Origin of the sequence: Streptomyces sp. NPDC091272 (assembly GCF_044757485.1) — a bacterium.
GTDB lineage: Bacteria > Actinomycetota > Actinomycetes > Streptomycetales > Streptomycetaceae > Streptomyces.
In genome coordinates, this window is record NZ_JBIVVC010000015.1 from 82,614 (window position 1) to 139,105 (window position 56,492).

Sequence of the window (56,492 nt, forward strand, 5' to 3'; positions counted from 1 at the left end):
GACGGTGAGCTCGTGGATCTTCTCTGGAATCTGCGGCACCCCGCGAAGCCTAGTGTGCGCGCGTTGACAGACACACATGACCCCAACCATGCTGAGCAAGCGCTTAGACATGAGATGTGAGCAGTGTTTTTTGGCAGCATCCGAGCAGATTTGAGCAGAGGAGCAGAGGAATGGCTGAGCCGAGGATCTTCACATCCGCCGAGGAGCTGCGGGCCGGGGTCGGCGAACAGCTGGGCCACAGCGACTGGCTGGAGATCGACCAGAAGCGGATCGACCTGTTCGCCGACGCGACCGGTGACCACCAGTGGATCCACGTCGACCCCGAGCGCGCGGCCGGCGGTCCGTTCGGGACAACGATCGCGCACGGCTATCTGACCCTGTCGCTGCTGCCGACGCTCGTGCCACAGGTGCTCCAGGTCGAAGGCATGAAGATGGGCGTCAACTACGGGACGGGCAAGGTCCGTTTCCCCGCCCCGGTGCCGGTCGGCTCGCGGTTGCGCGCGACGGCGGTGCTCTCGGAGGTCACCGAGGCGGGCGGCGGCGTGCAGGTCACGGCGAAGGTGACGGTCGAGCGCGAGGGCGGCGACAAGCCGGTGTGCGTGGCCGAGTCGATCTCCCGCTACTACTTCTGACCACCCGCCCGCGGCGGCGGACCGCAAAGGTCGCCCGAGGCGGCGGACCGCAAAGGTCGCCCGAGGCGGCGGACCGCAAAGGTCGCCCGAGGCGGCGGACCGCAAGGGCGCCGCTCCCCGGGCCGCGGCTACGCGCCGGCGGCGACCATGCGCAGTACGAGGTCGGCGTAGAGCGCGCCGACCTCGTCCGGGGTGCGCCTGCCCTCGACGTTGAACCAGCGGGCCACGTCGATGCACAGCGAAAGCACCGCGAGGGTGGTGCCGGGGATGTCGGGGACGTCGAACTCGTGCGCCTCGACACCGTCGTTGATGATGCGCCGGATCGCCGCGTCGCTCCTGCGGCGCAGCTCCACGATCTCCGCGCGGTGCTCGTCGCCGAGTGCGTCCAGCTCGTACTGCACGACGCGCGCCGTGGTGTGGTGCGCGGCGTGCCACCGTACGAAGGTGACGACGGCGTCCGTGAGGCGGTCGGCCGCGGTGCCGGCACCGTCCGCCGCGCTCTCCAGGATGCGCAGCGCCTTGTCGTGGCCGATGCGGCTGATCCGGTGGAGCAGTTCTTCCTTGGTCTTGTAGTGGATGTAGAGCGCGGCGGGACTCATGCCGGCGCGGCCCGCGATGTCGCGGGTCGTGGTGGCGTGGTAGCCCCGCTCGGCGAAGGCCTCGACGGCGGCGACGAGCAGCCGCCTGGCCGCCTCGGGGGCGACCTCGCCCCAGGCGCTCGCCTCGTTCGGGTCGCCGCCCGGCGTTTCCTCCGTGGCCTCCGCCGTGCCCATCACGCGCCCCTTCGTCCGTACAGCTGGACGGACACCATACCCCGGGGCGCTGAGCAAGCGCTTAGCGTACGCCGAGGGAGCAGTGGGAGCCGTGGGGCCGGCCCGCCCCGGGGCGGGCAGCGGCTAGAGCTTCTGGAAGGGGTCGTGCTCGGCGAGGATCTTCTCCAGCCGGGCCTGGTCGACGCGGCTGACGATCTGTCCGGCCTCCTGCTTGTCCCTGATCACCTTGGCGAGGGTGAAGGCGGAGGTGGTGAGGTAGAGCACGGCGATGGCGAGGAAGGCGCGCACCCAGCCGCTGGCGTCCAGGTAGAAGATGCCGACGGTGACCGCCCCCAGCGCCACGGCGAAGGAGAGGATGGCCTGACCGTAGTAGGCCCCGGAGTTCTGCTGCTTGACCTGTGTGTCGCTCATGGATCCAGGGTGACGCCGCGCACACCGCTGCGGTATCCGTCCGCGTACTCAGCAGGTACTCAGACCCCACCTCCCCGCGCCCCCCACGCCAAGGCGGCTGCCGGGCCGGGAGCGTCCCCTCAGAAGGCCGAGACCCCGGTCAGCGCACGGCCGATGACCAGCTTCTGGATCTGGCTGGTGCCTTCGTAGAGGGTCATCACGCGGGCGTCGCGCAGGAGTTTCCCGGCCGGGTACTCGTCGATGTATCCGTAACCGCCGTAGACCTGGAGTGCGTTGTTGGCGGCGCGCACGGCGGCCTCGGAGGCGAAGAGCTTGGCCTTGGACGCCTCGGTGACGAAGGGCAGGCCCCGGTCGACCAGGTCGGCGACCCGCCAGGTCAGCAGGCGGGCCGCGTCGACGTCGACCGCGATGTCGGTGAGCAGTTCCTGTACGAGCTGGTGGTGGGCGATCGTCTTGCCGAACTGCTCGCGCTCCCCCGCGTACGAGAGCGCCGCGTCCAGTGCCGCCTGGGCGATGCCGACGCAGCCCGCCGCGACCGACATGCGGCCCTTGGCCAACGCGGACATGGCCACCGAGAAGCCCTTGCCCTCGGGCCCCAGCATCGCGGAGGACGGTACCCGGACGTCCTCCAGGACGAGCTCGGCGGTGGCCTGGCCACGCAGACCGAGCTTGCCGTGGATGGCGCGGCGGGTGAGGCCCGGGGTGTCCGTGGGGACGAGGAAGGCGGACACGCCCTTGTGGCCCGGGGCGTCGGTGGACCGGGCGAAGAGGAGGACGACGTCCGCCCAGGTGCCGTTGGTGATGAAGGTCTTGGTGCCGTTGATGACGTGGTCGTCGCCGTCCCGGACCGCCCTGGTGGTCAGGTTCCCGGCGTCGGACCCGGTGCCGGGCTCGGTGAGTCCGAAGCAGCCGACGGCCTCGCCCGAGGTGAGTCCCGGCAGCCACCGCTGCTTCTGCTCCTCGTTCCCCCAGGCGGCGATCGTCTTGGCGACCAGTCCGAGCGAGACGGAGACGATGCCGCGCACCGACGAGTCACCTCGGCCCAGTTCCTCGGTGACGAGGCAGTACGCGAGGTGGTCCCCGCCGGAGCCGCCGTACTCCTCGGGGACGGTGAGGCCGAGGAAGCCGAGTGCGCCGAGCTTCTTCACGATCGACCTGTCGACGTTCTCGGCACGGTCCCACTCGATGACGTGCGGGGTGATCTCGCGGGCGACGAAGTCCACGGCGAGCTGCCGGACCGCGCGCTGTTCCTCGCTGAGTTCCAGGTTCACGGACCCCCACCCCACTTCCATGCGCGCAGCGCCGTCGTCCGGCCGGAGCGCCGTCGCCCGGCCAATTAATTAGCACTGCTAGTTTCTTGCTGTCAGGGCCTACTATGTGCCGCATGGCCCGACCGCGCAAGCCCTTGCTGAGCAGAGACCGCATCGTCGAGGCCGCGAGCGCACTCGTCGACTCCGAGGGCCTGGACGCGGTCTCCACCCGGCGGCTCGCGGCCGAGCTCGGGGTCAGCGGGCCCTCCCTCTACAACCACTTCCGCAACAAGGACGAGATCCTTGAGGCGGTCGCGGACGCGGTCTCCGCCAAGGTCGACCTGTCGATGTTCGACGAGGGCGATCCGCGGGACTGGCGGGCGGCGCTGCGCGACTGGGCGCTGTCGTACCGTTCGGCGCTCACCGAACACCCGCACATCGTCCCGGTGCTGGCGCGCGGCCCGGGACGCCGGCCGGCCGGGCTGAAGGTCGCGGACGCCGTGTTCGGCTCGATGGTGCGGGCCGGCTGGCCGCCCGCCCAGGCCACGTACATCGGCGCCCTGATGCGCTACTTCATCACCGGCTCCGCGCTCGGCTCCTTCGCGCGCGGCTTCGTGGACGACGAGGCGGCCTACGACCCGGCGGACTACCCGCACCTCGGCCAGGCCCATCTGCTCGCCGACCACCAGGAGAAGGTGGACGAGGGAGCCTTCGGCACCGGGCTGCGGGCGCTGCTGGACGGACTGGGCTGCCAGTACGAGGCGGGGAACTACGGGGCGGTGGACAGGCCGGCCGGTGGCGCGGAGCGTGAGCCGATTCGCGAGACAGTTCGGTCCGCGCCGAAGCGTTCATAAGGCACCCTGGGAGCATGTCGCATCCTCCCCGCCCCGCGGCCACTCCCACCGGCACCGAGGTCAGGTACTCGCCCCCCGGGCTCCGGATGGCCAACTTCGCGTCCCTGCTCGCCGACGAGACGCGAGCCGTCTTCCTGCTCTCGCTCCTCGACGGCCGCGCCTGGACCGCGAGCGAGCTCGCCCGGCAGGCAGGTGTCGCCGCCTCCACCGCCAGCGAGCACCTGAACAGACTGATCTCGGCCGGGCTGCTCACCGAGGAGCGGCAGGGCAGACACCGCTACGTACGACTGGCGGACGCGGACGCCGCACAGTTCGTCGAGTCCGTCGCCGCGTACGCGCTTCCCGGGCGCGACAACCCGCACACCCTGCGCGCCTCCGGCGCCGGCTCCGCCATGGCGCGGGGCCGCACCTGTTACGACCATCTGGCCGGGCGGCTCGGCATCGCGATCACGGACGCCATGGAGCGGCGCAGGCTGCTGCTGACGGCCGGCGCCTTCGCGCTCACCGACGAGGGGCTGGACTGGTTCGGCGACCTCGGCGTGCACCTGCTCCGGGCCACAGGGCGCCGCCCGATGGCGAGTTCGTGTCTGGACTGGACCGAGCGCAAGCGCCATCTCGCGGGCATCGCGGGCGCGGAACTGTGCCGGCACGCCCTGGCGGAGAACTGGTGCGTGCGGATCGGGAGCGAACGCGCGGTGCAGGTGACGCCGCAGGGCGAGCGCGCGCTCGGCGATCTGCTGGGCATCGAAGCATCGATACTTCGCTGACACTTGCTGGGCGTCGACGCATCAATACTTCGGTGACAGCCGAAGTATTGATGCTCTAGCATCACCGCATGAGCACCCCCTCCTCCCCCGCGGGCCGTTCCGAGCCCCTCGCGCTGGCCGCCGCCGGTGTCACCGTCGTGCTGTGGGCCTCGGCCTTCGTCTCGATCCGGAGCGCAGGTGAGTCGTACGCACCGGGCGCGCTGGCGCTCGGCCGTCTGCTGTCCGGCTCGCTCGTCCTGGTGGCGCTCCTGCTGATACGCCGTGAAGGGCTGCCGCCGCGCGCCGCCTGGCCCGGCATCATCGCCTCCGGGCTGCTGTGGTTCGGCGCCTACGCGGTCGCGCTCAACTGGGGCGAGCAGCTCGTCGACGCGGGCACCGCGTCCCTGGTGGTGAACGTGGCGCCGATCCTGATGGCGCTGCTCGCGAACCGGTTCCTCGGGGAGGGCCTGCCGCCCCGGCTGCTCGCCGGGATGGTGGTGTCGTTCGCGGGAGCCGCCATCGTGGGCGTCTCGATGTCGGGCGGCGGCGGAACGTCACTGCTCGGTGTGGGCCTGTGCCTGGTCGCGGCGGTGACGTACGCGATCGGCGTGGTCGCGCAGAAGCCCGCGCTGGGGCACGCGTCGCCGCTCCAGGCGACGGCGTACGGCTGCCTGATCGGCGCGGTCGCCTGCCTGCCGTTCGCGGGACAACTGGTGCGGGACGTGGCGCACGCGCCGCTCTCCGCCACCCTCAACATGGTGTACCTGGGCGTCTTCCCGACCGCCCTGGCGTTCACCACCTGGGCGTACGCGCTGAAGCGCACGACCGCCGGAAAGATGGGCGCGACCACGTATGCGGTGCCCGCGATCGTCGTGCTGATGTCGTGGCTGCTGCTGGACGAGGTGCCGGGGTGGGTGACGCTGCTCGGCGGCGTGGTGTGCCTGGCGGGGGTGGCGGTCGCCCGGTCCAGGGCGCGGCGGCCGGCCGTGCCGGGGGCCGGGGCGAGCGCCGCGCCGGTGGACGCCGGGAAGGTCTGACGGCGGGCGGCGCCCGCGGGGCGGCCGGTCCCTAGAAGACCACCAGTGCCCGGCCGCCCCGGCCCGCGAGCATGTTGTCGAAGGCGGCGGGGATGTCCCCCAGGGTGATGTGCTCGGTGACCATGGACGCCAGGTCGAGACGGCCGGCCCTGACGTGTTCGCCGATGACCGGGAGGTCGCGGGCCGGGTCGCTGTTGCCGTACACACAGCCGGTCAGAGTGCGGCCCCAGTGGAAGATCTCCAGGGCGTTGAAGGTGACCTGCTGGTCCTTGCCGCCGATACCGACGACGGTGGTGCGGCCTCCCCTGCGGGTGGACTCCCAGGCGGTACGGATGGTGGCGGCGCGGCCCACGCACTCGACCGCGACGTCCGCGCCGTGGCCGCCGGTGAGCTTGCGGACCTCCTTGGCGGTGGTGTCGGACGCCACGACGTAGTCGGTGGCCCCGGCGGCGCGGGCCAGTTCCTCCTTGGCCGGGGAGACGTCGACGGCGATGATCTGCGCGGCGCCGGCGATCCGGGCCGACTGGAGGACCGCGAGGCCGACACCGCCGACGCCGTACACGACGACGCTCTCACCCTCGCGGACGCGGGCACTGTGGTGGACGGCCCCGTAACCGGTGAGGACGGCGCAGCCCAGGAGGGCGGCGTCGGTGAGGGGGATGCCGGCGGGGGCGGGCAGTACGCACTTCTCGGCAACGACGGTCTCCTCGGCGAAGGCGGCGACGTTGAGGCCGGGGTGCAGCTCGGTGCCGTCGGCCGTCGTACGGGCGTGGACGTCACCTGCGCCGGTGAGGGCGTCGGCGCACAGCCACACCTCGCCGAGGGAGCAGGCGTGGCAGCTGCCGCACGAGGGCGCCCAGTTGAGGACGACCTCGTCGCCGGGGGCGAAGCGGGTGACGCCCTCGCCCACGGCGGTGACGGTGCCGGCCCCCTCGTGGCCGAGCACGGCGGGGACGGGAACGCCCATGGTGCCGTTGGTGAGGGAGAGGTCGGAGTGGCAGACGCCGGCCGCGGCGAGGCGGACGCGGAGCCGGCCGGGGCCGGGCGCGGGGAGGTCGATGTCGGTGACTTCGAGGGGGGTGTGGGGGGCGCGGAGGATGGCGGCGCGGGTCATGGGGCGGGCTCCGGGAGTTGGCGGGTCACGGGGGCGGGCAGTGGGGGCGCGGGGGCTGTGCGGCCTGCCACGGCGCTCGCGCGCGGTGCGACGTCCAACCCCCGGCCGCCTTTCAGAACTGCAGCGACTTCGTCTGCAGGTACTCGGCCAGCCCGTGCGGGCCCAGCTCGCGGCCGACTCCCGACTGCTTGTAGCCGCCGAACGGCGCGAGCGGGTTGAAGCGACCGCCGTTGATGTCGACCTGGCCGGTGTCCATCCGGCGGGCGAACGCGGTCGCCGTCTCCGGGTCGGCCGCCCAGACCGCCCCCGCCAGCCCGTACACGGTGCCGTTGGCGATGCGCAGGGCGTCCGCCTCGTCCTCGTAGCGCAGAACGGAGATGACGGGTCCGAAGATCTCCTCCTGGGCGATGGTCATCTCCGGGGTGACGTCGGCGAAGACGGTCGGCGAGACGTAGTAGCCCTTGTCGAGGGGTGCCTGTGCGCCGCCCGCGACCAGCCGCGCGCCCTCCTCGACGCCCTTCTCGATGTAGCCCCGTACCCGCGCCTGCTGCTTCGCGTTGACGAGCGGGCCGACGCGCTCGCCCGGCGCGTACTTGGCGACGGCGTCGGCCGCGAGCGAGAGCGCCTCGTCGTAGCTGTCGCGGTGGACCAGCATGCGGGTCCAGGCGCTGCACGTCTGACCGGAGTTGGACATCACGTTGGCGACGCCGACGTTGACCGCCTTGGCGAGGTCGGCGCCCGGCAGGATGACATTGGCCGACTTGCCGCCGAGTTCGAGGGCGACCCGCTTGACGGCAGCGCCCGCGGTCGCGCCGATCTGCTTGCCGACCGCGGTGGAGCCGGTGAAGGACACCAGGTCGACGTCCGGGTGCTCGGCGAGCGCCTGCCCCGCGACCGGGCCGAGGCCCGTGACGAGGTTGAACACCCCGGCGGGCAGCCCCGCCGCGTGCGCCACCTCGGCGAAGAGCTGCGCGGTCAGCGGGGTGTCCTCGGCGGGCTTGAGGACGACCGTGCAGCCCGCGGCCAGGGCGGGTGCCACCTTGGCGACGATCTGGTGCAACGGGTAGTTCCAGGGCGTGATCGCCCCGACGACCCCGACCGGTTCGTGGTGGACCGTCGAGTTGCCGAGCTTCTCCTCGAAGGCGTACGTCGCGGCGAGTTCGGCGTACGAACCGGCGACCAGGATCGGCAGCCCCGCGTGCACAGCCTGGGCGAGGGCGGGCGGTGCGCCGAGTTCAGCCGTGACGGTCTCCGCGATCTCGTCCTTGCGGGCGACCAGTCCGTCCCGCAACGCGCCCAGCAGCGATGCCCGTTCGGCCTGCGGGGTGGCGGCCCAGCCGGGGAACGCGGCGCGGGCAGCCGTCACCGCGGCGTCCACGTCGGCCGCCGTGCCGGCCGGGACGTGCCCGATGATCTGCTCGTCCGCCGGGTTCACGACGGCGATCGTGTCCGTGCCGAGCGCGGCCCGCCACTCGCCGCCGATGTACATGCCCCGCCTCGCCTGCACCGTCATCGAACTTCCTCCACCGGTCCGGTCTGCCACTTCCTGGCACTTCTCACGATGCCAAACTAGCGGCGTTAGTTTTCTGGCGCCAGGGTTACCCGGGACTCACCGACGCGGGGCCGCCACGGGCCGGCCCCGGCCGGCGGCGCACCCCGGGCGTCACACCTGCGACGGGCAGCAGACGCTCACCTCGAAGCCGTTGAGCACCGCCGTTCCCGACAGGGGGTCCAGCAGGGAGCCGTCCAGCAGCTGGTTGACGTTGGCGCCCGGCCGCGCGGCGGCCACCGACATCCGGGTGCCCGGACGGTCATGGCCCCAGCCGTGCGGGAGGCTCACCACTCCGGTGCGTACCGAGTCCGTGATTTCCGCCGGGGCCTCGATCTCGCCGCCCGCGCCCCGGATCCGTACCGTCGCACCGTCCGCGACGCCCAGGCGTTCCGCGTCCAGGGGGTGGATCTGGAGGGTGCAGCGGTTGGTGCCGCGGTTCAGGGCGGGCACGTTGTGCATCCAGCTGTTGTTGGAGCGCAGATGGCGGCGGCCCACCAGGAGCAGTGTGCCCTCCTCGCGCCGCCTGTCCAGGGCGCGGCGCAGCCGGGGCAGGTCGGCGGCGATCGGGGCGGGGAGCAGCTCCACCCGCCCGCTGCGGGTCCGCAGGACCTCGCCCAGGCGCGGTTTCAGCGGGCCGAGGTCGATGCCGTGCGGGGCGGCCCGGAGCTTGTCCAGGGTCAGGTCCTCGTAGGGCCCGAGGCGGAGCATCAGGTCGAGGCGGCGTTCGGGGCCCGAGTCCCCGGTGAGCGCGGCCTTGAGCTGCGCCGCCTGCCGCTCGGGGAGGCCCGACTTCGCGAGCGTGCGGTCGATGACCTGGTCGTCGACCGCCGCCGGGTCGGCGCCGTGCAGGCCACCGACCGCCAGCACCAGCCTGGCGTGGATCTCGCACTCGTCCAGCAGCCCCGATCCGGGGGCGGCGGCCACCGCGGGTGGTGTGTACCGGACCTGGTCGTGGACCGCGAAGCCGTTGAAGGCGAAGTCGAAGTGGGCGCTGCGGGAGGGCGGGGGCGGCGGCAGGATCACGTCCGCGTGGCGTGACGTCTCGTTGAGATAGGGGTCGACGGCGACCATGAAGTCCAGGTCGTCGGAGAGCGCCCGGTCGAGGCGGTCACCGTCCGGGGCCGAGAGCACCGGGTTGGCGGCGATGGTGATCAGGGCGCGGATCCGGCCCTCGCCCGGGGTGGCGATCTCCTCCGCGAGGGCGGCGAGGGGCAGTTCACCCTTGGCCTCGGGGTGGCCGCTCACCCGGCTGCGCCACCTGCCGAGGTCGAACCCCTTGCCGGGGCCGGGAGTTCGCGGCTCGGGGCCGGTCGCGGAGCGGGGGAAGAGGGCGCCGCCGGGGCGGTCCAGGTTCCCGGTGGTGATGTTGAGTACGTCGACGAGCCAGTTGGCCAGCGTCCCGAACTCCACGGTGGAGCTGCCCACCCGGCCGTACACGGCCGCGGTGGGGGCGGCGGCCAGGTCACGGGCCACCTGCCGGATCTCCTCGGCGGGCACGTCGCACATCCCGGCGACGGCCTCCGGCGTGAACCCGGCGACGGCGGCGGCGATTTCGTCCGCCCCTTCCACCTGTGGCGCCAGGTGCCCGAGGTCGGCCAGCTTCTCCTCGTGGAGAACGTGGACGAGCGCGGCGAGCAGCGCCGCGTCCGTGCCGGGCCGGATCGCCAGGTGCCGGTCGGCGAGGGCCGCGGTGCGGGTGCGCCGGGGGTCGACGACGGTGAGCGTGCCGCCGCGCGCCTTGAGGGCCTTGAGCTTGCCGGGGAAGTCGGGCGCGGTGCACAGGCTCCCGTTGGACTCCAGCGGGTTGGCGCCGAGCAGCAGGAGGTGGTCGGTGCGGTCCAGGTCGGGTACGGGAATGGCGAACGGGTCGCCGAAGAGCAGCCCGCTGGACACGTGCTTGGGCATCTGGTCGACGGTGCTGGCGGTGAACAGGCTGCGGGTTCTCAGGGTGGACAGCAGGACGGGCGGGTAGAGGGCGCCGGCCATGGTGTGCACGTTGGGGTTGCCGAGGACGACACCGACCGCGTTGCCTCCGTACCGCTCGACGAGCGCGGGTACACGGGCCGCGATCAGGTCGAAGGCCTCGCCCCAACTCGCCTCGCGGAGCTGCCCGTCCGTACGGACGAGGGGGCCGGTGAGCCGGTCGGGGTCGCCGTCCAGCTCCGCGAAGACGGCGCCCTTGGGGCAGATGAAGCCTCGGCTGAACACGTCTTCGGCGTCGCCGCGCGCCCCGGTGACGCGGGCGCCCTCAATGGTGAGGGTGAGTCCGCAGGTGGCCTCGCAGAGAGGGCAGATACGGAGGGCGGTACGGGACACGGGGGGCCTCCCTGGCTTCGGCGACGGGGCGAGCATACCGACCGGTAGGCACGGAGGGAATGGCGTCGGTGAAGGGTGAGGTCTCGGGGCCGGGCACGCACGGGGACGGCCGCTCCCGCTTACCGGACCGCCCGAACTTCCCCCGCCCGCCCCGGAGTTCAGTCCAGCACCCGAGCCAGATACGCGCGCAGCAGCTCGCGCGCCTCCTGCACCACTTGCGGGTCGCCCGACGGATCGCCGCGAAAGGCCAGTTGGAGCACCGCGTCCGCCGCCTCGACCGCCACCAGGAAGGTGCGGCGCAGCGTCGCGTCAGGGGTGCGGCCGAGGTGGGCGCAGAGGAGGGTGGTCAGCCGGTCCGCGACCCGGTGGTTGGACTGGTCGGCACGGCGGCCCACCGGTATCTGCATGCCGAAGTCGACGAGGGTGAAGCCCGCCACCGTACGGCGCATCGCCAGGTACTCGTCGAGGACTACGTCGACGGCGCCCCGCCAGTCCGTGCCCGCGAGCGCGCCGACCCCGGCGGCGACCCGCTCCGCGTAGTGGTCGAGGTTGCGCAGCGCGAGGGCGTCGGCCAGGGCCCGCTTGTTGCCGAAGAAACGGTAGACCGACCCGATCGGCACCCCGGCGCGTTCGGCGACCGCGCGGGTGCTCAGCTCCTCGTACCCCACCTCGTCGAGGAGGGCCGCGCACGCGTCGAGTATCCGGGTGAGCCGCTGTGCGCTGCGCCGCTGCACGGGAGCGCGGCGCAGCCTGGCCCCGGGCGGCGGGGCGTCGGGCTCGGATCCGTGGGTCACGGCTCCATCATGCCGTCCGGCTGTCCGGGGTCCGGTTGTTCGCGGTCCGGCTGCCCTGGGTCCGGCGGTTCGCGGTCCGGTGCTTTGCCGGGGCGCCCTGCCGGCGGCGGTTCCTTTGCCGGTCGTTGACGTTCCGGGCGCGCAATCCTACTGTCACGCATAGGATTCTTCTTCGAGCCCTTATTCACCGGGAACCGGGAGTGGACGATGAGCGGCAACGGCACGGACCGAGACGTCGAGGCGGCGCGCAGGACGGCGGAGGCTCTGGCGTACTCCTCGGGCTTCGGCAACGAGCACAGCTCGGAGGCCGTTCCCGGCGCGCTCCCCCATGGCCGGAACTCGCCGCAGCGCGCACCCCTGGGCCTGTACGCGGAGCAGCTGAGCGGCAGCGCCTTCACCGAGCCCCGCGCGCACAACCGCCGCTCCTGGCTGTACCGGATCCGCCCGTCCGCCGCGCACCCGCCGTTCAGCCGGGTGGACAACGGCAACCTCCGGGGCGCCCCCTTCACCGAGACCGTCCCCGACCCCAACCGGCTGCGCTGGGACCCGCTGCCCGACCCCGCGCCGGGCACCGACTTCCTGGCCGGCCTGTGGACGCTGGGCGGCAACGGGGACGCCACCAGGCGCTCCGGCATGGCGATCCACCTCTACCACGCCAACTCCGCCATGAAGAACCGGGTGTTCAGCAACTCGGACGGTGAGCTGCTGATCGTGCCCGAGCACGGCGGGCTGCTGCTGCGGACCGAACTGGGCCTGCTGCGCGCCGAGCCGGGCGAGGTCGCCCTGATCCCGCGCGGGGTCCGCTTCCGGGTGGAGCTGCTCGACGCCACCGCCCGCGGCTATGTGTGCGAGAACCACGGCGCCCCCTTCCAGCTCCCCGACCTCGGTCCGATCGGCGCCAACGGCCTTGCCAACGCAAGGGACTTCCGGGCACCGGTCGCCGCGTACGAGGAGGTCGAGGGCCCGGTCGAGGTGGTCAACAAGTTCTGCGGCAACCTCTGGGCGGCCGAGTACGGCCACTCCCCGCTCGACGTCGTCGCCTGGCACGGCAACCACGTCCCGTACGTCTACGACCTGCACCGCTTCAATGTCATGGGCTCCCTGTCCTACGACCACCCGGATCCATCGATCTTCACCGTCCTCACCTCGCCCTCGGACACCCCGGGGCTCGCGAGCGTGGACTTCGTGGTCTTCGCACCGCGCTGGCTGGTCGGCGAGGACACGTTCCGGCCGCCGTACTTCCACCGGAACGTGATGAGCGAGTACATGGGCCTGATCGAGGGCGCGTACGACGCGAAGACGGCCGGAAAGGGTGGCTTCGTGCCGGGGGGCGGCTCGCTGCACAACATGATGTCGGCGCACGGCCCCGACCGGGAGACCTTCGACCGGGCGAGCGCCGCCGAGCTGAAGCCGCAGAAGATCGACGACGGGCTGGCGTTCATGTTCGAGACGCGCTGGCCTGTCACGGCGACCGGGCAGGCCGCACGGGCCGATCATCTCCAGCCCTCGTACGACGACGTGTGGCAGGGTCTTCAGCGACACTTCCGACCGTAGTACCGACGGAGACCCGCCGTGACCGCCTTCGCCCCCGACTCCCTAGTGCTGAACCGGAAACTGCCGCTCTGGTACCAGGTCTCCCAGTCGCTGCGCGCCTCGATACTCGGCCGCGCCCCGGACGCCTCGCTGCGTCTGCCGACCGAGGAGCAGCTGGCCGCCCACTACGGGGTCAGTGTGCTGACGATGCGTCAGGCGCTCAAGGAGCTGGAGACGGAGGGGCTGATCAGCAGGCACCGGCGCCGCGGCACGTTCATCGAGCCGGGGGCCAGGCGGGGCGCCCCGCGCCGGCTGCTGGGCTCGATCGACGCGATCGTGGCCCAGCAGTCGGGCGAGCCGACCACCCTGCTCGGCCACGGCCCCGTCCCGGTGCCCGGCGAGCTGTGCGAGTACTTCCCGGACGTGAGCGAGGTGATGACCTACCGGCGGCTGCGGCACGACGCGGACAGCGGCGAGCCCACCAACTGGGCGGAGAACGCGGTACGTCCTGAGCTCGCCGAGCGGCTGGCCCCCGGCGACCTGGAGCGCTGGCCGATGACGAAGGTGCTGCGCGACGTCGTCGGTGTGCGCATCAGCCGCGTCACCGACACCATCGAGGCCCGGCTCGCCGACCCGGAGACCGCGGGGCTGCTGAACGTACCGCTGCTGTCGCCGATCCTGCACTACACGGGCGTGACGTACGACGTGGACGGCCGGGTGGTGGACGTGGCGCGGATCCGCTACCGGGGTGACCGGTTCTCCTTCACCGTGACGGTCCAGGCGAACTGACCCGTCGGCGGCGGGTTCGGCGTTACCCGGTCCGATCGGCCGCCGCGCCCCGCAGCGCCTACGATGCGGGGCGTGAGCGATGTTGCCGACACCCCGCAGCCGCTGCTGCTGGACGAGCTGATGCCGTGGTCCGTGGCGCCGCTGCGCCTGGGGCGCGGGTGGGTGCTGGGCCCCGACCCCGCGTCCTTGCGGGCGCGCTGGGAAGCGGTTGTACGGGCCGGCGCACCCGACCGCGACCTGCTCTTCGGCCCGACCCGGCACCGTACGCCCCGCTCGTCGGTCGCAGCCCTGCCCGGCCAGCGGACCGCCACGACCCGGTTCGCGGCCGAGTCGGGGCGCTGCCCGGACCCGGTGCGCGTCCTGCACGGCCCCTTCGACGAGCAGTGGCTGATTCCCGATCACCGGCTGATCGACGCGGCCCGCCCCGAACTGTGGCGGGTGCTCGACCCCACCCACCAGATCTTCGCCGTGGAGCAGGGGTACGTTCCCGGGGCGCCAGGCCCGGCCCTGCTCGCCACCGCGCTGCTGCCCGACGGCCGCTCCCCCGCGGGCAGGCCAGGGCGCATCCGCCCGCTGTACCGCAGGCCGGACGGCCTGGAGCCCAATCTGGCGCCGGGCCTCACCGGTTTCCTGGCCGGCCGGTACGGCCACGAGGTGGGGCCGCAGGACGTGCTGGCATGGGCACTCGCGGTCGCGCGGCCCTCGGCGCGCGGCGCGGTGGTGCCGCTGCCGCAGGATCCGTCGGTGTGGGCGGCCGGGGTGGCGCAGGGCCACCGGCTGCGCGAGCTCCAGCTGCGCGGCGCACACGGGGCGGGGCGCCCGCGGCTGCCCGGCGGGCGGCGCCCCTACGTCCGGGCGGCTGTCCCGGACCGGCCCGCCTCACTCGCGTACGACAGCGCGGAAGAGGCCCTGCTGCTCGGCGGCACGGGGCGGATCTCACCGGTACCGGAGGCCGCGTGGGAGTTCGAGGTGGGCGGGGTGCGGATCCTGGAGCGGTGGTTCGAGGAACGCGCGGCCACGGCGCCCGCGGGCACCCTGGAGGCGATCGGGCCGGGGGTGTGGCCGAAGGAATGGTCGTCGGAACTGCTGGAGCTGGTGACGGTGCTGGCGCTGTGCGCGGAACTGGCGGGCGAACCGGTGCGGTGCGAGGACGTGATCACCCGCGACGAGCTCACGTCGGCGGGCGTCCTGCCGGTACCGGCGACGGCCCGGCGGCCGGCCTCGGTGCTCGACCACCACGAGGAAGGGCCCGGCGGGCAGTTCGCCCTGCTCTAGGCTCCGGCGCGCAGCACGAAGCCGCCCCGCTGCCCCGGGAATGACGGATGGTCGGGCAGCCGGACGGCTTCGAAGCACGGCGCCGCGGCCGTGCGGAACGGTCAGCCGTGGCTGCCGAACAACGATCGGCGCAGTCGCCTCAGCGGCGCGAACAGCGAGACACGCGAGATACGCGTGCCCCGGCTGGTGTTGCGTGTGCGCGGCACCTCACGCGAGGTCAGCTCGCGCATCAGCAGCGTGGCCTCGGCCGACTCACGCAGCGGGACGGCAGGGCCGCCCAGCACCGAGAGATGGCGGTCGAGCCGCGTGCTGGTCGCACTGCTCCCGCATGTGATGGCAGGCACCCGGGGCCTGCTGCGCACCGTTATCTGTTCCATGTCACTCCCCACCCGTACGAGGGCACCCGTCACCGGGCAGGTTAACCCTATCCCCCCGGCATCACACCCGTGTATCCCACCCACAGGATTCATCACAGGGGGAACGGTGCTGACGCACCGTGATGGTTCAAGGGGGCGGCAGGAAGGCGGAGTTGAGCTAGCTTGGAAGGGTTTCGACCATGATGCCGCACCACTGCGGGCCGGGGGGTCTGTCCTGTGAGCGAAGTACCGGGCGAAGAGCGGACGGTGTCGGGCAGATACCGCCTTTTGGCCCCGTTGGGTCAGGGCGGGATGGGCGTCGTGTGGCGGGCCAGGGACGAGGTGCTGGGCCGCGAGGTCGCCGTGAAGGAGGTCCGGGCGCCGGCGGCTCTCGGCGGCACCGACCGGACGCGGCTGTACGCCCGGCTGGAGCGGGAGGCGTGGGCCGCAGCCCGGATCTCGCACCGCAACGTGGTGACGGTGTACGACGTGGCGGCCGAGGACGGCCGCCCGTGGATCGTGATGGAGCTGGTGCGGGGGCTGAGCCTGTCCGACGTCCTGGACGCGGAGGGCGCCCTCTCCCCGCGGCGGGCGGCGCACATCGGCGCCGAGGTCGTCGCGGCGCTGCGGGCCGCGCACGACGCCGGGGTGCTGCACCGGGACGTCAAGCCGGGCAACGTGCTGATCGGGAACGACGGCCGGGTGGTGCTCACCGACTTCGGCATCGCCATGGTCGAGGGCACCTCCGCGCTGACGATGACGGGCGAGCTCATCGGATCGCCGGAGTTCCTGGCGCCGGAACGGGCGATGGGGCGCACGCCCGGCCCGGAGTCGGACCTGTGGTCGCTCGGGGTGCTGTTGTACGCGGCGGTCGAGGGGCGTTCGCCGTTCCGGCTGGACACCCCGCTCTCCACGCTGCGGGCGGTGGTCGACGACGAGCTGCCGCCCCCGGTGGCGGCGGGACCGCTGCGGCCGGTGATCAAGGGATTGCTGCGCAAGGATCCCGCCCGGCGGACGACGGGCGCGCAGGCCGAGCACCAGCTACGCCTGGTGGCCGCCGGGGGCACGGCGGCGGGGGCGGCCGGCGGGGCGGTGCACGGCGGGCCCACGGTCACGACGCCGGCACCCGGGCGGCCGCTGCCACTGCCGCTGCCGCCCTCCGGCACGGGCAGTGGCGGTCACGGAACGGTGGGCGCGCCGACGGGCGGCTTCGGGCCCACCGGCCCGGCCGCCACCACGGCCGCCCGGCCGCAGCCCCGGCGGGCCCTCGCAATGGTGGCGCTCGGTGTCGCGGTGCTGCTGCTCGCCGTCGCGGGGCTGGTGTACGCGCTGACGAGGAAGGACGGCTCAGCGTCGGGGACCGGTGGAGGTGCGAGCCCCACCGGCAGCAACACGGCGGGTGCGGACGGCGGTTCAGTGACCGGCGGCGGTGTGCCCTCCCCCGGCGGCACGAAGACCGGTGGCGACGGCGGCAGCAGCAGTCCCGATGACCCAGGAACCCCGACCGGGAGCAGCACCGGCCACGGCGACGGCAGCGGTGGCGCGACCTCGAAACCGCCGCCGCAGCAGGTCGTACAGGTGAAGGTGCAGGCGGTGCGCGCGAGTTACACGGGGAAGTGCGCGCCGCCCGAGGCGCAGGCGCCCGCCTTCACCGCGACGATCACGGTGGGGCGGACGCCTGCCGACGTCGAGTACCGATGGCGGACCGAGAGCGGTGAGTCCTCCGACCCCGGCTGGAAGACGCTGGGTTTCGCCTCGGGGACGACCTCCCGGCAGATCCTTCACACGGAGCTGACGTACAAGGAGGGGGAGACCTGGAAGGACTCGCTCCGGGTGGAGGTGCGGAGCCCACGCCAGGTGAACTCCCTCTCCCTCTCCTTCTCCGTCACGTGCGAGGAGGAGCCCCCGGCCACCACGGGCGGGGTCACCTCACCACCGGTCGGGACGTACGGGGTCAGGCCGCCGCGGTCATGACCGGCAGGTAGCCTCCCGACTGCCCGGCGGCGGTGGGGTGGTAGGACTCGCCGATGTTGCCCAGGTTGAGGCTGTGCAGCCACGGGGTGGGGGTGCAGATCTCGTGGCCGGTGAAGGCGGAGGCGACCCCGGCGAAGGTGTAGCCGTGGTCGGCGGCGCGCTTGGCGGTCGCCGCGTTGAGGTAGTCGGCCGCGTCGTTGATGGCCTTGCGGGACTTCTCGCTGAGGCCGAGGGCGCAGGAGCCCCCGAGCTTGTAGAAGCGCGGGTAGCCGATGACGACGACCCGGGCGGACGGGGCCTTGGCCTTGATGCCGTTGTAGACCGAGTCGAGCTGTCCCGGGAGCGTCGAGTCGACGTAGGCACGGGCCGTGTTGACGCGCTTGACGCAGGCCGTCTCGCCCTGCAGCACGCAGGTGGTCATGACGTCGGCGAAACCCGCGTCGTTGCCGCCGACGGTGAGGCTGACGAGGTCCGTGGCGGCGCTGAGCGACGTCAACTGGCTGTTGATGACATCGCCCGTACGAGCGCCTGAGCAAGCGGCGAACGCGAAGCTGGTGGGTGACGACTTGGCCGCCCACAGCGCGGGGAACGCCTTGGAGCTCCGCTTGCAGCTGGAGCCGTCGTAGCTGCCGGCGCCCACTCCCGAGGAGTAGGAGTCGCCGAGGGCCACGTAGTCGACGCCCTGGGTGTTCTGATGGGCACTTGCGGCGCTCGCCCCGGTGAGGACGAGGGCGCCGGCGAGTGCGAGCGAGGATGAGAATGCCGCGAATCTGGACAATTTCATGGAACCTCCCTTAGCAGGATTTCCGCCTCGACTGTCGTACCAGCCCTTGTGACTCGCCGGTAGTGTTCATGCCAAGAACATTCGGCCCGGATCTCCTCCACACTCCCTACGCATCCTTGACGGCACTCCTCGGCCTGCGCGACATTGAAGCCCGGCATCCGGCGCGTCGGGGGGCGAGGTCGCCAATGCAGGCCATACAGAACATTCATGACGAGGCATCAGGGACTGAGGGAGCGGACCACGCACTGGTCCCGCTGCTGGCGGGTGCGGCGCTCGCCGTCGCCGCCGCGGGCGCGTTCCTCGCGTTCACCGAGATGCCCTCACCGCTGCGCGCGCCGTGCACCGTCGTGTTCATGGTGTGCGCCCCGGGGTTCGCCGTGGCGGCCTGGCTGCGCGGCCTCGACCCACTGGGCCGCGCGGTGGCGTCGACGGCGGCGGCGCTGGCACTCAACCTGCTCGTCGCCCAGGCGATGCTGGCCCTGCACCTGTGGTCGGCCAGGGGTGGCGTCGCGGTGGTCGCCGGCATCAGCGTGCTCCTCTTCCTGTTCACCCTTCTGCGGCGGCCGGGCGGCCGTACGGCGACAAGGCAGGCACCCTGAGTGGACAACCCCCGTCACGACCCTGACCGGTGGGGGCCGACCGTCCTGCGGCCCGGTGAACTCACCGCCGCCGACCGGGCGTCCTGGACCGCCATGCAGTCCAAGGCGCACCTGCACGGCTCGCCCGAGCTGGCGAACCCGTTCCTGTCCCCCGAGTTCGCCCTGGCGCTGGGCCGGTGCAGACGCGGGGTGCGGATCGCGGTCGTACGGGAGGACGGTGAGCCGGCCGCGTTCTTCGCGTACCAGAGAACCGCCGCCGGGGTGGGGCGGGCGCTGGGTCTCGGCGTCTCCGACAGCCAGGGCGTCGTGCACCGGCCCGGCTTCCGGTGGGACGCCCGCGCGATGCTGCGGGCGTGCGGGCTCGCGGTGTGGGAGTTCGACCATCTCGTCCAGGGGCAGGCGGCGTTCGAGGCCGGGGCGACGGGCAGGTTCGCCTCCCCCGTGATCGACACCGCGGACGGGTACGACGCGTACCTGGCGCATCTGCGCGCCCACTCGCCCAAGTTCCTCAAGTCGGTGCAGGCCAAGGAGCGCAGGCTGCACCGGCAGGTGGGCGGGGTGCGGTACGTGCACGACGAGCGCGACCCGGCGGCGCTGCGGACGCTGATGCGGTGGAAGTCCGCGCAGTACCGCAGGACCGGCCGCAGCGACCGCTTCGCCCAGGAGTGGATCGTCCGGCTCGTGGACCACCTCTTCCACACCCGTGGCGAATCCTTCGCGGGGCTGCTCTCGGTGCTCTACGCGGGCGGCCGGCCGATCGCGGCGCACTTCGGACCGCGCTCGGAGAGGATCATCAGCAATTGGTTCCCGGCATATGACCCGGAGTTCGCAAAATATTCGCCGGGTTTGCTGATGCAGCTGAAGATCGCCGAAGCCGCGGCGGCGGAAGGGATCGCGTACATCGATCTGGGGCGCGGCCAGAAAGAGTACAAGGATTCCCTCAAGACCAGAGAGATCATGGTTTCGGAGGGGTGGGTGATGCGTCGGCATCCGGTCGCATTCGGCCACCGCGCACACCGTGCTCCGCTGCGGGCACTGCGCAATACCGTGGTGGAACGGCCGGAACTTTTCGCTCCTGCCGACAAGCTGTTGAAACGGATGGGGGAAATCCGATCGGGACGGTTCCACATGTGACCGTCGAAGAACGGCCAAAGTCACAAAAAAGCGGGGCTACGTTCCAGGTCTTGCCATAGGGTCCCAATCATCAATACCGTCTTACATTCACCCGCAAAGGTCTTTGAGCGAAGCGGCCCCAGGGGAGGGCTCAGGTGCCGCGGCAGCGACCGGAACGGGAGCGCGGTAGGGGGGTGCCGTGCTCGGCGAGCAAGATCTTTGCCGGGGCACGTGCCGCGCAGAGCAATAGCCAGCTCACCCAACCAGTACGGAGTGCCATTCCGTCATGGCCGGGGTGAAACCCCCCTTTCGAACCGGAAACTCATCCGGACCGCCCGGGGGCGGGCGGTCCACCGGTGGAGAGGGAAAAGACTCATGAGCTCATTTCTCCGACCCGCGGTACCCGGACAAGATCCGCTCGGCGAGCCGTCCACGAATGGCAGCAGTCGCAGCAGCGCGATCAAGAAAAGTCTGAAGTACCGGCCCATCTCTTCTCATCTCGCGATCACACCGCCCGTGAGCGTCGTGATCCCCGCCATGAACGAGGCGGAAAACCTTCCGTACGTCTTCAAGACACTGCCGGAATGGATACACGAAGTCGTTCTCGTCGACGGGAATTCCACCGACAACACCGTGCAGGTGGCCCGGGAACTGTGGCCGGACGTCAAGGTCGTCCGGCAGACCGGGAAGGGCAAGGGCGACGCCCTGATCTCGGGGTTCGCCGCGTGCACGGGTGACATCATCGTGATGGTCGACGCGGACGGCTCGGCCGACGGCCACGAGATCGTCAGCTACGTCTCCGCCCTGGTCTCCGGCGCCGACTTCGCGAAGGGCTCGCGCTTCGCCAACGGTGGCGGCACGGACGACATGACCCCCGTCCGCAAGCTCGGCAACTGGGTGCTGTGCACGGTCGTCAACGCCAAGTTCGGCGCCCGCTACACCGACCTCTGCTACGGCTACAACGCCTTCTGGCGGCACTGCCTCGACAAGATCGACCTCGACTGCACGGGCTTCGAGGTCGAGACCCTGATGAACATCCGGGTCGTCAAGGCGGGGCTGCGCGTCCAGGAGATTCCCAGCCACGAGTTCGAACGCATCCACGGCACGAGCAACCTCAGCGCGGTGCGCGACGGGCTGCGGGTGCTGCGGGTCATCCTCAAGGAGCACGGCAAGCGGCACGGCAGGCGCCGCGCCCCGGTGCCCGTCGTGGCACCCCGCCGGATCATCGGCCGGGGGGAGATGTCTTGAGCGCACCGCTCACCCCGGACTTCTCCGTGGTGATCTGCGTGTACACCGAGGACCGCTGGGAGGACATCCTCGCGGCGGTCTCCTCGGTGCACGCGCAGTCCCGGCCGGCGGCGGAGACGCTGCTGGTCGTGGACCACAATCCGGCGCTCGGGGAACGGCTGGAGAAGGAGTTCAAGGACGTCGACGCGGCGCGGCCGGTGCGGGTGCTCGCCAACGCGGGCCCCCGCGGCCTGTCCGCGGGCCGCAACACCGGCATCGCCGCGGCCCGCGGCGAGCTCGTCGCCTTCCTCGACGACGACGCCGTCGCCGAACGGGACTGGCTGCACCACTTCGCCGCCGGGTACGCCGACCCCCGCGTCATGGCGGTCGGCGGGCGCACCATGCCCGCCTGGGCGTCCGGAGGGCGGCCCGACTGGTTCCCCGAGGAGTTCGACTGGGTCGTCGGCTGCACGTACAAGGGGATCCCGCCAGGAAAGGTGCGGGTGCGCAACGTCCTGGGCGGCAACGCCTCGTTCCGCAGGGCCGCCTTCGACGTGGCGGGCGGCTTCGCCACCGGCATCGGCCGGGACGGCGACAAACGGCCGCTGGGCTGCGAGGAGACCGAGCTCTGCATCCGGCTGAGCAAGGCGCTACCGGACGCCGTCCTCCTGATCGACGACCGGGCGGTCATCCACCACAAGGTGCCTGCGGTACGGGAGGGGTTCGGCTACTTCCGCACCAGGGCCTACGCGGAAGGCCTGTCGAAGGCGCTCGTGGCGCGAAGCGTGGGCGCGGGCAAAGGGCTTGAGTCCGAGCGCCGCTACACGACCCGGGTACTGCCCGGAGGTGTCGTCCGCGGACTGCGGGACGCGGCTCTCGGCCGTCCCGGCGGGGCGGGGCGGGCGGCGGCCATCGTGACCGGAGTGGCCGCGGCGGCAGGCGGGTACGTACTAGGGAGCGTCCGGGCCCGCAGAGGAGGCGGCAGCTTCAAAATCGCGCCGATCGCACCACCGGAGCACGGCGCGGGCGGGGAGGGCGAGGGACGCGAGGGGGCGCACGCATGAGAGAGGCCGCTGCGAGAGGCAGCACGGGGGCGGACAGGAACACCGGCGCGTGCGGGGCGGGGGGCACCGGCGCGAGCGGGGTGGCCGACACCGGCACGAGCGGGGTGGCCGGAACTGGCACGGCGACCGGCACCGGCACGAGCGGGGTGGCCGGAACTGGCACGGCGACCGGCACCGGCACGGCCTCGGTGGCGGGCGCCGGCGCGTGGCAGGTCGAGCCCGAGGGTGCGAGTGCGGCCGCCGGTGCCGTGCCGATTCTGATGTACCACGCCGTCGGGCACCGGCCGGCCGCTGCCGCGTACGGGCTGTCCGTGTCACCTGAGTCCTTCGCCGAGCACATGGCGCTGCTCGACGCGAACGGCTTCACCCCGCTCACCGTCCGGGAGCTGGGGGACGCCTGGCGCTCGGCGCGCGCCGTCCTGCCGCCGAAGCCGGTACTGATCACCTTCGACGACGGCTACGAGGGCGTCCACCGGCACGCCCTGCCCTCGCTCGTCGAACACGGTTTCAGGGCCGCCCTGTTCGTCTCCACCGGCTGGCTGCGCGGTCGGTACGAGGAGGAGGGCGCGCTGGACACCATGCTCGACTGGGACCAGGTCCGCGAGCTCGCGGACGCGGGGGTCGAGATCGGCGGGCACAGCCACAGCCACCCGCAGCTCGACCAGCTCGACGACGGCCGGCTGCGCCACGAGGTGGCCCGCTGCCGGGAACTGGTCGCCGACGAGCTCGGGAGCGCTCCCGCGTCGTTCGCCTACCCGTACGGCTACTCCAGCCGCCGGGTGCGTACGGCGGTGCGGGACGCCGGCTTCGCCCAGGCCCTCGCCGTGAACAACGCCCTCGCCTCCCGTGACCAGGGCCCGTACGCGCTGCGCCGGGTGACCGTGCAGCGCAGCACGGACATCGGCCGGTTCGAGCGGATGGTGGAGAACCGGGCGACCTTCCGCGACTTCGCCAGGGAGCGGGCGCTCACCCGGGGGTACGCGGTGGTGCGCAGGTCCCGGTCCGCCGTCCGCCTCGCCCGGCCGTCGCGAGAGGCAGCCGCCAGCCGTGTCTGACACGACCACCGCACGGGCCGGGAGCGACACCGGGGAGAACCCGGCGGTGGGCGGGGACCGGCCGCCCGCCCCGCAGGCCCGGAAGCTGCGGCTGCCGGTCCCCGGGCGGGGCGGCGCCGGTCCGCTGTTTCGCAACGCCTACGCGCTGATGCTCAACACGGGGGTCAGCGCGCTGCTCGGCCTGGGCTTCTGGCTGCTCGCGGCGCGGTACTACACGCCCGAGGCGGTCGGTCAGGGCTCGGCGGCGATCGCCGCGATGAAGCTGCTCGCCGGGCTCACGGCGCTCACCCTGACCGGCGCGCTGGCCCGGTTCATCCCGGTGTCCGGCCGCCGTACCGGTCGGCTGGTGCTCCGTACGTATGCGGGGAGTTCCCTGGTCGTCGCGGTGGCGGCCGGGACCTTCCTGCTCACACTGGACTTCTGGGGGCCCTCGTACCGGTTCCTGCACGGGCCGCTGAACGGCCTCGGTTTCGTCCTCGCGGTGGTCATGTGGTCGCTGCTGACGCTCCAGGACGGGGTGCTGACCGGGCTGCGCAGCGCGTTGTGGGTGCCGGTCGGCAACACCCTCTTCTCCGCGGTGAAGCTGGTCCTGCTGGTGCTGATCGCCACGTCGGTCCCGACCGCGGGTGTCTTCGTCTCGTGGGTGGCGGCGATCGCGGTGTCCGTGATCCCGCTGGGCCTCCTGGTGTTCCGCAGGCTCGTGCCCCGCCATGTGAGGGCCACCGAAGGGCTGGCGCAGCCGCCGACGACGCGGCAGATGGGCCGGTTCCTGGCCGGCGACTACACCGGTTCGCTGTTCTCGCTGGCCGTGGTCTACCTGGTGCCGGTGATCGTCGCCTCGCAGGTCAGCTCGTCGGACAACGCGTACTTCTACATCACCGCCACCATCGGCAGCACCGTCAACCTGCTCGCCATCAACATGGGGGCCTCGCTCACGGTCGAGGGCGCACACGACCCGGCGTCGCTCGCCCGCAACTGCCGGGCCGCGCTGAAGAAGATGGCCAAGCTGATGCTGCCGGTGACGGCCGTCCTGTTCTTCGGCGCGCCGTACGTGCTGAGTGTCTTCGGCGCGGGGTACGCGCAGGCGGCGACTCCGCTGCTGCGCTGGTTCGCGGTCGGCGCGCTGCTGCGGGTGGTCATAGAGGTGTACTTCGCGGTGCTGCGCGCTCAGAGCCGTACCGCCGGACTCGCCGTTCTCCAGGGCGGATTGTGCGTCCTGGTCCTGGGTCTGACCCTGTTCCTGCTGCCCCGGACGGGGCTGACCGGCGCGGGCATCGCCGAGGTGTCGAGCCTCGCGGTGATCGCCACGATCGCCGCCTTCAAGCTGTACGGGGTGGTCAGGGTGGCCCCGGAGCCTGGGCCTGCCGGTGCGGCGGAGAGGGCGCCGGCGGCGGCCGGGGCTTCCGGGGACACCACGGGGCCCGGGGCGGGCGGCGAGGACGGGAAGGCAGCCGTCGAAGAGGCCGCCGCCGTCGAGGCGACGCGTTCGGGCCCGGGGCGGATCCTGCGGGTGGCCCTGGGGGATGCGACGACGCTGCCGCTGGGCACGCATGTCGACTTCGACCACCCGGAGCGCAGACCGGACGTACGGATCGGCCCGGAGACTCCGGCGGGCGGGCTGTACATCCCCCGGGGGCCCTCCGGTGTCGTACCGGACATGGAGAAGTCGCAGGACGGGCAGTCACAGGACGGGGAGCCGGAGGACGTCCGGCCCGGCGGGCACCGCCCGGCCTGGGCCAGGCGACTGCCCACGCAGGCGACCGACCGCTTCGCCAAGTCGTCCGTTTCGCACAGTACTTCGGAGGCAACACCGACCGCTTCCACCTCGTCGACGCCGGTAGCCGTGCCGTCCGCCGAGGGGGAGGCCGTTGGCGACACCTCCCTGACGCACCGCGCCCTGCTCCGGCTTCGTAGCCGGGCGCCCGAACTCGTCTTCGGCGCAGTGCTGTTGGCTGCCGTGCTGCTGTACTGGCTCCCGGTGCGGGGTATCGGTGCGGACGATCTGGAGCGGATCGGCGGACTCGGGCTGGTCACCGTGCTGCCCCTGACCACGCTTGCCGGCGCCGCGCTGCTCGTGGTGGCGTTCGCCTCGATGCTGTGGCTGGAGCGGCCGAGGACCGCGCTCCTGGCGGTGGCGCTGATCGTGACCGTGGTGTCGCTGCACGCTCTGCCGGCCGTACTTGAGGAGGCGCCGCGCTTCCCCACGGCATGGCAGCACCTGGGGTTCATGGACCACATCGAGCGCACCGGCACGGCCGTGCCCGACCTGGACGCACGGTGGAGCTGGCCGGGGTTCTTCGCCGCGGCGACCTTCGTGGCCGAGGCGTGCGGGATCTCCGACATGACGGAGGTCATCCGCTGGTGGCCGACGGCCATGCAACTCCTCTACCTGGCACCGCTCTTCCTGCTGATGAAGTCGATGCGCGCGGGCTGGCGGGCGAAGTGGGCGGGTGCCTGGTTCTTCGTGCTGAGCGGCTGGGTCGGCCAGGACTACTTCTCGCCGCAGGGCTACACGTACCTCCTCTACCTGGCCTTCGTGGCGATCCTGCTTGTGTGGTTCCGCGAGCCGCGCGTCATCTGGACGAAGCGGCGGCCGGGCGAGGCTGAGGTGCGGGTGGCCGGGCGGCGGGAGAGGGCGACGCTGCTCGTGGTGCTGATCGCCCTGTTCGCGGGGACGGTCCCGGCCCACCAGCTGACTCCGTTCGTGATGCTCGGGGTGCTGACGCTGCTGGTGCTGTGCGGGCGCTCCACCCTGCGCGGGCTGCCGATCCTGCTCACCGTGCTGGTCGCGGTGTGGATCGGCTTCTTCGCCGAGCCGTACTGGTCGGGGCACTTCGAGGAACTCTTCGGCGGGATCGGCGGGTTGGGCGACAACGTGTCGTCGTCGGTGGCGGGCCGCATCGAGGGGGGCAGTTCCTCGCACAAGCTGGTGCTGTACGTACGGGTGGCACTGGCCGGCGGCGTGATGGCACTGGCCTGCTGGGGGGTGTCGCGGCGCCGGTTCGCGGGCTACGGCGAACGCTCGCTGCCGGTGCTGGCATTCGTCCCGTTCGCCATGCTCGGCATGCAGAGTTACGGCGGCGAGATGGCGCTGCGTGTCTTCATGTTCGCGCTCCCCGGTGCGGCCCTGCTCGCGGGCCTGGCCTTCTTCCCCCGTACCGGCGCCACTAGGGCGGAACGCGACGCGGACCGCACCAGCCTCGCCCCGCTCGCCGCACTCCTGGCCGGGCTCGTCCTGATGGGCGGGTTCCTGGTGGCCCGCTGGGGCAACGAGGCGTTCGAGCGGGTGCGGGCGGGCGAGGTCGCGGCGATGGAGTACGTGTACGCGCACGACGAGCCGACGACCAGGCTGTTGTGGATGAGCGACGACGTCGTCGAGAACGTCACTCCCGCGATTCCCTGGGGCGCCAGGGACATGGAGAAGGTGAGCTACGAGCCGACGGAGGCACCGCGTGACCCGGTGCTGGTGGCGGGCCTGGTCAAGTCGCTGAAGGACGCGGGCCCGCAGTCGTACCTGATGATCAACCGCAGTCAGACGGTCTATCTCCAGATGGACTCCGGTTACGCGGCGAGCTGGGAGCGGCGGCTGGTGCAGAACCTGGACGCCCGGCCGGAGTTGAAGAAGGTCCTCAGCAACGCGGACGTGACGCTCTACGCCATGGCCGAGCAGCCGGACGGGCCGGTCGCGAAGGCGGAGCCGGGTCCGGCCGGACCGCGGGTGACGTGGACGCCGTGGTCGGTGGTGGGCGCCTTGGCCGCGCTGGCCCTGATCGTGCTGCTGTCGGCGCGCGAGGTGGTGCGGGTGGCCCGGCCGGAGAGCGTGCGCAAACTCCGCTGGATGCAGTCGACGTACTGGTTCTCGCTGCCGCTGCTGGCGGTACTGCTCGGTTCGCTGGTGGAGCGGCTGGTGTCGCTGTCGGGGGTGGGGTCGTAGGGGCGGGGGGCGCCCGAGCGTTCTTGCTCGTTCTTGCTACTTGCGGGTGAGCCAGCGCACCTCGTAGGGCTTCATGGCGATGTCCTGGCCGTCGACGCGGGTCTCGACGGCCCGGTCGAGGGTGTTCACGACGAGGGCGGTCCTCTCGTCTGCGAGGACGCGTACGTGGGACACGTCGTCGGCCGCGACCGGGACCTTCTCGTCGTAGCGGGTGCCGGGCGGGAACTCGGCGGCGAACCGGGAGATCAGCTTCATCATGGGCAGCTCCATCCCGCCGTCGGCCGCCTGTGTGGGCGTCCAGAGGCAGCCCGCGCAGTCGCCCCGCTCGTTCTGCGGGTTCCAGTAGAAGGCGGTCCCGGTGCCACCGCGTGCCAGCGCGATCATCCCGGCGGCCTGGACCGCTGCCCGGTGCGGTTCGCTCCAGTCGTCCCGGTCGTCGTCTGCGTCACCGGGCTCGACGTAGTACTCGGCCCACCACAGCGGCAGCTTTCCGCCGGTCTGCTGCCGCACCCAGCGGCTGACGGCGGTGAACTTGTCGGTGGCGCCGAAGTCCGACGGCAGCAGTTCGTCGTCCTTGGAGTAGCTGGAGCCGTCGACGACGGCGAAGTCGGCGCCCGCCTTGTGCTCGTTCCAGTACGTGAAGGCGTCGAGGGAGCGCTGGTCGAGGCTGCCCCAAGCACCCCTGACCTGCGAGGCGTTGTCGGTGGCGCGGGGGTCGATGCTGTCCATGACGAGGTAGGGGCCGCCGACCAGGATGTCCTTGTTCACCTTTTTCAGCTCGGCGTACACCAGGTTGTAGAGCTCGGTGTAGCCCTCGTAGTTCCAGCGTCTCGCGCCGTCGTCGAAGAAGCCCTTGAACTCGTTCCACACGATGAAATGCTTGACGTCCGGGTAGCGGCGGGCCACCACCCCCGCGAGTTTCGCGAAGTCCGCGTAGTGCTCGGGGCGGGGCGCGGTCTCCAGCGCCTGTTTGCTCCAGTCGGTGTTCGCGGCGCCCTTCTTGCCGCCCTTCATCCAGTCCGGTGCGCAGCACAGGGTGACCACGGGGGTCCCTCCCGACCTGCGGATCAGGTCGATGCGGCTGTCCATCTCGCCGAACTGGTAGCGGCCCGGGGAGGGTTCGGGGTTGTTGGACCCCCAGCCCATCAGGTGCTGGATCTGCGGCAGCTTCTTCCCGGCGAGGAGCTTCTCGGCGCGGGCGCGGGCGGTGTCGTCACCCGCGTCCGCGCTGAACTGGGTGTGCGTGAAGCCCCAGCCGAGTTCGGCCTTGGCCGTGCCGGGGGCCGGCGGCGGGGTGCCGTGCACCTTGGCGCCGTCCGTGGAGGTGCCCGCGCTGTCGCCTGTGCCGTCGGCGCCGGGCCAGGCGGTGCACATGGTCAGTACGAGCGCGAGTGCGGCCATGCCCACGCCGATCAACGCGGTGAACCGCCACCGTCGCGTCCCCGTGTCCCACCCATGACGTCCCATCGCGTATCACAGTAGCGGCGGGGGGCCTCCTTGGGCAGCGGGGCCGCCCCTCCGTCGCTACCTCCAGCTGCCTTGGGCAGCGGGGCCGCCCCTCCGTCGCTACCTCCAGCTGCCTTGGGCAGCGGGGCCGCCACCCCACCCCTCACCTCAGCCCTCTTGGGCAGCGGGGCCGTCCCCACCCCCACCCCTCACCTCAGCCCACTTGGGCAGCGGGGCCGCCCCCCGGGGGCGGGACGGGTGGGCAAGGGGGCGGCCCCTCGCGCGGAGCGTTCCCCTTCGCGTGCCCCCCCTGCCGGTGCGTTTCCTTCGCGCGGGCGCGTCGTGGCTGGTCGCGCAGTTCCCCGCGCCCCTGGGAGGTGCCCCCTGCGGGTGCGTGGGGATTGTGCGGGTGGGTCGTGGTTGCTCGCGCAGTTCCCCGCGCCCCTGGAGGGGCGCCCCCTGGGCGCGCGGGTGGGGGTCGGCGCGCAACCCGCCCCGGCAGGCCCCGGCGGGTTACTCCGGGAATGTGGCCCTCGTCGCTTCCTCCACCGCCGCCATCGCCCTCGCCCTGCTCAGTCCCAGCCTGCGTGCCCGTTCGGCGTATTCGCGGGCCGCCGACGCGGCCTCACGGTCCGCCGCGTCCCCCGCCGCCGCCACGAGCGTCCCGTTGCGGCCGCGGGTCTCGATCACGCCGTCCGCCTCCAGCGCCCGGTACGCCTTGGCGACCGTGTTGGCGGCGAGACCGAGTTCGGCCGCCAGGCCCCGTACCGTCGGCAGTCTGTAGCCCACCGGCAGGGCCCCGGAGCGGGCCTGCTCCGAGATCTGGGCGCGGAGTTGCTCGTACGGGGCGGTGGCGTCGTCGAAGTCCACGACAATGTTCAAAGTCACGCCGCCGATTGTCCCCCCTCCGCCGGAAAAGGGGAGGCGGACGGCGCGCCCGCTCCGTAACGTCACGCTCCATGACCATGGCTGTCCGAGACTTCCGCCCCGACTCGTCCGACGTGGCGGCGATCGTCGAACTGCGGCGTGCCGCGCTGCCGTACAACGTGACGACCGCCGAGTCCGTCGTGTTCCAGATGGCCAGCGCCTCCCCCGCCGCCAGGCTCCGGTACCTGCTGGCCGAGGACACCGGGAGCGGGCAGGTGGTCGGCGTCCTCCGTGCGCAGCTCAGTTACCAGGGCACCGAGACGGGCCACGCCTCCTGCATCCCGGTGGTGCACCCCGAGCACCGTGGCCGCGGCGCCGGGTCGGCCCTGCTGCGCGCGGGCGAGGAGTACCTGGGCGCGCGCGGTGCGACCGCACTGCACGTCTGGGCCCTGGACGCCCCGTCCCGGGCCTTCGCCGAGAAGCGCGGCTACACCCGGAGCCACTCGATGCACTACCAGCGGCTGGACCTGGCCGCGGTCACCCTGCCCGAGCCGCCGCCGCTGCCCGCCGGGCTCACCCTGTGCGGTGCCGACGTACTGGGCGACGACCCGCGGCCGCTGTTCGAGGCGGACGCCGAGGCGGCCCGCGACGAACCCGGTTCCGTGGGGACCGTCCTCGACGACTACGACGACTGGCTGCGCACCGTCTGGAACGTGCCGCTCCTCGACCGCGCGCTCACCACCCTGGCCGTCACGGACGACGGTACGGTCGCCGCGTTCACCCTCGCCCACACGGACGGCGCGAGCCGGTACAGCTCCGGCATGACCGGCACCCGCCGGGCGTTCCGCGCGCTGGGTCTGGCCAAGGCCGTCAAGTCGCACTCGCTGCGGCGCTCCCGCGCGGCGGGCTGCCGCGAGGCATTCACCAGCAACGACGACGTCAACACCGCCATGCTCACGGTCAACAGGTGGCTCGGCTACGGGCACGGCAACACGGAGGTCGAATATGTCCGCACCCTCGGTTGACCCGCACCCGGACGACCCGCAACGCGACGACCCGCAGCGGACGGTGCGGATCGCGCTCACCAAGGCCGGTCGCCTCAAGATCCGCTACCCGGCCGTGCTGCTCCGTGACGACGGCACGCACCTCACCGTGCGCGCCGCCTGGGCGCGGGACACCGTGAAGGACTTCGGGTTCGTGCGGTTCGTGCCGGGCGACGTCCTCACCGAGCACTACTGGCGCGACCGGTGGTACGCGGTCAAGGAGGTCCGCTCCGGGGACGGCACGCTCAAGGGCTGGTACTGCGACGTGACCCGCCCCGCCGTCGTGCACGAGGACGGCACGGTGGAGGTCGAGGACCTGGACCTCGACCTGTGGCGTTCGGCGGACGGGGCCACGGTGCTGCGGCTCGACGAGGACGAGTTCGCAGCGAGCGGCCTCGCCGGGCGCGACCCGGCGGCGGCCGCCGAGGCAGCCCGCACCCTGGACGCCCTCGAACGGGCCGCCCTAGGCTCCGAGTTCGCCCGGCTCCTGGCCTGACACCGTTGACGCCGCGACCACCTTCGGTACAGGCCGCCGACCGGCTCTCCCCCCGGCAACCTGCCTCAGCCGCTCGCCCCCACGTCGTTGCGCGGGGCCCCGTCGCCCACCGGTGGCAGGTCGCCCCGCTCCACGGGGGCGCCGCCCTGCTCCTTCGCCTGCGGGAGCACCTGGTCCATCTCCTGCGGGCTCGCGTGATGAGCCTTCTCGGCGGCCGCCTTGACCGTGGCCCGGTCCGCTCCCCCGGAGCCGGTCAGGCGCACCACGTGTCCGCCCTCTGCCCGCAGATACACGGTCTGGCCCTGGGCGGAGTGGTACCAGTTGTCGCCGTCCTTGGCGCAGCCCGGACAGCCGTCGGCGGGCAGCTTGCCCCGGTCGACGGAGAGCTGCACCTCACCGCCGCCGCCCGCCGAGACGTACGTACCCGAGAAGCCGTCGTTCCCGATCACCCCCACCGACTGCGCGGCGAGCGTGAACCCGGGTATCTCCGTCACGTACACGTGCTCAAGCGCGGACTCCCCGGCCCGTTTCCTGAGTTCGCCCTGGTCGACGTTCCCTGACGAGCCGGACGTCTCCGTCCCGCACCCGGCCAGCACCAGCGGAAGCAGCAGCACCGCGGACATCCTCCGCGCCCCATGTCTCATGGCGCCCATCAAAGCGCACACGTGCGGGAAGGGGCAGCGGAGGCCGGGAGCACCACCGCCCGGTCCCGTCCGGACTTCTCGTACGCGACCGGGTCGTCGTCCTCGTGCCAGTGCAGGACGAAGCGTCCGCCGCTCCGGTAGGCGTCCAGGCCTGCTCTGCAGTACGCCACCATGTCGTCCGGGAGGGCGGACAGCGGGTGCCAGGAGAGGCCGGAGCACTTGTCGGGTTCGTTGTTGGCGGGCGGGTCGCAGGGGTCGTACGCCGCCTCGAAGAACCAGCCGGTGCGGGGCCGGCCGCCGGGGCCGCGGTGTTGCATGACCAGGGCCACGGACAGGTCGGCGGGGGCGAGCGTGATGCCGGTCTCCTCCGCCGCCTCCCTGATCACCGCGGTCCGTACGTCCTCGCCGTCCTCGACGTGGCCCGACGGGGCGTGCAACAGGCCGTCCGCGTAACCCGTGTTGGCCCGCCGGGACAGGAGCACCTCCTCGCCCCTGCGCAGGATCAGGTGGACGTCGACCACTTCGGTGTGCCGGGCGGGCGAGCCGGCCGGGGCGCCTTTGTCGTTCATGCCCCGATGGTGACATCCGGCACCGACAGTGCCCGGGGCGCGAACGGCGAGCCGGTTGTTACGAGGCCGCTCCTCCACGCCGCAGGAAGGGCAGCTTCTTCACGAGGGGCCAGGCCAGGAGGAGTACGACGATCGCGTACACGACCACGGAGAAGGGCGTGTTGACCAGTCCCGTCACACTGCCGTCGCTGATCTGGAGGGCTCGGCGCAGCTGCTGTTCGGCGGCCGGGCCGAGGATCACGCCGATCACGGCGGGCAGTACGGGCAGCCCGTACCGCCGCATCCCGAAGCCGAGCAGTCCGATGATCAGCAGCACCACCAGGTCCAGTGCCTCGCCGCCGACCGCGTACGCGCCGACCGACGCGAAGAAGAGGATGCCCGCGTAGAGGTAGGGGCGCGGGATCCGCAGCAGCTTCGCCCACAGCGGGGCGAGGGGCAGGTTGAGGGCCAGCAGCAGGACCATGCCGACGAAGAGGGACGCGATGAGGCCCCAGACCAGCTCGGGTTCGCGCTCGAAGAGGAGCGGGCCCGGCTGGATCCCGTACTGCTGGAAGGCGGCCAGCATCACGGCGGCGACGGCGGTGGTGGGCAGGCCGAGGGTCAGCATCGAGACGAGGGTGCCCGCCGCCGACGCGGAGGCCGCGGACTCCGGGCCCGCGACGCCCTCGATGGCGCCCTTGCCGAACTCCTCCTTGTGCTTGGAGAGCCGCTTCTCGGTGACGTACGAGAGGAACGTGGGGATCTCCGCGCCGCCGGCCGGGATCGCGCCGAACGGGAAGCCGATCAGCGGGCCGCGCAGCCAGGACTTCCAGGTGCGCCTGACGTCCTTCTTCCCGAGCCAGGGACGGCCGACGGGGATCGCATCCGCGCCGCCCCGGCGCAGGTGTGCGGCCACCCAGAGCGCCTCGCCGATGGCGAAGAGACCGACCGCGACGATCACCACGTCCACCCCGTCGGCGAGTTCGAGCGAGCCGAAGGTGAGACGGGACTGTCCCGTCATCTGGTCGAGGCCGACCAGGCCGATGGTGAGGCCGATGAGGAGCGAGGCGAGCCCGCGGATCCGGGAGGAGCCGAGTACGGAGGTCACCGCGATGAAGGCGAGCACCATGATGGCGAAGTAGTCGGGTGCGCCGATGTCCACGGCGAGCGCGGCGACGGCGGGCGCCAGGGCGACGAGGAGGACCGTGCCGATCATGCCGCCCGCGAAGTGGCCGATGGCGGCGGCGGCGAGTGCCTGCGCGCCGCGCCCCGCCTTGGCCATGGGGTGGCCCTCCAGCGCGGCGACGACGGCCGCGCTCTCCCCCGGGGTGTTGAGCAGGATCGAGGTCGTGGAGCCGCCGAACATCGCGCCGTAGTAGATGCCCGCGAACATGATGAACGCGCCGGTGGGTTCGAGGCCGTACGTCACCGGGAGCAGCAGCGCGACCGCCATCGCGGGGCCGATGCCGGGCAGCACGCCGATGGCAGTGCCGAGCAGGACACCGACGGCGGCCCACAGGAGGTTGATCGGCGTGAGGGCGGTTCCGAAACCGTCCATCAGCGAGTTGAGGGAGTCCAACACCGTTACAGCACTCCCATCAGGGGTCCGCCGGGCAGCGGGACGCCCAGCAGGTTGTTGAAGACGAAGTAGGTGAAGAGGGAGAGGCCCGCAGCGATCAGCGGGTCCCGTCCGTGGTGGCGGCTGCCGAGGGCGTAGGCGGAGCCCCAGAACAGCAGGGCGCCGGAGACCGGGAAGCCGACCGGGCCGATCAGGACGGCGTTGCCGAGGAAGACTCCGGCGAGGAGCAGGACCGTGCGCCAGTCGCTGGGCTCGGAGAGGTCGATGTCCTCGCCGCCCTCTGCCTCGCCGCGACCGCCGCGCAGGACGTCCACGGCCAGGAGTACGGCGACGACCAGCAGGGCGCCGCCGACGACCAGCGGCACGGTGGTCGGGCCGACCGGGCCGCGCTGGGCGATCTCGACGTGCATGGTGAGCGCGTCGGTGAGGACGAGCACGCCGATCACCAGCAGGAGCGCGCTGACGCCGAGTTCGGAGTGCTCGCGCAGCCAGGCGGCGCGGCCGGCGGGCGCCGGACTCTGCGAGGCCTCGGTCGAACCGGGCGATTTCTCCAGGGAGTTCACAGCCCCAGCTCCTTCAGGACGGAGTCCACGCGCTTGTCCTCCTGGTCGAGGAAGTCACCGAATTTCTCCCCGGTGAGGAAGGCGTCGTCCCAGCCGTTCTTCTTCATCGAGCCCTGCCACTGCGCCGAGGCGTGCAGCTTCTCGAAGAGCTGGACGAGTTTGGTGCGTTCGGCGTCGGTGAGGCCCGGCGGGGCGACGATGCCGCGCCAGTTGGTGAACTCCGTGTCGAGTCCCGACTCGCGCAGGGTGGGCGCGTCGAGCCCCGGTACCCGCTTCGGTCCGGTGACCGCGAGCAGCCGCAGCTCGCCCGCCTCGATCTGGTCCAGGTACTCGCCGACGCCGGAGACGCCGAAGGCGACCTTGTTGCCGAGGATGGAGGCGAGGAGCTCACCGCCACCGTCGAACGGGACGTAGTTGACGTCCTTCGGCTTGATCCCGGCCGCGCGTGCCATCAGCATCGGCGCGAGGTGGTCGGGGCCGCCGGGCGCGGAGCCGCCGCCGACGGGAACCTTGGCGGGGTTCGCCCGCCAGGCGGTGAGCAGGTCCTCGATGTCCTTGTACGGGGAGTCCTTGCCGACCACCACGATGTCCTGCTCCTCGGTGAGCCGGGCGATGGGGGTGGTGTCGGCGAGGGTCTGCGGCGCCTTGTTGGTGTGCACCGCGCCCACCACGCCGAGCCCCATCGACATGGCGACCTTGCCGTTGCCGTGGTCCGACGCGAGTCGGGCGAGGCCGACGGTGCCGCCCGCGCCGGGGAGGTTGAACACCTCGATGCCGCTGCTGAGTTCGGCCTCCTCGGCGTTCTTGGCCGCGGTGCGGGCGGTGATGTCGTAGCCGCCGCCGGGGGTGTTGGGGACCATGAGGCGCAGGCCGGGGATCTGGGTGCCGGTCTCGGAGCCGCTGCCCGTGGTGAGCAGCGGCGGCCCCACGAGCACCAGGAGTGCCGCCCCGGCCATGGCGAGGGGGGTGCGCAATCGCACGGGCGCCGCCTTTCGGTTCGTGTTGGGAGGTGGGGTCATGTTGCCGGGGCGTTAACCAGCTGTCGCCGTTCCGGAACCAACGGACGTTGTGGTCCTTGTGGTCGCGCCCTAGCGTGTGCGGGTGACGAATGTGCTGGTCGTGGACGACGACTTCATGGTGGCGAAGGTCCACAGCCGCTGCGTGTCCGCGATGGACGGGTTTACGGTGGTCGGGGTCGCCCACAGTGGCGCCGACGCCCTGCGCGCCGCCGAGCGGCTGCGGCCGGACCTCGTGCTCCTGGACGTGTATCTGCCCGACATGGACGGGCTCGACGTTCTGCGTGAGCTGCGCGCCGCCGAGGCGCGGGACACCGGCCGGCCGACGGCCGACGCCCTGTTCATCACGGCGGCGCGGGAGGCCGGGATCGTACGGGCGGCGCTGCGGGCCGGCGCCCTGCACTATCTGATCAAGCCGTTCCACCAGGCGGCGTTGCGCGAGCAGCTGCGGCACGTGGCGTCGTTGCGCAACCGGTTCGACGCGCTGTCGGCGCACGGGCAGGCCCGGCAGGAGGACGTGGACCAGCTGTTCGGCACGCGCCCGCCGGGTTCGCGGGAGCTGCCCAAGGGGCTGGCCGTGCACACCGCCGAGCTGGTGGAGCGGACCTTGCGGGCGCACCCGGGCGGGCTGTCGGCGACGGAGTGCGCGCAGGGCGGGGCGCTGTCGAGGGTGAGTGCGCGCAGGTACCTGGAGTACTTCACGACGACCGGCCGGGCGGAGGTGACCCTGCGGTACGGCGGCACGGGCCGACCGGAGCGGCGCTACCGGTGGGTGGCGTGAGCGATCCGGTTCTGCGGGCAGCGTGAGCGTCCGGCCCCGCGCGCCGCGAGAGCCGCTCCGTGCCGGTGCATTCCAGGCACGGTCTTAACCGTCACTGAGCAGGTCCTTAAGCACACCATAAAGAACGCCATCACCCGCTCCCAGCAGGGGATTTCCCGGTTTCCGGGGTCTAGCGTGCTGTTGCGCCGAGGGAGTTCTCCCCCCGCTCCCCCGGCCCTGAAGCCTCTTCCCTGTCTAGGAGTTCCCCACCATGACCGCTGCTCGTCGCAAAGCCGCCACCGTCGCCGCGTTCGGCCTCGCGCCGCTGGCGCTGACCGGGCTCGCCGCCTCGCCGGCCGCAGCCCACGGCTCCATGACGGATCCGGTCAGCCGGGTGTCGGCCTGCTACGCGGAGGGCCCCGAGAGCCCCGACTCGGCCGCCTGCAAGGCAGCCGTCGCCGCCAGTGGCGTCCAGGCGTTCTACGACTGGAACGCGGTGAACATCGCGAACGCCGCGGGCAACCACAAGGCCCTCATCCCCGACGGCAAGCTGTGCAGCGCCGGCAACGACAAGTACAAGGGCCTGGACCTGCCGCGCGCCGACTGGCCGTCCTCGAAGCTCACCGCGGGCAAGCACACCTTCCGCTACAAGGGCACCGCCCCGCACAAGGGCTCCTTCGAGCTGTACGTCACCAAGGACGGCTACGACCCGTCGAAGCCGCTGAAGTGGTCCGACCTGGAGTCGAAGCCGTTCGTCTCGGTCGTCGACCCGAAGATGGAGGCCGGCGACTACGTCTTCGACGGCACCATCCCGAACAAGACGGGCCGCCACCTGGTCTACAGCGTGTGGCAGCGCTCGGACAGCCCGGAGGCCTTCTACACCTGCTCCGACGTCGTCTTCGGCAAGGACACCGGCGGCTCCGGCACGGGCGCGAGCACGGACACGGGCACGGGCACGGAGGCCGGCGCCGGTACGGACGCCGGTACGGACACGGGCGCCGGCGCCCCGGCCCCGGTCGCCTCCGCCCCGACCGACCAGGACATCGCCGCCGGCGCGGACAAGTCGACGGTCGAGCACCAGGGGCACGGCGACGGCGACCACAAGACGGGTGCGTCCGCACAGAACGCCGCCCCGCAGGAGCAGGCCCCGGCCGCCCCCGTGGCTCCGGCCGCCAACGAGCCCGCCGCGCAGGGCGGCTCGCCCACCCCGGTGGACGCCGGTGAGAACCTCGCCGAGACCGGTGGCGACAGCAGCACCCCGTACATCGCCATGGGCGGTGCGGCGGTGCTGGCGCTCGGCGCAGCTGTCATGTTCGGCTCGGTGCGCCGCAGGACGACCGCCGGTGGGCGGCACGGCCGCTGAGCCCCGCACGGTAGACCGGGCGCGGGCCCTCGGTGACCGGCCACGCCCTCGCGGCACGGCCCCCGTCACCCGGGGCCCCGCTCCCGACGGGTGGGCCGTCCCCTTCCGGGGGAGGGGACGGCCCACCCCGCCACGTCGTCGCACCCTTCCTCCGCCCGGCCCACCGGCTCCGCCACTCTCACCCGCCCGGCCCACCGGCGTCGCCGCCTTCCCCCGTCCGGCCCACTCCGCATGCGGCGGTGGACCGTCCGCCGGAGCGTGGGCCCATGTCCTTCGCCACAGAGTTGAAGAACGCGGTCACCCCCAGGGCCTGGTGGCTCGTCATCGGCGTCCTCGCCCTGCAACTGCTCTTCATCGCCTCCTACGTGGGTGCACTGCACAACCCGAAGCCGCGCGACGTGGCCTTCGGCGTGGTGGCGCCCGCCCAGATGTCCTCCCAGCTGGTGGACCAGCTGCGCGCCATCCCCGGCGAGCCCCTGGACCCGCGCGGGGTCAAGGACGAGGCGCGGGCCAGGCACCAGATCATGAACCGGGAGATCGACGGCGCGCTGATCGTCGATCCCGCGTCGAAGCAGGACACGCTGCTGGTCGCGTCGGGCGGGGGCACCGTGCTGTCGTCCGCGCTCACCAAGCTCACGGACACCGTCGAGGCCAGGCAGCAGCGCACGGCGCGGACGGTGGACGTCGCGCCCGCATCGGCCAGGGACTTCGACGGCCTGTCGGCGTTCTACCTGGTGGTGGGCTGGTGCGTGGGCGGTTACCTGTGCGCGTCGATCCTGGCCATCAGCATGGGCTCACGGCCCGCGAACCGGCAGCGCGCGGTGATCCGTACCGGTGCGATGGCCCTGTACTCGATCGCGGGCGGCCTCGGCGGCGCGGTCATCGTCGGGCCGGTGCTCGGGGCGCTGCCGGGCAGCGTGTGGGGGCTGTGGGGGCTCGGTGCCCTCGTGGTGTTCTCCGTCGGCATGATCACCCTCGCGCTCCAGGCGCTCACCGGGGTGGTCGGTATCGGCATCGCAGTGCTGCTGGTGGTCATCGCAGGCAACCCGAGTGCGGGCGGCGCCTTCCCGCTGCCGATGCTGCCGCCGTTCTGGGAGGCCATCGGCCCCTGGCTGCCGCCCGGCGCGGGCACCTGGGTGGCCCGTTCCATCGCCTACTTCAAGGGCAACAACGTCACCGGCCCGCTGCTGGTGCTCGCCGCGTGGGCGGTGGTGGGCACCGTCGTGACCCTGCTCGCCGGCTCCCGGGTCAGGTCGAGCCGCAAGGGCGCCGACGCCGTGCCCGGTGGCGCGACGGAGACCGGCGCACCCGCATCCGAGCTGTGACCATCAGTCCCACGGTCGCGGACCACCGGTCGGCGGGTACTGGCAGAAGCGGTGAACGCCCCGCGTGGCCCGGGAGCTCCGGGCCACGCGGGGGCGGTGTTCACTTTCCGTAGTACGCCCGGGTCATCAGGTCCTTCATGTCGTCGATCATCGGCATCCGCGGGTTGGCGGGGGCGCACTGGTCGGCGTAGGCGTTGAGCGCCTGCTGCGGAAGGGCGGCCAGGAAGGCCTCCTCGTCGACGCCCTCGTCCCGGAAGCTCGCCGGGATGCCGCACCGCATCCGCAGTTCCTCGACCGCCCGGGCATAGGACTCGACACCCTCCTCGGGGGTGGCAGCCGGGAGGCCCAGCGCCCTGGCGATCTCCTGGAAGCGCTCCGGGGCCCGGTAGACCTCGGCCTTGGGCCACGGGGTGGCCTTGGCCGCGACCTGTCCGTTGTGCCGGATCACATGCGGCAGCAGGAGTGCGTTGGTACGGCCGTGGGCGACGTGGAAGGTGTTGCCCAGGGTGTGCGCCATGGCGTGCACCAGGCCGAGGAATGCGTTGGCGAAGGCCATGCCCGCGACGGTGGAGGCGTTGTGCATCTTCTCGCGCGCCTCGGGGTCGTTGGCCCCGTCGACGACGCAGCGCTCCAGGTTCTCGAAGATCAGCTTGACGGCCTGGAGGCAGAGGCCGTCGGTGTAGTCGTTGGCGTAGACGGAGACGTACGCCTCGGTGGCGTGGGTGAGGGCGTCGAAGCCGGAGTCGGCGGTGACGGTGGCCGGCAGGCGCATCGGGAGGGTGGGGTCGACGATCGCGACGTTCGGGGTGAGCGCGTAGTCGGCGAGGGGGTACTTCTGGGCGGCCTCCGGGTCGGAGATCACCGCGAAGGGCGTGACCTCGGAACCGGTGCCCGAGGTGGTCGGGACGGCGACCAGCTGGGCCTTCTCCCCCAGCGCCGGGAACTTGTAGGCCCTCTTGCGTACGTCGAAGAACTTCTCCTTGGTGTCCGCGAACTCCACCTCGGGCCGTTCGTACATCAGCCACATGATCTTCGCCGCGTCCATCGGCGACCCGCCGCCGAGCGCGATGATCGTGTCCGGCTCGAAGTCCCGCATCCGTGCGGCGCCCGCCCGGACGGTGGCGAGTTCGGGGTTGGGCTCGACGGTGTCGATGACCTGGACGACGACCTTGTCCTCGCGGCTGTCGAGGATGTCGGTGACCCGCTGCACGAAACCGAGTGCGCCCATCGTCTTGTCGGTGACGATCGTGACCCGCTTCAGCCCGGCCATCTCACCGAGGTAGCGCAGCGAGTTGCGTTCGAAGTAGATCTTCGGCGGGACCTTGACCCACTGCATGTTGGTGTTGCGCCGTCCGATCCGCTTGATGTTGAGGAGGTTGACCGCGGTGACGTTGTTGGAGACGGAGTTGTGTCCGTAACTTCCGCAGCCCAGTGTCAGCGAGGGAAGGAAGGCGTTGTAGACGTCGCCGATGCCGCCGAAGGTGGAGGGCGCGTTGACGATCACGCGGACCGCCTTGACGCGCCTGCCGAACTCCTCGGCCAGTTCCTCGTCCTCGGTGTGGACGGCGGCGCTGTGGCCGAGGCCGTCGAACTCGACCATCTGTGCGGCCAGCCGCAGTCCGTGCTCGGTGTCGTCGGCCTTCAGGGCGGCGAGCACCGGGGACAGCTTCTCGCGGGTGAGCGGCTCGCCGGGGCCGACCTCGGCGCACTCGGCGATCAGGACCGAGGTGTCGGCGGGGACCTCGAAGCCGGCCTGTTCGGCTATCCACTGCGGGGACCTGCCGACCACGGCTGCGTTCAGCTTCGCGCCGGCGCAGTTGTTGGCGAAGGCCGTGGTGCCGAAGACGAACTCCTCCAGCTTGGTCTTCTCCGCGGCGGTGACGACGTAGGCGTGCAGCCGCTCGAACTCGGCGATGCCCGCCTCGTAGATCTCCGCGTCGAGGATGACGGCCTGCTCGGAGGCGCAGATCATGCCGTTGTCGAAGGCCTTGGAGAGCACGATGTCGTGCACCGCGCGCCGGAGCTTGCCGCTGCGGGCGATGTACGCGGGGACGTTGCCCGCGCCGACGCCGAGGGCCGGCTTGCCGCACGAGTATGCCGACTTGACCATGGCATTGCCGCCGGTGGCGAGGATGGTGGAGACGCCGGGGTGGTTCATCAGCAGGCCGGTGGCCTCCATCGACGGAGTGTCGATCCACTGCACGCAGCCGGCGGGCGCCCCCGCCGCGACGGCCGCGTCACGGACGATCCGCGCGGCCTCGGCGGAGCACTTCTGGGCGGAGGGGTGGAAGGCGAAGACGATCGGGTTACGGGTCTTCAGGGCGATCAGTGCCTTGAAGACGGTGGTCGAGGTGGGGTTGGTGACCGGGGTCATCGCGCAGACCACGCCGACGGGTTCGGCGATCTCGGTGATGCCGGTCAGCTCGTCGCGGGAGACGACGCCGACGGTCCTGAGACCCGCCATCGAGTGCGTGACGTGCTCACAGGCAAAGAGGTTCTTGACCGCCTTGTCCTCGAACACCCCCCGGCCGGTCTCCGCGACCGCCTGCTGCGCCAGGTCGCCGTGCGCGGCCAGCGCCGCGAGTGAAGCCTTCTTGACGATGTGGTCGACCTGCTCCTGGTCGAACCCCTCGAACGCGGTGAGCGCTGCACGCGCTCCCTGGACGAGTCCGTCGACCATCTCCTGGGGCTGCATGACAGGTGCTCCTTCGCTGCGGCCTGTTTCCCTGACGCCTCCATTGCACTCCTGGTGGCGGCCGGAAAGGTTCGGCGAATGCCCCGAACCCGCGGGGCGAAGGTCCCACCGCCGTGCCGGGCGTCCCGTAGAAAACCCCCCTGAGCTGGGCAGACAGCACGGGACCTAAGTCCCTTGCGAGTTTGTGAAAGTTTTCACAAGTTTCTTCGGGAGACCGTCGCACGAAGCCCCGGACCGCTGTCTGCGGGCCGGGGCTCGTGGTGGTGCGGGTGCTGCGCGGGATCAGCCGATCTGGGTGCCCGTGGCCGCGAGCGCGGCCGGTACCGGCTGGAAGAAGGTCTCGCCGCCGGACGAGCAGTCGCCGCTGCCGCCGGAGGTGAGGCCGAGCGCGGTGTCGCCCGCGAAGAGCGCGCCGCCGCTGTCACCGGGCTCGGCGCAGACCGTGGTCTGGATGAGTCCGTTGACGATCTGGCCGTTGCCGTAGTTCACGGTGGCGTCCAGTCCGGTGACCTCGCCGTCGTGGACCTGGGTGGTGGAGCCGCTGCGGGTCACCTGCTGGCCGACGGTGGCGTCACCGGCCTTGGTGATGGCCTGGCTGCTGCCGTTGTAGAGGTTGACCTCGCTCGGGTGGGCGGTGGAACCCGAGTACTTGACGAGGCCGTAGTCGCTGCCGGGGAAGTTCGAGTCGACCGTGTCACCGATCGACGCGCCGCCCTGGCTGTCCGACCAGCTCTGGATGTCGGCGGTGCAGTGCCCCGCGGTGAGGAAGTACGCCTCGCCGCCCTTGGTCACGTTGAAGCCCAGCGAGCAGCGCGCACCGGCGCCCCAGATGGCGTCACCACCGGCGACGAGGGGCCTGAACTCCCCCTTGGAGTGCTTCAGCAGGACCTTGGAGCCGAGCTCCTTGACGGCCTTGTTCAGCTTGGTGAGGGAGGCGCCCTTCACCGTGCGGTCGGCCGTGACCACGATCTTGTTGCTGACCGGGTCGGTCGCCCAGGAGGTACCCGGGATCGTCGCCCTGCCCGCCAGCGCGGTACGCGCCGACTTCAGCTCGGCCAGGGTGTGCTGGACGATTCTGGCCTTGCCGCCGGCCTCGCGCACGGTTTCCGCGGCGGCCTCGTCCGTGACGTTGACGACGAGGGACTTCGCCTTCGCGTCGTAGAACGATCCGGCGGCGTCCGTGCCGAGTTGCTTGGTCAGCGAGGAGGCGAGTGAGTTGGCGCCCGTCACGGACAGGGTCTTCGGCGTCGGCGTGGGGGCCGCGCCTTCGCTCGCGTTCGCGGTCTGGAAGGTGATGCCCGTGGCGACCAGGGCGGCGACCGCGGCTCCTGCCGCGGCCGCGCGCCGCTTGGGTATGCGTCGGTGCTTCACAAGTGACCTCCTGTGGGGGGTCCCGGGCCCGGAGTTGTGGGGGTGGGCCCGGGTGGGGCCTCACTATTCCCAGGCTCACAGGGAGCACACAAGGTCGACTTCCAGACGCGCACACGACAACTACCGCACGCCCCCGTTCTCTTGACATGCCGCCGCTGTGACCGTTTTGCGGACGCCCCGTCACGACTGCGTGCACCCCCTGCGACCGGTGACCGCCCCTGGGTGAGGTCTACTCCTGTCCGGTACTGGCCCTTCCGGTACCGGGCTCCGGCGTTTGCCCCGACTTCCCCCGCGGCATCTCCATAAACGCCCGCCGCCCGCCACCCGCCGCCGCTTCTGCCGCCGCGCTGCGCGCTTTCAGCCGTCCCCCGCGGGCCGGCACGGCAACAGGCCCCCGCCCGGAGGAGTCCGGATCGGGGGCCTGCGTGCTGCCGACTGCGGTTCGGCGCGGACGGACGCGATCGTGGCGGCCGGCCCCTTCCGTGGGGCCGGCCCGGGGTGACCCGGGTGACCCCGTCCGTGAGGGTCAGTAGATGGTGACCCCGTACGCGCTGAGCGCCTCGGTGACGGGCTGGAAGAAGGTCGTGCCGCCGGACGAGCAGTTGCCACTGCCGCCCGAGGTCAGGCCGATGGCCCTGGTGCCGGAGTACAGCGGGCCGCCGCTGTCGCCGGGCTCGGCGCACACGTTGGTGCGGATCATCCCGTAGACGATGTCGCCGCCGCCGTAGTTGACAGTGGCGTTGAGGCCGGTGACCGTGCCGCTGTGGATGCCGGTGGTGGAGCCGCGCCGGGTGACGCTCATGTTGACGGTGGCGTTGGCGGCGCTGGTGATGTCGACGCTGCCGACGGTGCCCGGGTGGGCGACGCTCGCGTTGTCGTAGCGCAGGATGCCGTAGTCGTTGTTCGGGAAGCTGGACCCGGTGGTCGGTCCGATCCGCGTCGTACGGGCGGAGTTGGTGTACCACGCCGGGTTGCCGTCGGTGCAGTGCCCGGCGGTCAGCGCGTAGTAGGTGTTGCCGGAGCGGACGTTGAAGCCGAGCGAGCAGCGCCAGCTGGGCGCGTAGATGGCGTCACCGCCCGAGAGGAGCTTGGAGAACTTGCCGGGGGTGCGTTCCACGCGCAGGGCGCGCGCGTTGTCGCCCGCCGCCTGGGTGATCCGCGCGAGCTCCGCGCGGGAGACGGTGCTGTCGGCAGTGACGACAAGGGTGTTGGTCGCCTTGTCGACGTGCCAGGCGGTGCCCGCGACGTCCGCCTTCAGGACCGCGGCCCCGGCGGAGGCGAGCTGGGTGGCGCTCACTGCGGAGGTGTCGGTGGCCGACTGGGCCTGGGCGTTGGGGACGGTGACGGCGACCGCGGCGGCGAGACCTGCCGCGACGGCCAGGAATCGGACACGTCTCGCCGTGCCGCGACGGGGTGTGGTGGTGCGCTCGTTCCTCACTTGTCGTTCCTCCCGAGGGGAATCGGGGGCCCGGTGCGATGTGGGGTCTTTCCCGGGGCCCGTGAGGCGCAGTCGGGGGCGTGCGGCTGCCCCCGTCGTTCTTGAGGACGGCCGTAATGCCCCTGACAGGCGCTGTCTCGGGAGTATTCGGGCCCTCAACGGGCCGCGCAAGGGCGCCTTTCGGCCGTGCGCGGGCGTGTCACGGTACGGGCAGGCCCGGGACGATCACCGACCCCGGGGCCTCTGCGGCTCCCGGGGCTGGTGGGACCAACTCGCCTACTTCTGGAGCTGGTTGAGCTCACCGACCGGTACGGGGAACGGCAGGGTGTTGCCCGGCGGCGGAAAGGGGCAGATGAAGTGGTCCGCGAAGGCGCACGGGGGCAGCAGTGCCCGGTTGAGGTCGACGGTCACCGCACCGTCGGCGGCGGGCGCGGCGGGCCGCAGGAAGCGGAACCGGTAGCTGCTGCGGCCGCTGCCCGCGTCCGCGAACACCGCCCACAGCGAGCCGTCGTCCTCGACCGCCGCGTGCAGCGAGTGCTCGGCCCCGCCGTACTCGAAGACGATCTCCCCGGCGAGGCCGAGACCGCGCGAGCGCCCGTCCGCGTTCTCGACCTGGATGTTCCTGGGCTTCTCGTACGGTACGAAACGGCCGGGCAGCACCCAGGCGGCGTCGTAGGGGCCGGTCTCGATTCCCGCGAAGGCGTGCCGCGCGGCGGACCGCGGGTCGAAGTCCCGCACCGCCCACCGACCCTCCCTGCTCAGCAGGACGAGGTGCCGCTCGCCCGCACGGACGCGGGAGCCGGGGATCGGGCCGCGGTCGGCGCCGAGCCTGACCTCTCCTTCGAGCGGCTGCCCGTCGACGGTGATCCCGTCCGGGGCCGCGGCGGTCAGCACCACCTCGGCGCCGTCCTCCTGCCACCGCCCCGGCACACCGTCGATGCGGCCGTCCGGGTGGTCGGCGAGCCAGTGGGTGCCGGAGAGGGAGAGCGGCCCGTAGGGCGAGGCGACCGTCTCGACCCGGTGCGCGTGCCAGCGCCGCCAGTCCCGCTGCCCGCCCTGCTCCGGCTGCCCGTCCTGCTCCTGCCGCGTGTCCTGCTCCCGCTGCCCGTCCTGCTCCTGCCGCGCGTCCCGCCGGGGTGCCGCGCTGCCGTCTTCGCTGCTGGTCATGGGCCCAACCCTTCCACACGGCGCCCACGACCGCCCGGAGCAACCTGTGCGGCCCCGGAGGGCGCGGTGCAGGGGCCGCCCGCATGCCGCCCGCTCGGTCATACCGCCTTTCCGGCGCCGCTCCTGGCGCGCCGGGCGGCGGGCAGCCGAAGGCCCAGATGGTCCCTGAGCGTGGCACCGGCGTAGAAGTGCCGGTGCAGACAGTGGTGTTGCAGCAGGTTCACGGTCCCGTTCACGAGCCGTTCGAGATCGCGCTCGGGCGAGAGGGGGGTGATGTGGAACCCGTCGACGACGTCGGCGGCGTGCCACCTGGTGAGCACCTGGGCGAGCCCGACGGGCCCGCCGGTGTACTCGGCCGCTCCGCCCCGCCCGACGCGCACCGGATCGGTCTCCGTGTACGACGGGCCGTGGAGGAGCGGTTCACCGGCGAGGTCGACCGTGAGGGCGGCGAGGATCCGCAGCGCTCCCGGCTCGCGCCCGGCGACGGCGGCGCGTCTGCGCAGATCGGCGCGCAGGGCACCGGCCTCTCCGGGGGAATGGGCGCGGACGATCACGACGTCCGCGTAGTGCGCGGCGACGGCGAGTCCGTCGGCGCCGCACACGCTCACGTCCACGACGGTGACGGGCCGCCCCACCGTTCCCGGGTCGACGAAGCGACCCGTCGATGTGTCGCCCGCGCCGACACCTGGGTCCCGGCCGTCCCAGAGCCGGGTCGACACATCGACCACCGCACCGGCCTCCCGCCACAGCTCCTCGGCAGAACCGGCGGGCTCCGGCCGGTCCAGCTCACGCGCCGAGGCTCCCGCCGGGGCCGCCGAGGCTCCCGCCGGGGCCGACACCGCGACCGCCCAGCCCGCCCGGCCCCGGCTCACCCGGTCGAGTTCCGCCACCGCCGCCTGCAGGACAAACGGATCGGCCCCGGTCACGGTCACGGTGGGCACGAGCCCGATCCCCGAGGTCTCCCCCGCCACCCGCGCCAGCAGGCCGACGGCGTCGCCCACGGCGGTACTCAGGGTCACCAGGTCCAGTGCCCCCTCCTCCGCGAGCCGCACCAGCCCGCCGACGGAGGCACCTCCTCCCACCTCGGCACCGATGTGCAGCGGACGACTGACAGCCGAAGCCATGCTCATTCCCCCTCCATGAACGGATCCCGCCCGGACGGATCCCGCCCGGAAACAACTCCTGCGTCCCCCCGAGCGCCCGGGGAGGGGAACGGGACGGGGAACGGGAAGGGGAGGGCGTGCGGGAGGGGGCGCGGGGCACGCGGCAGGAACACACGGCAGGCGCCGTACGCACGGAGGAATGGAGACAACAAAGGGGACAACAGAGGACCGAGGCTGACATGCGAGGGCTCCGTGGACACGGTGTTCACACACGGGAGTTGCCCTCACCGGACGCAGCCGGCCGCAGGTCGCACACAACGGGCCGAGCCCCTCAGCCCGGTCCCGTACGGAGGGTACGGCGAGCGCTCGGCCGCCTGTCAAGCGCGTCCACATCCTGGGCAGCGCGTCTCGGCTTCAGCCCCACGCCTGTTGACGCCTCATCAAAACACCTGTTCCATGAGCGCCATGCAATCGCAGTGGTTGGTCACGCGCTCCCACATCGACTTCGGTCGCGTGTGGTCCGCGTCCTGTTGAGCCGACGCTCCCCCTCCACTGCCCCCGTTCTCCTCGCCGGCCACGCCGCGCCTCCGTAGGCACACACACCTCAGCGCCCCGGCTGCACGCCCCCTCAAGCCTCACAGCGTGTCAGCAACTGCAGTCGCAGCACTCGCATCCTTCGCAGAAGCTACAACCTTCACAGCACTCACAACACTGGCAGCAGTCGGGGCAGTCACCACCACAGCCCTCCCGCCGCTGCCGGGACCAGGGCCCTTCGAACTCGTCCGCGCAGCACACCTGGCAGGTGCAGAACAGTCCGGTCGCCGCCAGGCAACCGGCGAGCAGTCCCCGCGGCGCACGCGGGGGCGGCGGAGGCGTCGGGTCTCCCGGCGCTCCTGGCGCTCCCGGCGCATACGGATTGCCCGGCGCGGGGGTGTTCCCGTCACCCGGTGCTCCCGGCGCTCCCGGCGCGTAGGGGTTTCCCGGCACCGGGGTGTGGCCCTGCGCCCCGTGTGCGCACGCGGTCGTCCCGAACGCCCGGTTCACCGCCTGCTCCAGCTCGTGCGCCAGCAGTACGTGCACCAGCTTGCCGTCCACGAACTCCGCGTCCCGCAGCGCGAGCCGCACCCCCCGCACCGCGTCGTCGCACAGCCGCCGCGCCTCGGCGAGCGGGGTCCCGGTGGCGGTGAGCGGGTTCCAGGCCCCCGACGCCTCGTCAGCGGCCCTGTCCTCGACCGCGTCCAGCAGGTGCGCGAGCCGGCCGAACAGCCGGCCGGCCTCGGCGAGCGGCGCCGCGTTGCCCGGCCGCCCCGCCAGCACCGCGGTGTGTGCGAAGGCGGCGGCCGTGGCCGACTCGGTCGGCTCGGTGACGAGGAGCAGCGGGGTGCCGATGCCCGCGACCGCCTCGATGCCGGTCTGCCGGTCGACGGCGTCGACCAGGACCGAGGTGTCGAAGCCGAGCGAGGCCCCGGTCCTTGCCCCGGCGCGGTCCCAGCTCCGGGCGACCCGGCGGGCCGCGACGGCCACCGGGCGGCGCCCCAACAGCCCGTCCCGGTCCGCTATGTGGTCGCGTACCTTCGCCGAGGCCAGCACCAGTGAGACCGCGGCGGCCAGCCGCGCGCCCTCTCCCCTGGCGACCGGGGCGGTGCGCATCGCCCGTAGCGGGCAGGGTCCCGCGGTGCGTCGCAGGTCCGCCGTCGGAGCGGACTGAGCCTCCGTCAGGACCGAGACGATCAGGCCGTCGTAGTTGGTGACGATCCGTGAGAACTGGCCGTGATCGCTGCGCAGTGCCAGGCACAGCCCGCACAGATGTGCCGTCCATTGCGTCCTGAGGCCCGGTGTGAGCCGATGCGTGCAGGGTCTGACGATGCCGAACATTGCGCCCCCGTAATGCGGTGGGCCGGGCAATCGCACCGCCCACTGAACAGTCCGTCAGGCATCGTACAGACGACGTATGTTCACCCGTCCGACCCCCTGCTCACCCGTCTGGCCCGTTGGTGCGATTTACACTCTCCCGGCGGGCCCCGCAACGTCGGAGGCCAAGGAAATCACCACAACTTCTGCACCAGTACCGTCACGAAAACCCTGCGCGCCGACTATCCACTTGGCGCGCAATCCGCATGATGGACGACCATAGGGGGAGCGGAACACAAACAGACCGCGGTGAAAGGAGGCGTTCATGGGATCGGTGCGCAAGGCGAGTGCCTGGCTCGGACTCGTCGAGGAAAACGACGAGGACCGCTACTACGACGACGAGTACGCCGAGGGGAACAACGAGACACCCGAGCCCTGGGTCACGGACCCCCGGGTCCGCGTCGTCTCCGAGAAGGCCGAGGACACCGGACGCCGCATCGCCACCGTCACCCCTGACGGCTTCCGGGACGCACGCGGCATCGGCGAACTGTTCCGGGAAGGCGTCCCGGTCATCGTGAACCTGACGGCCATGGAGCCCGGCGACGCCAAGCGCGTCGTGGACTTCGCGGCCGGCCTGACCTTCGGTCTGCGCGGCTCCATCGAGCGCGTGGCCACCCGGGTCTTCCTGCTGACCCCCGCCGACACGAGCATCGTGACCGGCGAGACCGCCGGCCGTCAGACCGGCGGCTTCTTCAACCAGAGCTGAGCAGGGCGCTCACCGGCGCCCCGTCCGGCCGGGTCCGTATCGGCCCGTCACCGGAACGCGTCGAGTCCGGTGAGCGCCTTGCCCAGCACCAGTTGGTGCATTTCCACGGTGCCCTCGTAGGTGAGCACCGATTCCAGATTTGTCGCGTGCCGCATCACGGGGTATTCGAGCGAGATCCCGTTGGCCCCCAGGATCGTACGGCTGGTGCGGCAGATTTCGATCGCCTCCCGCACGTTGTTGAGCTTGCCGAAGCTGACCTGTTCCGGGCGGAGCCTGCCGGCGTCCATGCGCAGGCCCAGATGGTGGGCGAGCAGGATGCCCTTGTGGAGTTCGACCGCCATGTCGGCGAGCTTGGCCTGGGTGAGCTGGAAGCCGCCGATGGGCCTTCCGAACTGTTCGCGCGTCTTCGCGTAGGCGACCGCGGCCTCGAAGGAGGAGCGTGCGGCGCCCATCGAGCCCCAGACGATCCCGTACCGCGCGTGGCTCAGGCAGCTGAGCGGCCCCTTCAGCCCCACCGCGTCCGGGAGTACGGCGTCGGCGGGCAGCCTGACCTCGTCCAGTACCAGTTCGCTGGTGACACTGGCGCGCAGCGACCACTTGTGGTGGATCTCCGGCGCGGAGAAGCCGGGGGCGTCGGTGGGGACGACGAAACCGCGGATGCCCTCGTCGGTCTGCGCCCAGACGACGGCGACCCCGGCCACCGAGCCGTTGGTGATCCACATCTTGCGGCCGGTGAGCACCCAGTCCGTGCCGTCCCGCTTGGCACGGGTGCGCATGCCCGCCGGGTCGGAGCCGTGGTCGGGCTCGGTCAGGCCGAAGCAGCCGATGGTCTCGCCGGATGCCATCGCGGGCAACCACTGCTGCTTCTGCTCCTCGGAGCCGAACCGGTGGATCGCGTACATGGCGAGTGAGCCCTGAACGGAGACGAGCGAGCGGATGCCGGAGTCGGCGGCCTCCAGTTCCAGACAGGCGAGGCCGTACTGGACGGCGGTGGCACCGGCACAGCCGTAGCCGGTCAGGGACATGCCCAACGCACCGAGGGAGCCGAGTTCGCGGGCGAGGTCGCGGATGCCGGGCAGCTCGCCGCGCTCGTACCAGTCGGCGATGTGCGGCAGGACGCGGTCCGTGGCCCAGCCGCGGACCGTGTCGCGGATCGCGAGGTCCTCGGGTCCGAGCAGGTCGTCGATGCCGAGCGGGTCGGCGGGGTCGAACGGCGGAAGCTTCGGGGGATGTGCGGACATGCGGGCCCTCCGGCGGCTCTCGGCTGCGTCGATGCACCACAGCATCTGGTGGGTGCACCACATTCAGCAATGTGCACCACGGCGTTAACTAGCGCTGTTAGTTACAGCTGTGGGGCGACCGTACGGGTCGGGACCTCGGTCAGTCCAGACCGGCCGACGCCTCGGCGTGCTCGCGCCGTGCCGACGGCAGCTTCTTCGCCTGCGGGGAGCCGTCGCCGGGCCCGTCGGCGGGCTCCTGCTCCTGGTCGGGCCCCGCCTGGTCCATGCCGCGCGGCAGCCGCAGCGCGGCGACCGCGCCCAGCAGCAGCAGCCCCGCACTGGTCAGCAGGGTGACGTGCAGACCGTGCACGAAGGCGACCCGGGCGGCGGAGCGCAGGGCGGCCCCGGCCGCGCCACCGAGCTCCTTGGCCACCTCGTAGGCCTCGCCCAGCGAGTTGGACGCGAACTTCGAGTCGGCGGCCGAGACGCCGTCGACCCCCTTGAGCCCTGGTCCGTACGCCGCGTTCATCACGCTGCCGAGCAGGGCGATGCCCATGCCGGCGCCGAGCTGGTACGAGGTCTCCCCGATGGCCGCCGCGCCGCCCGCGGCATCCGCGGGCGCCTCACTGAGCATCGACTCGTAGGAACCGAACAGGGTGGCCTGGATGCCGAAGCCCAGCAGGATGAAGCCGCCCGCCATCAGCCAGGGCCGGTCCTCCTGGCCCATCATCGTCAGCAGGCTGACCGACGCCGCGGTGAGCGTGAAGCCCGACACCACCATGACCCGTGGGCCGATCTTGTGGAGCGCCCAGCCGCCGACGGCGCCGGCCGCCATCGCGGCGAAGGTCAGCGGCAGCAGCCGCATACCGGTCTCCAGCGGGCTCAGCTCGAGCACCAGCTGGAGGTACTGGACGGCGATCAGTTCCAGGCCGACCAGCGCCAGCATGCCGAGCACCAGACAGCCGACGGACGTGGTGAAGGTGACCCGGCTGAACAACTTCATGTCGATCAGCGGATGCTCACGCCGCCGCTGACGGCGTACGAAGAGGACCAGCAGCACCGCGCCGACCAGCAGCGGGGCCAGCGTGAGCACGTCGAGAACGGGGTCGCCGCTGCCCGCCCGCTTCACCCCGTAGACCACGCCGAGCACACCCGCGGATGCCATCAGCGCGCCGACCACGTCCCACGGGCCCTGGCCGCTGCCGCGCGACTCGGGCAGCAGCAGCCTGCCCACCGGGAGGATCACGATCATCAGCGGAATGTTGATCAGGAAGACCGAGCCCCACCAGAAGTGCTCGACCAGGAAGCCGCCGATCACCGGGCCGCCGGCCGCGCCGATGCCGGAGACCGCCGCCCAGATGCCGATCGCCTTCGCCCGCTCGCGGCGGTCCGGAAAGACCTGACGGAGGATCGAGAGCGTGGCGGGCATGATCATCGCGCCGCCGATGCCGAGCAGGGCGCGGGCCGCGATCAGCAGCTGCGGGGTCTCGGAGAGCGCGGCGAGCGCGGAGGCGAACCCGAAGAGTCCGTACCCGAGCAGCAGGATGCGCCGGCGGCCGACGCGGTCGCCCAACGTGCCGAAGAGGATCAGCAGCGAGGCGCAGACGAGGGGGTAGGCATCGACGATCCACAGCAGTTCGACGGAGCCGGGCCGCAGGTCCTCGGTGACCGAGGGGACCGCGATGTGCAGGATCGTCGAGTCGAGCGCGACGAGGATCAGGCTCACGCACAGAACCACGAGAACGACCCAGCGGTTGGCTCCGTCGCCGGAGAGGAGCCGTCGCCAAGGACCTCCCGCAGTCAGCTCGTCGCCGGCCGTGGTTGTCCCTGCCATGTACCCAACCTCCCAGTGATTCCCTCGCGCTCGGTGGGCCGCCGGGGACGTCCTGGTCCGACACGTCCTGGTGGGCCCGGCATCGACGGGCGAGTGAGCCGTCAGCGTACGCGAGTTCACCCCCGGGACACGTGGCCCATCTCTCACCGAAACGCGGGAGCCGGTGTGGTGTGCACCACGCCGTCACCCGCCCCTACCCACGCGGTTACCCCTTACGCCGCGCGCCGAACACGACGCGCGGCGCGCCACCGGCGGTTCCCGGCGCGGCCCGCCCGCCGGGTTCCCCGCCCGGCCATCCCGGCACCGGTACCGTGCGATTGCGGAGAGAAGAATTCCGTCCGACGCTCCAGGCATCGAAATTCAGCAAGAATCCGGCGAGTTGCAGGAGTGGAGCGGATTGAATAGGGCACTAGGTCCCCACCATTTCCGGAACGGCCGGGAATAAACACTACGATGAGACACACCCCACATCACATGGTCATCACAAAGAGGCAGGACCGGTCAGGCCCGTCACCCACCCGCTGTAATGTCGATTGGGTGCCTATCGACCGAATCTTTGCCCGGCTGGACCGGGAACCGGAGCCGCCGAAGATAGAGATCCCCGGCATGAGCCGGACCCGCAAGGTTCTCTTCGGCTCGACGGTGGCGTTCTACCTCGCCATCGTCTGGGCCGTGCTGGTCACCTCCTGGCTCGTCCTGCTCGACTGGCGGGTGATGCTCTTCCGGCCCTACGAGCAGTGGCCGGAGCTGCATGCCTTCCTCGACTACTTCGTGGTCCTCGGCCAGCGCGGCCCGACCGCGGTGATGGTCGCGGCGTGGCTGGGCTGGCGCTCCTGGCGGCAGCACACGCTGCGCCCGCTCCTCGCCCTCGGCGCCTCGCTGCTGCTGCTCAACCTGACGGTGGGCGCGGTGAAGATCGGCCTGGGCCGCCTCGGACCGCACTACGCGACCGAGATCGGGTCCGCCGAGATGTTCGCCGGCGGCGATATATTTCCCTCGGGCCACACCGCCAACGCGGTGGTGACCTGGGGCATCCTCGCGTATCTGGCGACCACGCCGCGGGCCAGGCGCTGGCTCTCGGTGCTGTCCGCCGTCGTCGCGCTGGGCGTCGGCGCCACCACGGTCTATCTGGGCACGCACTGGCTGAGCGACGTACTGCTGGGCTGGGCAGCCGGTCTGCTGATCCTGCTGGCGCTGCCCTGGTTCGAGCCGTTGATCGCACGGGCGGAGGCCTTCGTGTTCGCGGTCCGGACGCGGTGGCGGGAGCGCGGCGCGCTCGCCCCGGCCCTGCCCGGCGCCACCGATCCGGCGGTGCCGGTCCGTACCCCCGCGGCGGTTCCCTCGGTCCGGCCGGGCACCGACCCGGCTCCGGCCCGCGAGCCGGTCGGCGCGGGCAGCGGCAACCGGTACGGGGCCACCAGACCCGCCCACATGCCCGCGCCGGCCCACCTCCAGGCGCGCGGGCACGGGGCCCGCCCCGAGCGCGCGCCCGTCACCCCGGCGGGCAGCAGGCGGCCCCCGCAGTCGCGAGGCGGCGGTTCGCACGCGCCGTACCCGGCACGCTGAACCGGGGCGGCCACCACCGGGGCCCACGCGGGCACCGGCGGGCGGATCCGCATCACGAAAGGCCCCGGGCCGCTCATCACGAGCGGCCCGGGGCCTTCGCGTTGCCCGGGGAAAGGACCGTGCGCCGCCCAGGGCGCCCGGAGCCCCGCCCGGTGTCGTGACGGCGGCTCAGCCGACCCAGCAGCGGGTCACGGTGGCGTCCTCTGCCTCGAAGTTGAGCCGGCCCTGGAGGAACTCCATGGTGATGATCGAGCCCGGCGGAAGGGTTCTGACGGTACTCCAGCCGCACTCGTCCGCGAGCCGCTCGGCCTCCGGGACGGCGAGGCCGACATAGCGCTCGGGGTGGTCTTCGGGCTGGTCCGGGGGTGTGGGTAGGGGTGCCATGGGTCCACCGTAGGCGCCAGATACCTTCCCGGTCACGCTTGTGTCACAAGATTGGGACAAGAGTTTACCGGCGACCCTTTCACTCGACAGGGCGTTTTCGTTATTCATAAATGCCCATTTCCAGCTGGGCATTTGATGCATTCACCGGGTCTCCCATTCTTTCCCCGGATCCGGCCCGGCACGTGGCACTTCCGGCAGTTCCGCAAAAAGAAAGCGGCATGCGTTACGGTCATTCGGAATTGATGATTCCGTATCAACTCCGCACTCCGGCCCGAGCCCTGTCTCGTACCGAACGCACATCCGGTTGCGCACGCCCCCTGTCGGATCAGGGGCCCCCGCGCGCATCATGAGGTCGGTTGGCCCGGTCCGCGGACGGCGAGGGGGCACGATGGGCACGGAGACCGCTCTGACGGCAGACGCACCACCGGCACGGGTCCGGCGGCCGGGCCGGGTGGCCGTGGACTGGCTGACCACGACGGACCACAAGAAGATCGGCCATCTCTACCTGATCACGTCGTTCGGCTTCTTCCTGATCGCCGGACTGCTGGCCCTGATGATGCGGGCGGAGCTGGCCAGGCCAGGTCTTCAGCTGATGTCCAACAACGAGTTCAACCAGGCGTTCACGATGCACGGCACGATCATGCTGCTGCTGTTCGCGACGCCCACCTTCGCCGGCTTCGCCAACGAGATCATGCCGTTGCAGATCGGCTCGCCCGACGTGGCGTTCCCCCGGCTGAACATGCTCTCGTACTGGCTGTTCCTCTTCGGCGGGCTGATCGTGCTCGGTTCGCTGATCGTGCCGGGCGGTCCCGCGAACTTCGGCTGGTTCGCGTACGCCCCGCTCAACAGCATGGTCCGCTCCCCCGGCATCGGCGCCGACCTCTGGATCATGGGTCTCGCGCTGTCCGGGTTCGGCACCATCCTCGGCGCGGTGAACTTCCTGACGACCATCATCGGGATGCGCGCACCCGGGATGACGATGTTCCGGATGCCCATCTTCACCTGGAACGTGCTGTTCACATCGATCCTGGTGCTGGTCGCCTTCCCGGTGCTCGCGGCGGCGTTGCTGGTCCTGGAGGCGGACCGGCGGTTCGGGTCGATGGTGTTCGAGGCGCAGTGGGGAGGCGCGCTGCTGTGGCAGCACCTCTTCTGGTTCTTCGGGCACCCCGAGGTCTACATCATCGCGCTGCCGTTCTTCGGCATCATCACGGAGATCATCCCGGTCTTCTCCCGGAAACCGATCTTCGGTTACGTGATGCTGATCGGGGCGACGATGGCCATCACCGGTCTGTCGCTGGTGGTCTGGGCGCACCACATGTTCGCGACGGGCGCGGTGCTGCTGCCGTTCTTCTCGTTCATGTCGTTCCTGATCGCGGTGCCGACCGGGGTGAAGTTCTTCAACTGGACGGGCACGATGCTCAAGGGATCGCTGTCCTTCGAGACGCCGATGCTGTGGTCCGTGGGGTTCCTGGTCAGCTTCCTGTTCGGCGGGCTGACCGGGGTGCTGCTGGCGTCGCCGCCGCTGGACTTCCACGTCTCCGACACGTACTTCGTGGTGGCGCACTTCCACTACGTGGTGTTCGGCACGGTGGTCTTCGCGACGTTCGCCGGGTTCTACTTCTGGTGGCCGAAGTTCACCGGCAAGATGCTCGACGAACGGCTCGGCAAGATCCAGTTCTGGACGCTGTTCGTGGGCTTCCACACGACGTTCCTGGTGCAGCACTGGCTGGGCGCCGAGGGGATGCCGCGCCGGTACGCCGACTATCTGGCGGCCGACGGCTTCACCGTGCTCAACACCGTCTCCTCGATCGGCGCCTTCCTGCTCGGTCTCTCCACGCTGCCGTTCTTCTACAACGTCTGGAAGACCGCGAAGTACGGCGAGAAGGTCGACCGGGACGACCCCTGGGGGTTCGCGCGCTCGCTGGAGTGGGCGACCTCCTGCCCGCCGCCGCGGCACAACTTCGTCACCCTGCCCAGGATCAGGTCCGAGTCCCCCGCCTTCGACCTGCACCACCCCGAGGTCGCCGAGATCCAGCGGATGACCCAGGTCGAGCCGGGGCCGCTCGACCCGGAACGGGCCCGCGGGGAGCACGGACCCCAGTGAGCCCGCGGGCCGGCGGGCCCCGGCCGGGGCCCGGTCTCGCCCTGCGGTCTCGGAGGGTGCTGACTCGCACCGCCTCGGCCGGTCGTCTCAGGGGGTGCTGACCTGCACGGCGAGGTCGTTGTCGAGCGTGAAGTACGGGAAGGCGACACTCTTGCCGGAGT

Annotated in this window: 48 protein-coding genes and 1 pseudogene (2 of these 49 cut by a window edge); 22 read left to right on the forward strand and 27 right to left on the reverse strand. The window is 71.7% G+C overall.

Annotated elements, in window-relative coordinates; translation table 11 throughout:
- Positions 1–39, reverse strand: partial view of a redox-sensitive transcriptional activator SoxR gene (soxR, locus tag ACIQM4_RS31065; protein ID WP_401598397.1) — the 5' portion only. Its footprint begins 426 nt before the window's first position; the window shows 39 of its 465 coding nt (coding positions 1–39); it begins with the start codon at positions 37–39; its stop codon lies beyond the left edge, outside the window.
- 131 nt (positions 40–170) lie between these two features.
- On the opposite strand from soxR, the gene ACIQM4_RS31070 reads away from it, so the two are divergent.
- Positions 171–632, forward strand: a complete 462-nt coding sequence (locus tag ACIQM4_RS31070; protein WP_401598399.1) for a MaoC family dehydratase — start codon at positions 171–173, stop codon at positions 630–632.
- A gap of 128 nt (positions 633–760) precedes the next feature.
- Here ACIQM4_RS31070 and ACIQM4_RS31075 read toward each other — a convergent pair whose 3' ends face one another.
- The 3 genes from ACIQM4_RS31075 to ACIQM4_RS31085 all read right to left on the reverse strand — a co-directional run bounded on the left by ACIQM4_RS31075 (position 761) and on the right by ACIQM4_RS31085 (position 3,087).
- Positions 761–1,405 carry a TetR/AcrR family transcriptional regulator gene (locus tag ACIQM4_RS31075; RefSeq protein WP_401598400.1) on the reverse strand — a complete coding sequence of 215 codons (645 nt, stop codon included), beginning with the start codon at positions 1,403–1,405 and terminating at the stop codon, positions 761–763.
- Positions 1,406–1,528: 123 nt separating this feature from the next.
- Positions 1,529–1,816, reverse strand: coding sequence for a YiaA/YiaB family inner membrane protein (locus tag ACIQM4_RS31080; RefSeq protein WP_401598402.1), 288 nt, complete (start codon positions 1,814–1,816; stop codon positions 1,529–1,531).
- A gap of 119 nt (positions 1,817–1,935) precedes the next feature.
- A complete protein-coding gene (locus ACIQM4_RS31085) occupies positions 1,936–3,087 on the reverse strand; it encodes an acyl-CoA dehydrogenase family protein (RefSeq protein ID WP_401598403.1) in 1,152 nt (383 codons plus the stop codon).
- Between the two features lie 113 nt (positions 3,088–3,200).
- Here ACIQM4_RS31085 and ACIQM4_RS31090 point away from each other — a divergent pair, with 113 nt between their 5' ends.
- From ACIQM4_RS31090 to ACIQM4_RS31100, 3 genes are all read left to right on the forward strand, one after another.
- Complete coding sequence (locus ACIQM4_RS31090; RefSeq protein WP_401598405.1) at positions 3,201–3,920, forward strand: TetR/AcrR family transcriptional regulator; 720 nt, start codon at positions 3,201–3,203, stop codon at positions 3,918–3,920.
- Positions 3,921–3,934: 14 nt separating this feature from the next.
- Entirely contained in the window at positions 3,935–4,687 is a 753-nt protein-coding gene (locus ACIQM4_RS31095) for an ArsR/SmtB family transcription factor (protein WP_401598407.1), read from the forward strand.
- A 68-nt stretch (positions 4,688–4,755) separates the two neighbouring features.
- On the forward strand, positions 4,756–5,703 hold the full coding sequence (locus ACIQM4_RS31100) for a DMT family transporter (RefSeq protein WP_401598408.1): 948 nt from the start codon (positions 4,756–4,758) through the stop codon (positions 5,701–5,703).
- A gap of 31 nt (positions 5,704–5,734) precedes the next feature.
- Here ACIQM4_RS31100 and ACIQM4_RS31105 read toward each other — a convergent pair whose 3' ends face one another.
- The 4 genes from ACIQM4_RS31105 to ACIQM4_RS31120 form a co-directional block, all read right to left on the reverse strand.
- The gene (locus tag ACIQM4_RS31105; RefSeq protein ID WP_401598410.1) at positions 5,735–6,817 is read right to left on the reverse strand and encodes a Zn-dependent alcohol dehydrogenase; all 1,083 of its coding nucleotides are present in this window, start codon (positions 6,815–6,817) and stop codon (positions 5,735–5,737) included.
- 112 nt (positions 6,818–6,929) lie between these two features.
- Positions 6,930–8,324, reverse strand: a complete 1,395-nt coding sequence (locus tag ACIQM4_RS31110) for an aldehyde dehydrogenase family protein (RefSeq protein WP_401598523.1) — start codon at positions 8,322–8,324, stop codon at positions 6,930–6,932.
- A gap of 156 nt (positions 8,325–8,480) precedes the next feature.
- Positions 8,481–10,721, reverse strand: a complete 2,241-nt coding sequence (locus ACIQM4_RS31115) for a molybdopterin oxidoreductase family protein (RefSeq protein WP_401598413.1) — start codon at positions 10,719–10,721, stop codon at positions 8,481–8,483.
- A gap of 122 nt (positions 10,722–10,843) precedes the next feature.
- On the reverse strand, positions 10,844–11,479 hold the full coding sequence (locus ACIQM4_RS31120) for a TetR family transcriptional regulator (protein ID WP_401598415.1): 636 nt from the start codon (positions 11,477–11,479) through the stop codon (positions 10,844–10,846).
- A 207-nt stretch (positions 11,480–11,686) separates the two neighbouring features.
- Between ACIQM4_RS31120 and hmgA the strand changes: the two genes are divergently transcribed.
- From hmgA to ACIQM4_RS31135, 3 genes are all read left to right on the forward strand, one after another.
- Positions 11,687–13,033 (forward strand): homogentisate 1,2-dioxygenase, encoded by a 1,347-nt coding sequence (gene hmgA / locus ACIQM4_RS31125; protein WP_401598417.1) that lies wholly within the window; start codon positions 11,687–11,689, stop codon positions 13,031–13,033.
- An 18-nt stretch (positions 13,034–13,051) separates the two neighbouring features.
- Positions 13,052–13,801: a GntR family transcriptional regulator gene (locus tag ACIQM4_RS31130; protein WP_401598419.1), complete on the forward strand. Its 750-nt coding sequence runs from the start codon at positions 13,052–13,054 to the stop codon at positions 13,799–13,801.
- Positions 13,802–13,864: 63 nt separating this feature from the next.
- Positions 13,865–15,076: a type ISP restriction/modification enzyme gene (locus tag ACIQM4_RS31135; protein ID WP_401598421.1), complete on the forward strand. Its 1,212-nt coding sequence runs from the start codon at positions 13,865–13,867 to the stop codon at positions 15,074–15,076.
- 101 nt (positions 15,077–15,177) lie between these two features.
- Here the strand turns inward: ACIQM4_RS31135 and ACIQM4_RS31140 are convergent, their stop codons facing one another.
- Positions 15,178–15,453 (reverse strand): hypothetical protein, encoded by a 276-nt coding sequence (locus ACIQM4_RS31140; protein WP_401598423.1) that lies wholly within the window; start codon positions 15,451–15,453, stop codon positions 15,178–15,180.
- 246 nt (positions 15,454–15,699) lie between these two features.
- Here ACIQM4_RS31140 and ACIQM4_RS31145 point away from each other — a divergent pair, with 246 nt between their 5' ends.
- Positions 15,700–17,406 carry a serine/threonine-protein kinase gene (locus ACIQM4_RS31145; RefSeq protein WP_401598425.1) on the forward strand — a complete coding sequence of 569 codons (1,707 nt, stop codon included), beginning with the start codon at positions 15,700–15,702 and terminating at the stop codon, positions 17,404–17,406.
- Here ACIQM4_RS31145 and ACIQM4_RS31150 read toward each other — a convergent pair.
- Entirely contained in the window at positions 17,387–18,190 is an 804-nt protein-coding gene (locus ACIQM4_RS31150; protein ID WP_401598426.1) for an SGNH/GDSL hydrolase family protein, read from the reverse strand. The two genes, ACIQM4_RS31145 and ACIQM4_RS31150, sit on opposite strands and share 20 nt — an antisense overlap.
- A 185-nt stretch (positions 18,191–18,375) precedes the next feature.
- Between ACIQM4_RS31150 and ACIQM4_RS31155 the strand changes: the two genes are divergently transcribed.
- The 6 genes from ACIQM4_RS31155 to ACIQM4_RS31180 all read left to right on the forward strand — a co-directional run bounded on the left by ACIQM4_RS31155 (position 18,376) and on the right by ACIQM4_RS31180 (position 27,182).
- Complete coding sequence (locus tag ACIQM4_RS31155) at positions 18,376–18,789, forward strand: hypothetical protein (RefSeq protein ID WP_401598427.1); 414 nt, start codon at positions 18,376–18,378, stop codon at positions 18,787–18,789.
- Positions 18,790–19,923: a GNAT family N-acetyltransferase gene (locus tag ACIQM4_RS31160; protein WP_401598428.1), complete on the forward strand. Its 1,134-nt coding sequence runs from the start codon at positions 18,790–18,792 to the stop codon at positions 19,921–19,923.
- 354 nt (positions 19,924–20,277) lie between these two features.
- On the forward strand, positions 20,278–21,150 hold the full coding sequence (locus ACIQM4_RS31165; protein ID WP_401598430.1) for a glycosyltransferase family 2 protein: 873 nt from the start codon (positions 20,278–20,280) through the stop codon (positions 21,148–21,150).
- Positions 21,147–22,193 carry a glycosyltransferase family 2 protein gene (locus tag ACIQM4_RS31170; protein WP_401598432.1) on the forward strand — a complete coding sequence of 349 codons (1,047 nt, stop codon included), beginning with the start codon at positions 21,147–21,149 and terminating at the stop codon, positions 22,191–22,193. Before ACIQM4_RS31165 ends, ACIQM4_RS31170 begins: the two co-directional genes overlap by 4 nt.
- A gap of 260 nt (positions 22,194–22,453) precedes the next feature.
- Complete coding sequence (locus ACIQM4_RS31175) at positions 22,454–23,248, forward strand: polysaccharide deacetylase family protein (protein ID WP_401598525.1); 795 nt, start codon at positions 22,454–22,456, stop codon at positions 23,246–23,248.
- A complete protein-coding gene (locus ACIQM4_RS31180) occupies positions 23,241–27,182 on the forward strand; it encodes a lipopolysaccharide biosynthesis protein (RefSeq protein WP_401598433.1) in 3,942 nt (1,313 codons plus the stop codon). Before ACIQM4_RS31175 ends, ACIQM4_RS31180 begins: the two co-directional genes overlap by 8 nt.
- A gap of 36 nt (positions 27,183–27,218) precedes the next feature.
- Here the strand turns inward: ACIQM4_RS31180 and ACIQM4_RS31185 are convergent, their stop codons facing one another.
- Positions 27,219–28,649: a xylan 1,4-beta-xylosidase gene (locus ACIQM4_RS31185; protein WP_401598434.1), complete on the reverse strand. Its 1,431-nt coding sequence runs from the start codon at positions 28,647–28,649 to the stop codon at positions 27,219–27,221.
- Positions 28,650–29,141: 492 nt separating this feature from the next.
- Complete coding sequence (locus ACIQM4_RS31190) at positions 29,142–29,516, reverse strand: GntR family transcriptional regulator (RefSeq protein WP_401598436.1); 375 nt, start codon at positions 29,514–29,516, stop codon at positions 29,142–29,144.
- Between the two features lie 77 nt (positions 29,517–29,593).
- Here ACIQM4_RS31190 and ACIQM4_RS31195 point away from each other — a divergent pair, with 77 nt between their 5' ends.
- Together ACIQM4_RS31195 and ACIQM4_RS31200 are read left to right on the forward strand one after the other, a co-directional pair.
- Complete coding sequence (locus tag ACIQM4_RS31195) at positions 29,594–30,520, forward strand: GNAT family N-acetyltransferase (protein ID WP_401598437.1); 927 nt, start codon at positions 29,594–29,596, stop codon at positions 30,518–30,520.
- Positions 30,501–31,034: a DUF402 domain-containing protein gene (locus ACIQM4_RS31200; RefSeq protein ID WP_401598438.1), complete on the forward strand. Its 534-nt coding sequence runs from the start codon at positions 30,501–30,503 to the stop codon at positions 31,032–31,034. The genes ACIQM4_RS31195 and ACIQM4_RS31200 overlap by 20 nt, the downstream gene beginning before the upstream one ends.
- Before the next feature lie 65 nt (positions 31,035–31,099).
- Here the strand turns inward: ACIQM4_RS31200 and ACIQM4_RS31205 are convergent, their stop codons facing one another.
- The 5 genes and pseudogenes from ACIQM4_RS31205 to ACIQM4_RS31225 form a co-directional block, all read right to left on the reverse strand.
- Entirely contained in the window at positions 31,100–31,657 is a 558-nt protein-coding gene (locus tag ACIQM4_RS31205; RefSeq protein WP_401598439.1) for a hypothetical protein, read from the reverse strand.
- A 29-nt stretch (positions 31,658–31,686) separates the two neighbouring features.
- Positions 31,687–32,232: pseudogene (locus ACIQM4_RS31210) on the reverse strand (NUDIX domain-containing protein); the annotation flags it as partial.
- 73 nt (positions 32,233–32,305) lie between these two features.
- Entirely contained in the window at positions 32,306–33,805 is a 1,500-nt protein-coding gene (locus tag ACIQM4_RS31215; RefSeq protein WP_401598527.1) for a tripartite tricarboxylate transporter permease, read from the reverse strand.
- A 5-nt stretch (positions 33,806–33,810) separates the two neighbouring features.
- A complete protein-coding gene (locus ACIQM4_RS31220; RefSeq protein ID WP_401598529.1) occupies positions 33,811–34,359 on the reverse strand; it encodes a tripartite tricarboxylate transporter TctB family protein in 549 nt (182 codons plus the stop codon).
- 5 nt (positions 34,360–34,364) lie between these two features.
- The gene (locus tag ACIQM4_RS31225; protein WP_401598440.1) at positions 34,365–35,348 is read right to left on the reverse strand and encodes a Bug family tripartite tricarboxylate transporter substrate binding protein; all 984 of its coding nucleotides are present in this window, start codon (positions 35,346–35,348) and stop codon (positions 34,365–34,367) included.
- 130 nt (positions 35,349–35,478) lie between these two features.
- On the opposite strand from ACIQM4_RS31225, the gene ACIQM4_RS31230 reads away from it, so the two are divergent.
- The 3 genes from ACIQM4_RS31230 to ACIQM4_RS31240 all read left to right on the forward strand — a co-directional run bounded on the left by ACIQM4_RS31230 (position 35,479) and on the right by ACIQM4_RS31240 (position 38,832).
- Positions 35,479–36,165, forward strand: coding sequence for a response regulator (locus ACIQM4_RS31230; RefSeq protein WP_401598531.1), 687 nt, complete (start codon positions 35,479–35,481; stop codon positions 36,163–36,165).
- Positions 36,166–36,415: 250 nt separating this feature from the next.
- Positions 36,416–37,507, forward strand: a complete 1,092-nt coding sequence (locus ACIQM4_RS31235) for a lytic polysaccharide monooxygenase (RefSeq protein ID WP_401598441.1) — start codon at positions 36,416–36,418, stop codon at positions 37,505–37,507.
- 266 nt (positions 37,508–37,773) lie between these two features.
- The gene (locus ACIQM4_RS31240; protein WP_401598442.1) at positions 37,774–38,832 is read left to right on the forward strand and encodes a DUF3533 domain-containing protein; all 1,059 of its coding nucleotides are present in this window, start codon (positions 37,774–37,776) and stop codon (positions 38,830–38,832) included.
- Between the two features lie 100 nt (positions 38,833–38,932).
- Here the strand turns inward: ACIQM4_RS31240 and adhE are convergent, their stop codons facing one another.
- From adhE to ACIQM4_RS31270, 6 genes are all read right to left on the reverse strand, one after another.
- Positions 38,933–41,527, reverse strand: a complete 2,595-nt coding sequence (gene adhE, locus ACIQM4_RS31245; protein ID WP_401598444.1) for a bifunctional acetaldehyde-CoA/alcohol dehydrogenase — start codon at positions 41,525–41,527, stop codon at positions 38,933–38,935.
- Positions 41,528–41,809: 282 nt separating this feature from the next.
- Positions 41,810–42,898, reverse strand: a complete 1,089-nt coding sequence (locus ACIQM4_RS31250; RefSeq protein ID WP_401598446.1) for a S1 family peptidase — start codon at positions 42,896–42,898, stop codon at positions 41,810–41,812.
- A 526-nt stretch (positions 42,899–43,424) separates the two neighbouring features.
- Complete coding sequence (locus ACIQM4_RS31255; RefSeq protein ID WP_401598448.1) at positions 43,425–44,336, reverse strand: S1 family peptidase; 912 nt, start codon at positions 44,334–44,336, stop codon at positions 43,425–43,427.
- Positions 44,337–44,612: 276 nt separating this feature from the next.
- A complete protein-coding gene (locus tag ACIQM4_RS31260; protein WP_401598449.1) occupies positions 44,613–45,503 on the reverse strand; it encodes a DUF1684 domain-containing protein in 891 nt (296 codons plus the stop codon).
- A gap of 98 nt (positions 45,504–45,601) precedes the next feature.
- Positions 45,602–46,627 (reverse strand): LLM class flavin-dependent oxidoreductase, encoded by a 1,026-nt coding sequence (locus tag ACIQM4_RS31265; RefSeq protein ID WP_401598451.1) that lies wholly within the window; start codon positions 46,625–46,627, stop codon positions 45,602–45,604.
- 624 nt (positions 46,628–47,251) lie between these two features.
- Positions 47,252–48,481 (reverse strand): DUF5685 family protein, encoded by a 1,230-nt coding sequence (locus ACIQM4_RS31270; protein ID WP_401598452.1) that lies wholly within the window; start codon positions 48,479–48,481, stop codon positions 47,252–47,254.
- Between the two features lie 301 nt (positions 48,482–48,782).
- Here ACIQM4_RS31270 and ACIQM4_RS31275 point away from each other — a divergent pair, with 301 nt between their 5' ends.
- Complete coding sequence (locus tag ACIQM4_RS31275; RefSeq protein ID WP_401598454.1) at positions 48,783–49,223, forward strand: cell division protein SepF; 441 nt, start codon at positions 48,783–48,785, stop codon at positions 49,221–49,223.
- Positions 49,224–49,270: 47 nt separating this feature from the next.
- Here the strand turns inward: ACIQM4_RS31275 and ACIQM4_RS31280 are convergent, their stop codons facing one another.
- On the reverse strand, positions 49,271–50,464 hold the full coding sequence (locus ACIQM4_RS31280; protein WP_401598456.1) for an acyl-CoA dehydrogenase family protein: 1,194 nt from the start codon (positions 50,462–50,464) through the stop codon (positions 49,271–49,273).
- 139 nt (positions 50,465–50,603) lie between these two features.
- Positions 50,604–52,277: an MFS transporter gene (locus ACIQM4_RS31285; RefSeq protein WP_401598457.1), complete on the reverse strand. Its 1,674-nt coding sequence runs from the start codon at positions 52,275–52,277 to the stop codon at positions 50,604–50,606.
- 474 nt (positions 52,278–52,751) lie between these two features.
- Here ACIQM4_RS31285 and ACIQM4_RS31290 point away from each other — a divergent pair, with 474 nt between their 5' ends.
- Positions 52,752–53,843 carry a phosphatase PAP2 family protein gene (locus ACIQM4_RS31290; protein WP_401598459.1) on the forward strand — a complete coding sequence of 364 codons (1,092 nt, stop codon included), beginning with the start codon at positions 52,752–52,754 and terminating at the stop codon, positions 53,841–53,843.
- A 168-nt stretch (positions 53,844–54,011) separates the two neighbouring features.
- Here the strand turns inward: ACIQM4_RS31290 and ACIQM4_RS31295 are convergent, their stop codons facing one another.
- On the reverse strand, positions 54,012–54,227 hold the full coding sequence (locus ACIQM4_RS31295; RefSeq protein WP_401598460.1) for an I78 family peptidase inhibitor: 216 nt from the start codon (positions 54,225–54,227) through the stop codon (positions 54,012–54,014).
- A gap of 388 nt (positions 54,228–54,615) precedes the next feature.
- On the opposite strand from ACIQM4_RS31295, the gene ctaD reads away from it, so the two are divergent.
- Positions 54,616–56,331 (forward strand): cytochrome c oxidase subunit I, encoded by a 1,716-nt coding sequence (gene ctaD, locus ACIQM4_RS31300; RefSeq protein ID WP_401598461.1) that lies wholly within the window; start codon positions 54,616–54,618, stop codon positions 56,329–56,331.
- Between the two features lie 87 nt (positions 56,332–56,418).
- On the opposite strand, the gene ACIQM4_RS31305 is transcribed toward ctaD, so the two are convergent.
- Positions 56,419–56,492, reverse strand: the 3' portion of a protein-coding gene (locus ACIQM4_RS31305) for a transferase (RefSeq protein WP_401598462.1). Its footprint extends 787 nt past the window's final position; the window shows 74 of its 861 coding nt (coding positions 788–861); the start codon falls outside the window, past its right edge — the gene reads right to left on this strand; the stop codon is at positions 56,419–56,421.

What these genes read in the sequence shown, in the direction of transcription:
- ACIQM4_RS31070 (WP_401598399.1), top strand. Translation starts at nt 171, where the DNA reads ATGGCTGAGCCGAGGATCTTCACATCCGCCGAGGAGCTGCGGGCCGGG.
- ACIQM4_RS31075 (WP_401598400.1), bottom strand. Translation starts at nt 1,405, where the DNA reads ATGGGCACGGCGGAGGCCACGGAGGAAACGCCGGGCGGCGACCCGAAC.
- ACIQM4_RS31080 (WP_401598402.1), bottom strand. Translation starts at nt 1,816, where the DNA reads ATGAGCGACACACAGGTCAAGCAGCAGAACTCCGGGGCCTACTACGGT.
- ACIQM4_RS31090 (WP_401598405.1), top strand. Translation starts at nt 3,201, where the DNA reads ATGGCCCGACCGCGCAAGCCCTTGCTGAGCAGAGACCGCATCGTCGAG.
- ACIQM4_RS31095 (WP_401598407.1), top strand. Translation starts at nt 3,935, where the DNA reads ATGTCGCATCCTCCCCGCCCCGCGGCCACTCCCACCGGCACCGAGGTC.
- ACIQM4_RS31100 (WP_401598408.1), top strand. Translation starts at nt 4,756, where the DNA reads ATGAGCACCCCCTCCTCCCCCGCGGGCCGTTCCGAGCCCCTCGCGCTG.
- ACIQM4_RS31105 (WP_401598410.1), bottom strand. Translation starts at nt 6,817, where the DNA reads ATGACCCGCGCCGCCATCCTCCGCGCCCCCCACACCCCCCTCGAAGTC.
- ACIQM4_RS31115 (WP_401598413.1), bottom strand. Translation starts at nt 10,721, where the DNA reads ATGCTCGCCCCGTCGCCGAAGCCAGGGAGGCCCCCCGTGTCCCGTACC.
- hmgA (WP_401598417.1), top strand. Translation starts at nt 11,687, where the DNA reads ATGAGCGGCAACGGCACGGACCGAGACGTCGAGGCGGCGCGCAGGACG.
- ACIQM4_RS31135 (WP_401598421.1), top strand. Translation starts at nt 13,865, where the DNA reads ATGCGGGGCGTGAGCGATGTTGCCGACACCCCGCAGCCGCTGCTGCTG.
- ACIQM4_RS31140 (WP_401598423.1), bottom strand. Translation starts at nt 15,453, where the DNA reads ATGGAACAGATAACGGTGCGCAGCAGGCCCCGGGTGCCTGCCATCACA.
- ACIQM4_RS31150 (WP_401598426.1), bottom strand. Translation starts at nt 18,190, where the DNA reads ATGAAATTGTCCAGATTCGCGGCATTCTCATCCTCGCTCGCACTCGCC.
- ACIQM4_RS31155 (WP_401598427.1), top strand. Translation starts at nt 18,376, where the DNA reads ATGCAGGCCATACAGAACATTCATGACGAGGCATCAGGGACTGAGGGA.
- ACIQM4_RS31165 (WP_401598430.1), top strand. Translation starts at nt 20,278, where the DNA reads ATGAGCTCATTTCTCCGACCCGCGGTACCCGGACAAGATCCGCTCGGC.
- ACIQM4_RS31175 (WP_401598525.1), top strand. Translation starts at nt 22,454, where the DNA reads ATGTACCACGCCGTCGGGCACCGGCCGGCCGCTGCCGCGTACGGGCTG.
- ACIQM4_RS31185 (WP_401598434.1), bottom strand. Translation starts at nt 28,649, where the DNA reads ATGGGACGTCATGGGTGGGACACGGGGACGCGACGGTGGCGGTTCACC.
- ACIQM4_RS31195 (WP_401598437.1), top strand. Translation starts at nt 29,594, where the DNA reads ATGGCTGTCCGAGACTTCCGCCCCGACTCGTCCGACGTGGCGGCGATC.
- ACIQM4_RS31200 (WP_401598438.1), top strand. Translation starts at nt 30,501, where the DNA reads ATGTCCGCACCCTCGGTTGACCCGCACCCGGACGACCCGCAACGCGAC.
- ACIQM4_RS31205 (WP_401598439.1), bottom strand. Translation starts at nt 31,657, where the DNA reads ATGTCCGCGGTGCTGCTGCTTCCGCTGGTGCTGGCCGGGTGCGGGACG.
- ACIQM4_RS31235 (WP_401598441.1), top strand. Translation starts at nt 36,416, where the DNA reads ATGACCGCTGCTCGTCGCAAAGCCGCCACCGTCGCCGCGTTCGGCCTC.
- ACIQM4_RS31240 (WP_401598442.1), top strand. Translation starts at nt 37,774, where the DNA reads ATGTCCTTCGCCACAGAGTTGAAGAACGCGGTCACCCCCAGGGCCTGG.
- adhE (WP_401598444.1), bottom strand. Translation starts at nt 41,527, where the DNA reads ATGCAGCCCCAGGAGATGGTCGACGGACTCGTCCAGGGAGCGCGTGCA.
- ACIQM4_RS31260 (WP_401598449.1), bottom strand. Translation starts at nt 45,503, where the DNA reads ATGACCAGCAGCGAAGACGGCAGCGCGGCACCCCGGCGGGACGCGCGG.
- ACIQM4_RS31265 (WP_401598451.1), bottom strand. Translation starts at nt 46,627, where the DNA reads ATGGCTTCGGCTGTCAGTCGTCCGCTGCACATCGGTGCCGAGGTGGGA.
- ACIQM4_RS31270 (WP_401598452.1), bottom strand. Translation starts at nt 48,481, where the DNA reads ATGTTCGGCATCGTCAGACCCTGCACGCATCGGCTCACACCGGGCCTC.
- ACIQM4_RS31275 (WP_401598454.1), top strand. Translation starts at nt 48,783, where the DNA reads ATGGGATCGGTGCGCAAGGCGAGTGCCTGGCTCGGACTCGTCGAGGAA.
- ACIQM4_RS31280 (WP_401598456.1), bottom strand. Translation starts at nt 50,464, where the DNA reads ATGTCCGCACATCCCCCGAAGCTTCCGCCGTTCGACCCCGCCGACCCG.
- ACIQM4_RS31285 (WP_401598457.1), bottom strand. Translation starts at nt 52,277, where the DNA reads ATGGCAGGGACAACCACGGCCGGCGACGAGCTGACTGCGGGAGGTCCT.
- ACIQM4_RS31290 (WP_401598459.1), top strand. Translation starts at nt 52,752, where the DNA reads ATGGTCATCACAAAGAGGCAGGACCGGTCAGGCCCGTCACCCACCCGC.
- ACIQM4_RS31295 (WP_401598460.1), bottom strand. Translation starts at nt 54,227, where the DNA reads ATGGCACCCCTACCCACACCCCCGGACCAGCCCGAAGACCACCCCGAG.
- ctaD (WP_401598461.1), top strand. Translation starts at nt 54,616, where the DNA reads ATGGGCACGGAGACCGCTCTGACGGCAGACGCACCACCGGCACGGGTC.